At 72.3% G+C, this 56,181-nt stretch carries 53 protein-coding genes (1 of these 53 only partly in view); 32 read left to right on the plus strand and 21 right to left on the minus strand.

Translation table 11 applies throughout. From position 1 onward, the window contains the following. Positions 1 to 675: 675 nt before the first annotated feature. The 5 genes from KME79_RS35290 to KME79_RS35310 form a co-directional block, all read right to left on the minus strand. The gene (locus tag KME79_RS35290; RefSeq protein ID WP_187281532.1) at positions 676 to 1,140 is read right to left on the minus strand and encodes a DUF3592 domain-containing protein; all 465 of its coding nucleotides are present in this window, start codon (positions 1,138 to 1,140) and stop codon (positions 676 to 678) included. A 74-nt stretch (positions 1,141 to 1,214) separates the two neighbouring features. Next, positions 1,215 to 2,423, minus strand: coding sequence for a CU044_5270 family protein (locus tag KME79_RS35295; RefSeq protein ID WP_219549609.1), 1,209 nt, complete (start codon positions 2,421 to 2,423; stop codon positions 1,215 to 1,217). Positions 2,424 to 2,440: 17 nt separating this feature from the next. Next, a complete protein-coding gene (locus tag KME79_RS35300; protein ID WP_219549611.1) occupies positions 2,441 to 2,992 on the minus strand; it encodes an RNA polymerase sigma factor in 552 nt (183 codons plus the stop codon). A 64-nt stretch (positions 2,993 to 3,056) separates the two neighbouring features. Next, positions 3,057 to 4,409: a hypothetical protein gene (locus tag KME79_RS35305; RefSeq protein WP_219549613.1), complete on the minus strand. Its 1,353-nt coding sequence runs from the start codon at positions 4,407 to 4,409 to the stop codon at positions 3,057 to 3,059. Positions 4,410 to 4,490: 81 nt separating this feature from the next. After that, complete coding sequence (locus KME79_RS35310; RefSeq protein ID WP_219549615.1) at positions 4,491 to 6,431, minus strand: serine/threonine protein kinase; 1,941 nt, start codon at positions 6,429 to 6,431, stop codon at positions 4,491 to 4,493. A gap of 107 nt (positions 6,432 to 6,538) precedes the next feature. Between KME79_RS35310 and KME79_RS35315 the strand changes: the two genes are divergently transcribed. Both KME79_RS35315 and KME79_RS35320 read left to right on the plus strand, forming a co-directional pair. Further along, positions 6,539 to 7,360, plus strand: a complete 822-nt coding sequence (locus KME79_RS35315; protein ID WP_219549617.1) for an FHA domain-containing protein — start codon at positions 6,539 to 6,541, stop codon at positions 7,358 to 7,360. Between the two features lie 42 nt (positions 7,361 to 7,402). Then, complete coding sequence (locus KME79_RS35320; protein WP_219549619.1) at positions 7,403 to 7,780, plus strand: hypothetical protein; 378 nt, start codon at positions 7,403 to 7,405, stop codon at positions 7,778 to 7,780. A gap of 5 nt (positions 7,781 to 7,785) precedes the next feature. Here KME79_RS35320 and KME79_RS35325 read toward each other — a convergent pair whose 3' ends face one another. The 3 genes from KME79_RS35325 to KME79_RS35335 all read right to left on the minus strand — a co-directional run bounded on the left by KME79_RS35325 (position 7,786) and on the right by KME79_RS35335 (position 10,041). Next, complete coding sequence (locus KME79_RS35325; RefSeq protein WP_219549621.1) at positions 7,786 to 8,700, minus strand: 3-oxoacyl-ACP synthase; 915 nt, start codon at positions 8,698 to 8,700, stop codon at positions 7,786 to 7,788. Between the two features lie 88 nt (positions 8,701 to 8,788). Further along, positions 8,789 to 9,673 (minus strand): branched-chain amino acid ABC transporter permease, encoded by an 885-nt coding sequence (locus tag KME79_RS35330; RefSeq protein ID WP_308249177.1) that lies wholly within the window; start codon positions 9,671 to 9,673, stop codon positions 8,789 to 8,791. A gap of 134 nt (positions 9,674 to 9,807) precedes the next feature. Beyond that, complete coding sequence (locus tag KME79_RS35335) at positions 9,808 to 10,041, minus strand: hypothetical protein (RefSeq protein ID WP_219549623.1); 234 nt, start codon at positions 10,039 to 10,041, stop codon at positions 9,808 to 9,810. 31 nt (positions 10,042 to 10,072) lie between these two features. Between KME79_RS35335 and KME79_RS35340 the strand changes: the two genes are divergently transcribed. Continuing rightward, positions 10,073 to 10,291 (plus strand): hypothetical protein, encoded by a 219-nt coding sequence (locus KME79_RS35340; protein WP_219549625.1) that lies wholly within the window; start codon positions 10,073 to 10,075, stop codon positions 10,289 to 10,291. A gap of 18 nt (positions 10,292 to 10,309) precedes the next feature. Here the strand turns inward: KME79_RS35340 and KME79_RS35345 are convergent, their stop codons facing one another. The 4 genes from KME79_RS35345 to KME79_RS47250 form a co-directional block, all read right to left on the minus strand. Continuing rightward, entirely contained in the window at positions 10,310 to 10,732 is a 423-nt protein-coding gene (locus tag KME79_RS35345; RefSeq protein ID WP_219549627.1) for a YkvA family protein, read from the minus strand. 124 nt (positions 10,733 to 10,856) lie between these two features. Then, a complete protein-coding gene (locus tag KME79_RS35350) occupies positions 10,857 to 11,318 on the minus strand; it encodes a DUF2690 domain-containing protein (RefSeq protein ID WP_219549628.1) in 462 nt (153 codons plus the stop codon). After that, complete coding sequence (locus KME79_RS35355; protein WP_219549629.1) at positions 11,315 to 11,770, minus strand: hypothetical protein; 456 nt, start codon at positions 11,768 to 11,770, stop codon at positions 11,315 to 11,317. Before KME79_RS35355 ends, KME79_RS35350 begins: the two co-directional genes overlap by 4 nt. A 15-nt stretch (positions 11,771 to 11,785) precedes the next feature. Then, a complete protein-coding gene (locus KME79_RS47250; protein WP_219549630.1) occupies positions 11,786 to 15,580 on the minus strand; it encodes a golvesin C-terminal-like domain-containing protein in 3,795 nt (1,264 codons plus the stop codon). 232 nt (positions 15,581 to 15,812) lie between these two features. Between KME79_RS47250 and KME79_RS35365 the strand changes: the two genes are divergently transcribed. Further along, positions 15,813 to 18,698 (plus strand): AfsR/SARP family transcriptional regulator, encoded by a 2,886-nt coding sequence (locus KME79_RS35365; RefSeq protein WP_219549631.1) that lies wholly within the window; start codon positions 15,813 to 15,815, stop codon positions 18,696 to 18,698. A 2-nt stretch (positions 18,699 to 18,700) separates the two neighbouring features. Here KME79_RS35365 and KME79_RS35370 read toward each other — a convergent pair whose 3' ends face one another. Then, positions 18,701 to 19,456, minus strand: a complete 756-nt coding sequence (locus KME79_RS35370; RefSeq protein WP_148035719.1) for a TetR/AcrR family transcriptional regulator — start codon at positions 19,454 to 19,456, stop codon at positions 18,701 to 18,703. Positions 19,457 to 19,564: 108 nt separating this feature from the next. Here KME79_RS35370 and KME79_RS35375 point away from each other — a divergent pair, with 108 nt between their 5' ends. The 3 genes from KME79_RS35375 (at position 19,565) to KME79_RS45680 (ending at position 22,949) form a co-directional block, all read left to right on the plus strand. Then, entirely contained in the window at positions 19,565 to 20,764 is a 1,200-nt protein-coding gene (locus tag KME79_RS35375) for a DUF418 domain-containing protein (RefSeq protein WP_219549632.1), read from the plus strand. A 68-nt stretch (positions 20,765 to 20,832) separates the two neighbouring features. Further along, positions 20,833 to 21,201 carry a nuclear transport factor 2 family protein gene (locus KME79_RS35380; RefSeq protein WP_219549633.1) on the plus strand — a complete coding sequence of 123 codons (369 nt, stop codon included), beginning with the start codon at positions 20,833 to 20,835 and terminating at the stop codon, positions 21,199 to 21,201. Positions 21,202 to 21,413: 212 nt separating this feature from the next. Further along, positions 21,414 to 22,949: a PQQ-dependent sugar dehydrogenase gene (locus tag KME79_RS45680; protein ID WP_246640965.1), complete on the plus strand. Its 1,536-nt coding sequence runs from the start codon at positions 21,414 to 21,416 to the stop codon at positions 22,947 to 22,949. A gap of 9 nt (positions 22,950 to 22,958) precedes the next feature. Here KME79_RS45680 and KME79_RS35390 read toward each other — a convergent pair whose 3' ends face one another. Continuing rightward, entirely contained in the window at positions 22,959 to 26,132 is a 3,174-nt protein-coding gene (locus tag KME79_RS35390) for an AfsR/SARP family transcriptional regulator (RefSeq protein ID WP_219549634.1), read from the minus strand. Positions 26,133 to 26,270: 138 nt separating this feature from the next. Here KME79_RS35390 and KME79_RS35395 point away from each other — a divergent pair, with 138 nt between their 5' ends. From KME79_RS35395 to KME79_RS35440, 10 genes are all read left to right on the plus strand, one after another. Beyond that, positions 26,271 to 27,335, plus strand: coding sequence for a HesA/MoeB/ThiF family protein (locus KME79_RS35395; RefSeq protein WP_219549635.1), 1,065 nt, complete (start codon positions 26,271 to 26,273; stop codon positions 27,333 to 27,335). 140 nt (positions 27,336 to 27,475) lie between these two features. Next, on the plus strand, positions 27,476 to 28,684 hold the full coding sequence (locus KME79_RS35400; RefSeq protein ID WP_219549637.1) for a hypothetical protein: 1,209 nt from the start codon (positions 27,476 to 27,478) through the stop codon (positions 28,682 to 28,684). A 294-nt stretch (positions 28,685 to 28,978) separates the two neighbouring features. Then, complete coding sequence (locus KME79_RS35405) at positions 28,979 to 29,587, plus strand: hypothetical protein (protein WP_219549639.1); 609 nt, start codon at positions 28,979 to 28,981, stop codon at positions 29,585 to 29,587. Between the two features lie 49 nt (positions 29,588 to 29,636). Further along, the gene (locus tag KME79_RS35410) at positions 29,637 to 30,392 is read left to right on the plus strand and encodes a glycosyltransferase family 2 protein (RefSeq protein WP_308249178.1); all 756 of its coding nucleotides are present in this window, start codon (positions 29,637 to 29,639) and stop codon (positions 30,390 to 30,392) included. Next, entirely contained in the window at positions 30,389 to 31,774 is a 1,386-nt protein-coding gene (locus tag KME79_RS35415) for a 2-phospho-L-lactate transferase CofD family protein (protein WP_219549641.1), read from the plus strand. The genes KME79_RS35410 and KME79_RS35415 overlap by 4 nt, the downstream gene beginning before the upstream one ends. Continuing rightward, entirely contained in the window at positions 31,771 to 32,466 is a 696-nt protein-coding gene (locus KME79_RS35420; protein ID WP_219549643.1) for an HAD family hydrolase, read from the plus strand. Before KME79_RS35415 ends, KME79_RS35420 begins: the two co-directional genes overlap by 4 nt. Continuing rightward, positions 32,459 to 33,211 (plus strand): NTP transferase domain-containing protein, encoded by a 753-nt coding sequence (locus KME79_RS35425; protein WP_261808965.1) that lies wholly within the window; start codon positions 32,459 to 32,461, stop codon positions 33,209 to 33,211. The genes KME79_RS35420 and KME79_RS35425 overlap by 8 nt, the downstream gene beginning before the upstream one ends. Further along, on the plus strand, positions 33,199 to 34,506 hold the full coding sequence (locus tag KME79_RS35430) for a glycosyltransferase family 4 protein (protein ID WP_219549645.1): 1,308 nt from the start codon (positions 33,199 to 33,201) through the stop codon (positions 34,504 to 34,506). Before KME79_RS35425 ends, KME79_RS35430 begins: the two co-directional genes overlap by 13 nt. After that, positions 34,503 to 35,771: an MATE family efflux transporter gene (locus KME79_RS35435; protein ID WP_219549647.1), complete on the plus strand. Its 1,269-nt coding sequence runs from the start codon at positions 34,503 to 34,505 to the stop codon at positions 35,769 to 35,771. Before KME79_RS35430 ends, KME79_RS35435 begins: the two co-directional genes overlap by 4 nt. Beyond that, positions 35,768 to 37,006: a glycosyltransferase family 4 protein gene (locus KME79_RS35440; RefSeq protein ID WP_219549649.1), complete on the plus strand. Its 1,239-nt coding sequence runs from the start codon at positions 35,768 to 35,770 to the stop codon at positions 37,004 to 37,006. Before KME79_RS35435 ends, KME79_RS35440 begins: the two co-directional genes overlap by 4 nt. A gap of 27 nt (positions 37,007 to 37,033) precedes the next feature. On the opposite strand, the gene KME79_RS35445 is transcribed toward KME79_RS35440, so the two are convergent. The 3 genes from KME79_RS35445 to KME79_RS35455 are packed head-to-tail and all read right to left on the minus strand — an operon-like array spanning position 37,034 to position 41,418. Further along, positions 37,034 to 39,409: a glycoside hydrolase family 65 protein gene (locus tag KME79_RS35445; protein WP_219549651.1), complete on the minus strand. Its 2,376-nt coding sequence runs from the start codon at positions 39,407 to 39,409 to the stop codon at positions 37,034 to 37,036. Continuing rightward, positions 39,406 to 40,518 (minus strand): beta-phosphoglucomutase family hydrolase, encoded by a 1,113-nt coding sequence (locus KME79_RS35450; protein ID WP_219549653.1) that lies wholly within the window; start codon positions 40,516 to 40,518, stop codon positions 39,406 to 39,408. The genes KME79_RS35445 and KME79_RS35450 overlap by 4 nt, the downstream gene beginning before the upstream one ends. Positions 40,519 to 40,566: 48 nt before the next feature. Continuing rightward, positions 40,567 to 41,418 carry a helix-turn-helix domain-containing protein gene (locus tag KME79_RS35455; protein ID WP_219549655.1) on the minus strand — a complete coding sequence of 284 codons (852 nt, stop codon included), beginning with the start codon at positions 41,416 to 41,418 and terminating at the stop codon, positions 40,567 to 40,569. A 141-nt stretch (positions 41,419 to 41,559) separates the two neighbouring features. On the opposite strand from KME79_RS35455, the gene KME79_RS35460 reads away from it, so the two are divergent. The 6 genes from KME79_RS35460 to KME79_RS35485 all read left to right on the plus strand — a co-directional run bounded on the left by KME79_RS35460 (position 41,560) and on the right by KME79_RS35485 (position 47,027). Then, the gene (locus tag KME79_RS35460) at positions 41,560 to 42,171 is read left to right on the plus strand and encodes a DUF998 domain-containing protein (RefSeq protein ID WP_246640967.1); all 612 of its coding nucleotides are present in this window, start codon (positions 41,560 to 41,562) and stop codon (positions 42,169 to 42,171) included. A 28-nt stretch (positions 42,172 to 42,199) separates the two neighbouring features. Then, the gene (locus KME79_RS35465; RefSeq protein ID WP_148035736.1) at positions 42,200 to 42,487 is read left to right on the plus strand and encodes a DUF4287 domain-containing protein; all 288 of its coding nucleotides are present in this window, start codon (positions 42,200 to 42,202) and stop codon (positions 42,485 to 42,487) included. Positions 42,488 to 42,642: 155 nt separating this feature from the next. Continuing rightward, positions 42,643 to 43,680 (plus strand): polyprenyl synthetase family protein, encoded by a 1,038-nt coding sequence (locus tag KME79_RS35470; protein ID WP_219549657.1) that lies wholly within the window; start codon positions 42,643 to 42,645, stop codon positions 43,678 to 43,680. 82 nt (positions 43,681 to 43,762) lie between these two features. Continuing rightward, entirely contained in the window at positions 43,763 to 45,202 is a 1,440-nt protein-coding gene (locus KME79_RS35475) for a phytoene desaturase family protein (RefSeq protein ID WP_219549659.1), read from the plus strand. Continuing rightward, positions 45,199 to 46,098, plus strand: coding sequence for a phytoene/squalene synthase family protein (locus tag KME79_RS35480; protein WP_219549661.1), 900 nt, complete (start codon positions 45,199 to 45,201; stop codon positions 46,096 to 46,098). Before KME79_RS35475 ends, KME79_RS35480 begins: the two co-directional genes overlap by 4 nt. Next, on the plus strand, positions 46,095 to 47,027 hold the full coding sequence (locus tag KME79_RS35485; RefSeq protein WP_308249179.1) for a phosphate acyltransferase: 933 nt from the start codon (positions 46,095 to 46,097) through the stop codon (positions 47,025 to 47,027). The genes KME79_RS35480 and KME79_RS35485 overlap by 4 nt, the downstream gene beginning before the upstream one ends. Before the next feature lie 5 nt (positions 47,028 to 47,032). On the opposite strand, the gene KME79_RS35490 is transcribed toward KME79_RS35485, so the two are convergent. Continuing rightward, a complete protein-coding gene (locus KME79_RS35490; protein WP_246640968.1) occupies positions 47,033 to 47,746 on the minus strand; it encodes a spheroidene monooxygenase in 714 nt (237 codons plus the stop codon). Between KME79_RS35490 and KME79_RS35495 the strand changes: the two genes are divergently transcribed. Next, the gene (locus KME79_RS35495) at positions 47,721 to 48,317 is read left to right on the plus strand and encodes a glycerol-3-phosphate acyltransferase (RefSeq protein WP_219549663.1); all 597 of its coding nucleotides are present in this window, start codon (positions 47,721 to 47,723) and stop codon (positions 48,315 to 48,317) included. The genes KME79_RS35490 and KME79_RS35495 overlap by 26 nt on opposite strands. On the opposite strand, the gene KME79_RS35500 is transcribed toward KME79_RS35495, so the two are convergent. The 3 genes from KME79_RS35500 to KME79_RS35510 form a co-directional block, all read right to left on the minus strand. Beyond that, entirely contained in the window at positions 48,268 to 49,383 is a 1,116-nt protein-coding gene (locus KME79_RS35500) for a glycosyltransferase family 2 protein (protein ID WP_219549665.1), read from the minus strand. The genes KME79_RS35495 and KME79_RS35500 overlap by 50 nt on opposite strands. A 124-nt stretch (positions 49,384 to 49,507) precedes the next feature. Next, positions 49,508 to 50,947 (minus strand): phytoene desaturase family protein, encoded by a 1,440-nt coding sequence (locus KME79_RS35505; RefSeq protein WP_246640969.1) that lies wholly within the window; start codon positions 50,945 to 50,947, stop codon positions 49,508 to 49,510. After that, positions 50,935 to 51,702 carry a carotenoid biosynthesis protein gene (locus KME79_RS35510; protein ID WP_308249180.1) on the minus strand — a complete coding sequence of 256 codons (768 nt, stop codon included), beginning with the start codon at positions 51,700 to 51,702 and terminating at the stop codon, positions 50,935 to 50,937. Before KME79_RS35510 ends, KME79_RS35505 begins: the two co-directional genes overlap by 13 nt. 137 nt (positions 51,703 to 51,839) lie before the next feature. Here KME79_RS35510 and KME79_RS35515 point away from each other — a divergent pair, with 137 nt between their 5' ends. The 8 genes from KME79_RS35515 to KME79_RS35550 all read left to right on the plus strand — a co-directional run. After that, positions 51,840 to 52,799, plus strand: coding sequence for a YbgA family protein (locus KME79_RS35515; protein WP_219549667.1), 960 nt, complete (start codon positions 51,840 to 51,842; stop codon positions 52,797 to 52,799). A gap of 28 nt (positions 52,800 to 52,827) precedes the next feature. Continuing rightward, complete coding sequence (locus KME79_RS35520; RefSeq protein ID WP_219549669.1) at positions 52,828 to 53,058, plus strand: hypervirulence associated TUDOR domain-containing protein; 231 nt, start codon at positions 52,828 to 52,830, stop codon at positions 53,056 to 53,058. After that, positions 53,058 to 53,390 (plus strand): DUF3140 domain-containing protein, encoded by a 333-nt coding sequence (locus KME79_RS35525; RefSeq protein ID WP_219549671.1) that lies wholly within the window; start codon positions 53,058 to 53,060, stop codon positions 53,388 to 53,390. The genes KME79_RS35520 and KME79_RS35525 overlap by 1 nt, the downstream gene beginning before the upstream one ends. Before the next feature lie 92 nt (positions 53,391 to 53,482). Next, positions 53,483 to 53,872: an ArsR/SmtB family transcription factor gene (locus KME79_RS35530; protein ID WP_271275534.1), complete on the plus strand. Its 390-nt coding sequence runs from the start codon at positions 53,483 to 53,485 to the stop codon at positions 53,870 to 53,872. Next, positions 53,872 to 54,771, plus strand: coding sequence for a cation diffusion facilitator family transporter (locus KME79_RS35535; RefSeq protein ID WP_219549673.1), 900 nt, complete (start codon positions 53,872 to 53,874; stop codon positions 54,769 to 54,771). The genes KME79_RS35530 and KME79_RS35535 overlap by 1 nt, the downstream gene beginning before the upstream one ends. A 92-nt stretch (positions 54,772 to 54,863) precedes the next feature. Then, complete coding sequence (locus tag KME79_RS35540) at positions 54,864 to 55,301, plus strand: hypothetical protein (RefSeq protein ID WP_219549675.1); 438 nt, start codon at positions 54,864 to 54,866, stop codon at positions 55,299 to 55,301. Between the two features lie 35 nt (positions 55,302 to 55,336). Next, positions 55,337 to 55,882 carry a hypothetical protein gene (locus tag KME79_RS35545; RefSeq protein WP_219549677.1) on the plus strand — a complete coding sequence of 182 codons (546 nt, stop codon included), beginning with the start codon at positions 55,337 to 55,339 and terminating at the stop codon, positions 55,880 to 55,882. Positions 55,883 to 55,992: 110 nt separating this feature from the next. After that, positions 55,993 to 56,181 carry the start of a copper resistance CopC family protein gene (locus tag KME79_RS35550; RefSeq protein WP_219549679.1) on the plus strand. It continues 396 nt past the right edge of the window, so only the first 189 of its 585 coding nucleotides appear in the window; it begins with the start codon at positions 55,993 to 55,995; its stop codon lies beyond the right edge, outside the window.

Here is a 56,181-nt window from a genome sequence, read left to right on the forward strand (position 1 = left end):
GGATGTAGGTGAATCTCTGAAATCGCGTCTCTAGGGGCTTTCGGGTGTCTGCATCTCTCACGGCTGGATGACCTGCAGTTTCAGCTCTGCAGGACCTCCAGGACCCGCGAATTACGTCGAACCCGGGAAGGACATATGGCACACCTCTCTATGTTCCGCTATCAGCCTCGGCTCAGCGGGGATACCAACACTCCCCAGAACACAGAATCTCCTGACAGGGTACGACCCTCACACGTCACGGAAAGCCGGTAATCGCGATAAACCTGTGCTCCATCTCTAGTGGGCGGCCCCGAAACGGTGACGCTCTGCAGCCCCAGACAGCACACGGCTCCACTACGATTCGTAGAATATGTGAACGTCCGGTCGTTCACTCAACGTGGACACAAAGGCCGAAACGCCAAGAACACGCGAATGCGTCGTACAGAGCCGGGAACATCGGTGGGCCATGTACGGCCGGTGGCGCTCGCCCTTCGGATGCAGACGTTCTGCACATGTGAAGGCCAGGGACGTCGGCCCTGTCTGTCGTTCGCGGTTCGACTCCACTCTGGTGTTGACCAAGGCCGAGGCACTCACGAACGTCACGGAGCAGACCTGGCCGGGCTCATCAAGAACTGGGATCTTCCCATTTGAGCCAGCCGCGGTCTCGGCCCTTGATCGCCAGGCCTGGTTCCACGGTCAGGGGCGTCGCCGGGTGAGACGGCGGCCCTTGAGGAACAAGAGCGTGCCGACCGGGGTGAACACCAGGCCCAGTGCGCCGGTGATCAGCGGGGCCAGGAACGCCGACCAGAACGAGGAGATCCGCGCGTCGGACGGGTCGTCCGGGTCGTAGGCGACGGGCACGCTCTCGCCCTCCGCGTAGGCCGGTGGGTTGCTGCCCGTGGAGCTCTGGAACGAATACTGCCTGCCGTCGACCGTGAACTCCACGGTTGGAAACCACGTGGTGCTGCGGCGGATGTAGCCGTCGGAATTCCGGGTCGTGCTGGTCCGTGCGGTCAGCTCCACCACGGTCCCGTCTGTCCGCTGGGCCGAGGCCAGGAAGCTGGCCGTGGAGGCGGCCAGCGCGATGGTGACGCAGAGCAGGACCAGACCGATCAGGCCGAAGATTCCGCCGACGAGGGTAAAGAGCCGTCCGTTGTGCATGGGACGAGTGTGCCAATACCGGTGCCGGGCGCGCTGCCCCCTGTTGCCGCAGTCGGGCAGCGCCACATGGCCGGCTAGCGTTGCGGGCGCCGGCCCAGCTTGTCGGTCCAGCCGAACTCCTCGAAGGTCACGCGGACCGTGTCCTCGCCCTTCTCGGCCACCGAGTACTCCAGCAGTTCCGCCGTGTCCTCGTCGACGACGAGCTGGAACTCGTACCCGTCGTCGCTCTCGACCGCCAGGCCGACCCCCGCGCGCCCGGTGGCGTCCTCGACCTCGCCGTGGGAGGTGATGCCGGGCTGGTCGGCGAGGATACGGAAGATGGCCGCCCGGGTGCCGGGAGTGGTCGGGGCGGTCATCAGGTCGACGGTGGTCTGCCACAGGTAGAGGTCGAACTCCTTGTGCGGGTCCGGCAGTTTCGCGAACTGGGCGCGCAGGCGGCCGGCCAGCGCCTTCTTCGACGTGGGCAGGTCGCCGACGTTCTGCATGGTGATGTCCATGTTGGGGATCGACAGGGGCCGCGGAAGGTTGTCGTCGACGCTCTTGGGCTTGTCCTCCGCCAGTTTCGGCGAGCCCTCCTCCTTCCACTTGGCCTCGTCCTGCGGTGAGGGGAAGACGACCTCGTGGTCGCTGCTCTTCACGCGGTGGGTGCCGCCGAGCCGCTTCGGCCGCCACCGTTCCTCGGACTCGACGATGTACGCCCGGTACGGGGGCCCGTCGGGCTGGATGCTCTTGCGCAGGTTCTCCAGCTTCTTGTTGTACTTCTCGTTGATCGCCACCAGCTCGTCGTCCTCGGCGCCGGTCCTGTCGACCTCCGCCTGCTCCTGGAGCTGGAGCTTCCGCGCCTCGGTCCAGAACTCCTCCGGCAGGTGGGAGGTGGGATGGGTCGTACGCTGTCGCACGTACCAGTAGTCGCCGGTCGCGGCGGGCTCGCGCAGCGCGGTGGCCGCGGCGGCGAGCAGGAAGGATCGGGCGTCGATCCGGGTGGCCGGCGACGCCCCCGTGCCGCCGGTCGTGCTCCCGGGGGTGCTCGAAGCCGCGACCGGCGGGGTGTCGCCGGCGGGCGCGCCGGACAGCACACCGGTGGAGACGACGACCGCCCCGGCGGCGACCGCGGCGACCGCGCCGGTGGCCAGGAGGAACAGGGGGCGTCTCGGCGCGGGTGCCGGGTTCCGGGTGCTGCTGAACGTTCGGGCGAGGTCCTCGCGGCGGCGCCGCCGGTAGCTCGCCTCGGCGAGTTCGTCCAGCTCATCGGGCCTGAGCCGGGCGAACATACGGTCGGTCATGTCTTCCCCCACGGGTGTCAGCTCTCCTCGGCGAAGTGGCCGCGCGTCTGTCGCATCGGCCGTCGCGCGGCTCCCATTTCCTGGCGCAGCCTGCTGTCGAGCCGCTTGCGCGCCCGGTGCAGCCGGACGTTGAACGCTCGCGCCGAGCAGCCCATGACCGTCGCGGCCTGGCCGGGCGTCAGGCCGTACCAGGTGGCCAGGATCATCGCCTCCACGTCCTTCTCGGGAAGGGCGCGCAAGGCGGAGATGGCCTGCTCCCGGTCCACCACGTGCTCGGCGACATCCCAGGCGACGTGCTCCTGCTCACTGGTCAGCTTGGCGATCCGCTCGACCAGGTCCTCGCGCCGGTACCGCACGTCACGCTGCTTGGCGAGCTTGTTGCGGGCGACGCCGAGCAGCCACGGCAGCACCTGCTCGGGCAACTCGTCGAGCCGCCGCCAGGCCACGAGGAACGTCTCGCTGCACACGTCCTCGGCCACGCCCTGGTCGACGCGGAGCAGCACATAGCCCAGTACGTTCCGGTAGTACCGGTCGTACAGCAGGGTGAATCGTTCTTCGGGATCGTCCACACCCAGTAGTCCCGCCGGCCGCCGCTCGATTACCGCCGGGCCCGGACTTGTTCCAGCCGCCTGATCATTCGCTCGTGGAGATGTCGAGAACGGCGCCGTCCGGGGTGTGCGCCTTGACGCGGAACTCGGTGGTCTTCCCGCCGGTCATGCCGAAACGCCCGGTGCCTCCCGCGCCGATGACCATGTAGCCGGTATCCCGGACGATCGACAGTCCGTTGTCCGCGGCGGAGAGCAGGTATCTTCCGCCGTTGACGGAGACCACGACCGGCTTGGACACCTTGATCTGGCACGTGCCGTCCCGGCAGGCGGCGAGGTCTCCGCCGTCCTCGGCGGACGGCAGAGGAGTGGCGCCGGGTTCACCGGACGAGGTCAGCGGCTCGCACTGAGGAGCCAGATCGTACGAGGCGAGGAGTTCCGGATGACCGGCGACCAGATCGGGCAGGTCCGCCGCGGGCTCCAGCCCGGCCGTCGCCCGGGACACCTGCCTGACCTGCTTCTTCAGCTGACCGACGGGGAGCTGCATCAGGAAGAACCGGTCCCCTTCGGGTAGTTTCGCGCGCGCTTTCTTGACTCTGGAGGCCAGGCTCGCGCGGTACTCGTCCACGGCCGGGATGCCGGTGGCGGGGACTTCGGCGAGCGCGTCCCGCATCCGGTCCAGACGCGTCCCGGCGGAGGAGATGTACTCCGCCAATCGTGACCCGAGGAACGGGGCGAATCGCGGATCCCCTGTCAGCGGATCGTCGAACGGATCCGCCCTCAGGGACGCCATGGAATCCCTGAGGGGGCACATTCTGGCGGCCCAGCCGACCAGCGCCCGGGTCGGCGCGGAGACGTTCGCCTTCGACGGGGTGGACGGCGTCAACGGTGTGCAACCTGGCGCGAGGTCATGGGAGACGGCCAACGCCTGATCGCTCTTGACCACCTGAGTGAGAATCGTCGCTTGCGGGGGGATCGCGCCCACCGCCGCGGCCAGCCGCTCGGCCGTGGACAGCTTCTTCTTGTCCGCGGCCTTCGTGATCGCGTCGATGTCCTCGGGCAGTTGCCCCTGTATCTCCTTGAGGACTTTCAGCAGCCGCGCGGATTCCGCGTCCGCCGCACCGTTGCCTGACGGGGACACGGACTCGACCGCCTGGATCGCGCCGCCGACCGTGGAGCTCACGCTGCTGAGGTACCACTCGGCCTCGAAGCCCTCCATGTCCTCCTCGTGTCCCTCCCGTAACGGGCCGTCCACCTGCTGGGTGGTGAGGCACATCGTCTCCGCCCAGCCGACCAGCGCCCGGGCCGGCGCAGGCGAAGGACGAGGCGAAGGCGGAGGAGAGGAGGGCGCCGCCGCTGGAGGACCACCGGCGCCGCACCCCACGCTGACGATCAGTCCTGTCCCGAGCGCCAGCACCGTGCGCCGGCGTCTCCGTGGCACCACGCTCATCATGTCCGCCCTTCCGCTCGGCAGGATGAGGCTATGCGGCCTCCTTCGGGAGGGGTCCCGGCGTGTGATGCCTCACGAACCGGTGGGGTTGATCGTGAAGAACGGGGCGAGCTCGGCCTCGTCCGGGGACTCCAGCAGCCTTCGCAGCAGTTTGCCGTCGAAAGCCACCACGCGCACCTCGTCATGGGTGCCGTTGTCGTTCTCCCAGCAGTAGAGATGCGACTCGTCGTACCAGCCGAGGACCTTGTCGCAGTCAGAGGAGAACCTCTGCACCTGCTTGCCGGTGGCGGCGTCCCAGAGGCAGTGGTCGCTTTCGTCGTCACCCGGGCAGTCGGTCACGAACACCCTGCCCGAGGGCGAGAAGAGGTCGACGGTGCCGGAGGCCAGCGGCCCCACGCCCGGCAGGTCGCGCGTGCGTTCGCCGGCGGCGTCGAAGAAGCGCAACCCCTCGTCCTCGCCGTAGACGATGACGACGCCCTGATCGGCGCCGTCCCAGCCGAAGTCGCTGTCACGGATCGACTCGTCGGCCACGTCGACCACCCGGACCTTGCTCTGGGCCACGTCGTTCCCGGCCACGTCGACGATGGCGAAGCCCAGGGTGGTCCAGACGTCCTTGCCCTGCTTGTTCTCCAGCTTCCTGTTGAGGTTCAGGAGGACCTTGGAACTGTCCTTCGACCAGGCTCGGATGCTGGTGTCCAATGGTTTCCGTACGGTCTTGACCCGGAAACTGGAGCCCGCCTGCCGATCGGTGATGAGGATCGAGTCGTACCCGTCCGAGGTGTAGTCGTCCGGCCTTCCCACGAGATAGCGGCCGTCGGGGGACACCCGCGACTCCAGGTTGCCCGGATACCTGTCGAACTTCCCTCGCAGCGACTGCCTGGCATAGTTGACGTCGTCGTCGAGTTTCTTGTCGTAGGCCTCGTACGACGTCAGGGTGATCGGGTCGGACGGGCTCTCGTTGAGCGTGATCGGCCCGCCGGGCAGCGTGGTCGGCGAAGGCGCGGCCGTGGACTCCGCCGCGGTCGGTGGGGGTGTGGGCGTGCCCGTCCGCAGCGAGCCGACCAGCACTGTCGCGGCCACCACGGCGGCCGCGACGACCAGGGCCGCGGCGGCGACGACGAACGGCCTGCGCGACGTCCTGCCACCGTCAGTGGGCGGAGCGCCGTCCGGGGCGGCCTGCCTCGTTCCCTCCACGAGCGGGTCGGCGCCGAGCTCCGGATTGCGCAGCAGGCGCGTGATCACGTCCATGGCCGTCGGCCGGCGCTCCGGTTCCTTGGCCAGGCACTGCCGCACCAGCTCGCCCAGCCGTTCGTCGAGCGCGCCCAGATCGGGCTCCCCCGTGAGCACGCGGTTCATCACGGCGTGCGTCCCGTCGTTGCCGAACGGCGCCCGCCCGCAGGACGCGAAGACGATCGTGCCGGCCCAGGAGAACAGGTCGGCCGCCGATCCGAGTCCGAGCCCCCTGATCTGCTCGGGAGCCATGTACGCGGGGGTCCCGATCTGCGTGCTGCTCGTCATGGTGGCCGGGCCGAGCGTGCGCGCGATGCCGAAGTCGATCACGCGCGGGCCGTCGGCGCCCATGATGACGTTGCCGGGTTTGAAATCCCGGTGCACCACGCCGGCATCGTGGATCGCGGCGAGCGCGGTGGCGGTGCCGATGGCCAGCCGCTCCAGGTCGCCGCCGGAGAGCGGGCCGTCCTCCCTGACGATCCGCTCCAGCGAGCGGCCCTCGACGTACTCGCTGACGATGTACGGCCGGCCCTGCTCGACACCGGTGCTGAGCACAGCCGCGGTGCAGAACGTCGCCACCCGCCGGGAGAGCGTCGCCTCCTGCATGAAGCGCGCCATGCTCTCCTCGTCGGACGGGTGCAGCCATTTGACGGCCACGCGCGCGTTCATCGGAGTCATGGCGAGGTAGACGACACCCTGCCCGCCTTGGCCCAGCCTGCCGAGGAGTTTGAGACCGCCTAACTCCTCGGGGTCGCCGGAAGTCAGCGGCATGTAATCAACCATGTGGTAATTGTGATCCTTCGGAGTGGATCTGCCATAGCCTTACCGAGCGGCGAACGTACCCGAACTTCCCTCTGTCAGGTCTGCCGTGCTCGTGAAAGGTTAGCGGCATGGCATCGGCGAAACACGGCCCCCGCAGCAAGGTGGACCTCCTGCCGAAGGAGTCCGTCTCCGGCGGACTTCCGGCGGACGTGCCGGGCAGCCTGTACGTCCGGGGGACCAACGGCGGGATCCGCGTCGCGCCGGACGCCGGGTTCGACGTGGTGTTCGGGCGCTGCGAGCCGGATGTCCACGTCTGTGTCGGCCTGGACGACCCGTACGTCAGCCGGCAGCACGGATTCATCACCTACGAGAACGCGCGATGGGTCCTGTGCAACCTCGGCAACCTGCCCATCCGCCTTCCGGGCGGGCGGCTGGTGCTCACCGGACACCGCGCGCCGCTGCCGGTGGCCCACACACCGCTGTTCATCGTCGCCCCCCGGCAGGAGCACCTGTTCGAAACACGGATCGTCATGGCATCGCACCCGGCGACGCGGGTCCCCCAGGAGGCCGACACCCGCGACCCGGACGGATGGCCACTCAGCACCGTCGAGCGCCTGGTCCTGGTCTGCCTGGGCCAGCGGTATCTCCGGCCCGAGCCCTGGCCCCAGCCGTTGACCTGGGCCCAGGTCGCCGACGAGCTCGGCCGCCTCCGTCCCGCGGACAAGTGGACCGCGAAGCGGGCCGCCCACATCGTCACCCAGACGCGTAAGCGGCTCAGCGCCAAGGTGCCCGGGCTGCTGGAGGAGGAGATCCCGCCGCCGCTGGGCAACACGCTCAACCACAACTTGATCATGGCCCTGCTGGTCTCCGCCACGATCGGCCCCTCCGACCTCCGGCTCCTCGACGAACCGGCCGGCCCGCCTCCCGGCACGGTCGATCCGATCCCGTGAAGCCCGGGACCCCTCCCGGACGGCGGCCTGTAAGAACAGACCATGAAACGGTTCTCCATCACCGCCATCGCCCTCGCGTGCGCACTCGCCGTGGCGCCGGCCCTCGCCGCGCAGCCGGCCGACGCCGCGGCCAAGCCGAACCTGCGGAGCTGCTACGACGGGAAGTGTACGTTCACCTTCACCAAGCCGGTGAGCTTCCGGGTCTCCGCCACGTACGGCTCCCGCAAGATCCGCGTCTCCAAGGTGGACGCGGAAACGGTCGCCGTTCAGACGACCTCCGTACGCCGGGTCAACGGCCGGGTGTTGACGACCGGCGGCGGCGTCAACCTCGGGGAAGGCGGCCGGGGATCCGTCGGCGGCCTTTCGTTCCGCGTCCTGTCGGTCACCGACCGAGGGGCGACGATCCGCTTCACCGGCTGACGGCGTCAGGCGTTCCAGCGCAGCGCGGTGGCGGCCCAGGTGTAGCCGGTGCCCGCGGCCAGCAGCAGCACGATGTCGTCCGGGTTGAGCCTGCCCGTGCGCGCCGCGCGGTCCAGGGCGAGGAGCGGGTCCACGCCGCTCATGTGTCCGGTGTCGTCCAGATAGAGGGCGCGGTCGGCGGGCAGTCCCAGGGCGGCGAGCAGGCCGTCGTGCATCGAGCGTTTCATGTGCAGGACGCACAGCTGGGCGACGTCGTGCAGCCCGAGGCCGGATCGCTTGAGCGCCCCTTCGGCCACCCGCACGAAGTTGGGCAGCGAGACCCGGTCCAGGCCCTCTTTCATCGAGGCCGGGTCGGACACGTCGATCAGGTGCCGGCCGTTCCTGACCGTCTGCTCGCTGGCGGGCTCGACGCTGCCGCCGGCGGGGACCCGTACCTGGTGGGAGAAGGAACCGTCGGTGATCATCTCGCTTTCGAGCAGTTCGGCGACACCGCCGTCACGGGTGAGCAGCGCCGCGGCGGCGCCGTCCCCGAAGTTGAAGGCGAAGCGGGAGCGGTTGTTGGTGTAGTCGAGCAGGTACGACTCCCGGCTGGCCGCGACCGCGAGCACCCGCCGCAGGTGCGGCTCGGCGACCATCAGGTCCCGGCAGACCCGGAAGGCCACCGGAGTGCCGCAGGAGACGTAGTCGAGCTCAAGGGCGAAGGCGCGGTGCGTGCCGAGCAGGTGGGCGATCCGCGGCGCGGCCTGCCATACGGCGTGGTCCTTCCAGGTCGAGCCGAAGTAGACGACCGCGTCCACGTCGGCGGGGTCGGTCCCGGTCTCGGCCAGCACCCGGGCGCCCGCCTTCGCCGCCATGTCGGTGACGTGTTCGCCGGGTGGCGCGATGTGCTTGCCCCTCAGCCCGAACCGCTCGACGATCACGTCCTCCGGGATCCGCTCAGGGCCGAGATCTCGGTCGCGGTCATCCGGTGGCGTGGCAGGTAACTCGCGGTTCCGGCGATGCGCACGGTCACGCTTCTCCTCGGGACTCGGTACGGCGGACCAGGGAGACGATGCCTCCGGGCAGGAACATGATCAGAGCGACGAAGAGCACGCCGAGGACGAACATCGGCTCGCTGAGCGGCCCGCTGACCGTGGTCGACAGATCTCCCAGCCGGTGGCTCAGGTAGGTGTGGACGAGGCCGCCGATGAGCGCGCCGGACAGCCGGCCGGATCCGCCGAGCACGACCATGACCAGCAGCCCGAGCGTGAAGGTGGAGTCGGTCACCTCCGCGTGGGCGCCGCCGACGATCAGCGCGTAGACCATGCCGCCCAGGGTCGCCAGGAACGACGACAGGGTGAAGGCCATCAGCTTGAACGCGTAGGAGCGCAGGCCCAGCACGGTGACGCGGGTCTCGTTGTCGCGGATCGCCCGCCACACCCGGCCCGGCCGCGAGGCCAGCGCCCAGCGCACCACCACGACGGTCAGCACCAGCAGCGCCAGCGCCAGCCAGTAGCGGTACTTGGCGTTGACCACGCCGACCAGCACGTCGGGCAGTTGCTCGTACGGGAGCGCGAGGCCGAGTTCGCCGCCCGTCACCCGGAACGGGTCCCGCACCACGAAGATCGCCCCGGCCTGGGCGAAGGCCAGGGTCGCCATGGTGAAGGCGATGCCGCCGACCCGCAGGACGACGGCGCCGAGCACCAGCGGCACGGCCACGCCGAGCACCACCACGTAGCCGAGAACGCCGCCGAGGCCGAGGCCGGTGTTGGTCAGCACCACCGCGGTGGTGTACATGCCGATCGCGACGTACAGCCCGTGGCCGAAGGAGAGCAGGCCGGTGAAGCCGAACAGCAGGTCGAAGGTGATCGCGATGGCCGCCATCACGCACATCAGGGACAGCAGGTGCAGCACACCGGGGCTGGCGAGCGTCCCGTCGAAGAGCAGGGGGATCTGGACGTCGAGGGCGGGCAGCGGCGGAGCAGGTCTTCGCCGCGCTCGGCTACTACGACGCCTCCATCGTGAAGATCACCGAGGCGGCCGGGGTGTCACAGGGCACCTTCTACATTTACTTCGAGGGCAAGCAGCAGATCTTCGACGAACTGGTCGCCGATCTGAACCGCCGGGTCAGGCACGCGATGTCCGAAGCGGCCGCGCAGGGCCACAGCCGTGCCGAGCGTGAGCGGCTGGGCTTCGGCGGATACTTCCGGTTCACCGCCGAGCATCCCGCCCTCTACCGGATCATCCGGCAGGCCGAGTTCGTCTCCCCCGACGCGATGCAACCAGCACTACGCGAAGATCGCCGAAGGCTACATGGAAGGGCTCCGCCACGCGATGGACACCGGCGAGGTCGTCCGCGCCGATCCCGAGGTCCTGGCCTGGGCGCTGATGGGCGTGGGCGAGCTGATCGGCATGCGCTGGATCCTGTGGGACGGCCCGGAGCCGAAGCAGATCCCGGAGGACGTCTTCGCGGAGATGTACGCCTTCATCACCCGCGGCCTCGGCACCCCCTCCGAACCGATCCCGCGATGAGCGACCCCGCGTGGCGCGCTAGGCGCGTGGCTTGTCCAGGCCGGTCAAGCGGGTCAGGGTCGCGAGGCCGTCGTCGGTGCCCGGCCAGTGCCGGCGGACCGCCTCCAGGCCGGCGCGGCGGACCACCGAGCGCAGCACCATGGTGACGACGATGACGTCGTCGGCATAGCCCAGCACGGGGATGAAGTCGGGCACCAGATCCAGGGGCAGGGCCAGGTAGGCCAGCAGCAGCGCGAGCCGTACGCGCACGCCGCGCGGCAGGCCGGGGTCGGCGGCCAGGCGGCGCACCAGGCGCAGCACGTCGGGCAGCAGCCGCAGCGCCTCACGCAGCAGGCCGCCCCGGGGACGGACGATCGCCAGTGTGGCGATCAGCGCCAGCCAGGCGACCAGGAGCGCGGCCACGATCCCGATCAGCAGGTCCCATCCCCACGATCCGGTCATGTCCGTTCGCCTTCCCCCGAATCCGGCTCGGCGACACCCTCGGCCGATCCTGGCCACGGGACCGGCGGCGGGCCGCCCCCGGCCCGGGGGCGGCCCGCTTCCGATCAGTTACTCGTGGCCGGCTTCACGATCTCCAGCTGGTGCAGCCGAACCCGCTCGCGCAGACTCGGTGCCGGTCGTCGCCGGTGTTGCGGTTCATCTCGGTGCGGGTGGTGCCCTTCTTGGACAGGTCCGCCACGACCCATTCCTCGCCGTTCTTGTACCAGCCGTACGGCGTCTTCACCTGCCTCGTCTCGGTCAACGTCACCTTGCCCGCGGAACCGGTGGTGCTGACCTTGAAGGCTCCCCATCGGGCCGCGCACGCCGCCGAGTGGACGAGCTGGAACTCGAGATAGGAGTCGATCCGTACGCGCTCCAGGATGGTCTGGTCCGCGGTGCAGCCCATCGTGGCGGGGTTCTTGCCCACGCAGGACGCCCCGGAACACCCCGCGGCGGCCTGGGCGGAGGTGGCGGCGACGCCGCCGAGCGCGGTGACGGCGAGGGCCGTCGCGAGTGCGGCGCGGCCGAGTGTGAGCAGCTTCATCATGACTTCCAAGAGGTGCAGACGTAGTAGCAGGCCTGGTGGCGGTCGCCACTGGTGTTCTGGTTCATCGGGGTCCACTTCGTGCCGGCGCCGTTGCTGTGGCTGACGGTCTGGACCCGCTGGTTGTACCAGCCGTACGTGGTCTTGATCTGCCGGACGGCCTTCACCACCGAGTAGCCGCAGCACGAGCTCTCGTCCACCCCGACGGCCCAGTAGGCGGAGCACTTGGCGGACCTCATCAGGCGGACGCTCTTGTCCCAGTTTGCGGTCGAGGCGATGGCCATGCGCTCGGCGTCGTCGTCGCAGCCGTAGGTGGCCGGGTTCTTGCCGACGCAGGTGGCGCCCTTGCAGGACAGCGCCGTGGTGGCGCCCGATGGTCCGCCGGTGACGGCGAGGGCCGTGCACGCCAACGCCATCGCGGCGAGAGCGCGTCCGATCGTGGTGCGGGTGGGCATGATGTCTCCTTATTGTCAGCGGTTGAGGTCGCGCAGGGCCTGGTTGAACACGTTGCGGTACAGGACCGAACTGCCTTCCTTCGTGGGGTGGAAGGACTGCTGGGAAATCGCGACCTCGTCCGGGCTCTCGCCCTGCGTACGGTCCGCGATCACGCGGTGGATGGCCTCCGGCTCCCCGCACACCCCGCGGCCCGCGAACTCCTCACGGGGGTCGGCGAAGGACACGGACGCGCCGGTCCTGAGGGCGGCGGCGGCCGCGGCCGCCCTCAGGGTGTCGTTCAGGACGCCGGCCATCTCGCCGAGCCAGAGGGCGGTGGGCAGGCCGATGCGGGGGAAGCAGCCGCCGTCGAACAGCCGCGGGTAGCCCATCAGCACGATGGCCGCGTTCGGTGCCTCGCGGTGGATCTCCAGCAGGGTGTCGTGGACGGCGGGACCGACGACGTCGTTGATCTGCCGGGGAACGGATTCGCCGAGCGGGACGCCGCCGTCCTCCTCCAGGGCGGTCTCCTTACAGGGATCCAGGCTGAGCCGGGAGATGCAGTGGGTGAGGATCGCGCTGAAGCGGGCGTCGTTGCCGCCGATGGACAGGGTGACGAGCGTGGTGTTCTCGTCCAGGTAGCCCTTGTCGAGCTGACCCAGTTCGCGGAACTGCCCTTCGCCGGTCAGGTCGCCGGTGAGCGCGCCCGAGCAGGCGTGGAACTGGTGCTCCAGGCTCGGGTCCCAGGTGTCGTGCCGCTCGCCGATGCTCAGGGCCGGACGGTCGGTGAGACTGCCCGCTCGCGACCAGGCGTACTTGGAGCGGTGACAGGCGTTGCCGTACTTCCAGAGGTAGTCGGGGTCCTTGTAGACGCCCTCGACGCCGCCGCCGTCGCTGTCGGTCTCGGTGTAGTAGTCATGCTGCGCCGCCGTCGAGGCTCCTTCGCCGGAGGCGTAGGAGTCGCCCAGCGAGACGATCTGGTGCCTGGGCTTGGAGCTCAAGGGCTGGAAGGCGATGGCGTCCCAGGCGATCCGCTGTTCGCCGTCGCCGTCATCGGTGAGGTTGGACAAGGAGACGGAGGGCACGCCGCCGAAGTCGAAGACGCCGAGGGAGACCCAGCGGTGCTGCCGGACGCGTTGCAGGACCGCGCGTTCCCGCCGGCCGTCCCCGGTGTCGACCGTGTAGACGGCCTGCTGGGTGGCGGCGTTGTGGTCGGGGATGTGCACCATCACCCGCGCCCACTGGCGGAGTGTGCGGCCCAGGGTCCAAGTGCCGGTGACGCGGTAGGAGCCTTCGGAGGGCGGGCGGGTGTTGGCGAACCAGAAGTGGCCGCCGAGCCCGCCTCCGACCTGATGGAAGTCGATCTTCGAGCGCTCCTGCCCTTCGCCGTCCTTGGCGAAGTTCAGCGCGAACGAGCCCGCGTTGGTGAAGCGACGGCCGCAGCCGGGCCGCACCGAGGCGACCGTGTCGGGCACGTCGTCGATGATCAGCGAATTGGCCGGGACGGCGTTGCTCCCGTTGAAGCCGGTGGTGAAGGGGTCGCAGTTGGGCCGGAAGTGCTCCACCGGCATCTTCTTCTGCTCGACCTCACCTGGATGGAGGGCGAACTCCGGTTCGGGATAGTCGGTCGGGAAGCGCATGTTCTCGTTGCCGCACTCGACGTCGCAGTGCTCCTTCCAGGTGGCCGGCTTGTGCCACCAGCAGCGGAAGTCCGTCCTCAGGCAGGGCTGGGCGGCGGGGGCGCAGGAGTTGCTGCTGTCGCAGAACAGGGTCCGAGGCGGCTTCACGCGCTCGCGCACGGGCTGGGTGACCCACCACGCCTGGTTGTATCCCGAGTGCGTCGAGTCATCGCGGAAGTCGTACTTGACGATGGGGTGGGCGGCCCAGCCCATGACCTTCTCCGGGTACGGCCAGCGCTGCGGGTTGGCGGCGTCGGACTGACTCTTCTCCAGGAACGGCTCGCGGTTGGGCGGGTAGTCGGCGTTCATCGGGTTGTTGGACCAGCCGAGGCCCCAGTTCCCGTACTGGTCGGTGCAGGTCGGACTGGGCCGGCAGCCGGTCTCGTTGCCGAAGCGCGCGTCGGGCTGGAACCCGCTGTTGTAGACCCACACGGCGGCGAACCAGTTCTCCAGCTTCGCCGGGTCAGCATTGTTGATCTTGATGTGGTCGTAGACCTGGTTCCATTTGTCCTGGAGGATGCGCAGCCCCGCGGCGATGTTGGTGGCGTAGTCGAGGGCGATGGCCCGCTGGGTGGTCTCGGCCTGGTCGCCCTTGCGCATGCCGGTGGTGACCTGCGCGACGCCGTACCCGCAGTCGGCTTCCCGCCAGCGGATGCTCCAGCCGTCGTCGGAGGCGCGCCTGCCGTAGTAGTCGCCGATCAGCGGGTTGCCGGTGACCCCTTCCAGAGCGTGCCAGGACGCCTGCCACAGGTTGGACTCCTGGGCCAGGATGCCGAGCATGATCTGCGCGGGCACCCGGCCGCCGCCCTTGAGCTGAAGGGGCGGGAGCAGGCCCTGTGGTGACCAGGACGGCAGCCCCGACTGGTTCCAGTTGGAGGGCCGCGGCGTCGTGAGCGCGCCCCGCACGGCGAGGTTGACCGCCCATTCAACCTGCTTCCAGTGCGGTTGCAGCGCTTGCCGCCTGGCGTCGTTGCGCGGGATCGCACAGGGCTCGACGGGGTCGTCGGTCTGGAGAGCGGGCCCCTCTGCCGCTCGCGCGCCGGTCCCGGTCCGCGGGCCTCCGGGGACGAGCGCGAAGTCGAGGCCGGCTCCGGTCCGGGCCACGTGCGCCTTGAGCGTCACCCGTGAGGGGGAACCCGGCGTTCCCAGGCGCGTGCCGGTCTGGGAGAGGAACAGCGCGCCGCCGGTTGAGACTTCGTCGTGCGCGCCCGCCGCGACCTGCACGACCTGGCCGGGCAACTCGCCGACCTCGGTGGGACGGCCGGTCAGGTAGGCCCTGCCGTCGGCCCCTGCTGCCAGGCCCAGCCGGGTGAGCGGGCCCTTGGCCAGTTGCTTCGGCCGCTCCCCGCCCGCGGGCAGGTGCTCGACGGTCGCCAGGTCGTCGCCGTGGGCGGCGAGGAAGGTCAAGCTGCCGTCGCGGTGCGGACGCAGGTGGCTCGGCGTGCCCTCCAGACGGGCGTACGGGCGTACCTTCCCCGAGCCGGAGACCTCGACCAGGCCGTCGCCCGCCACCGCCACGATCGCGTCCCCCATCGGGACCGCCGAGGTGGCCTGGCCGGGCACCTCGACCGGGGCGGCGGTCTTGCCGGTCGCCGCGTCCACCAGGTGCAGCCGGGTGGCGGTGCCCTCCTTCCCGCCTGCCTGGGCGAACACGGCGCTCTCGCCGGCGCCGCATCCTGGGCTGTGGTACGCGAGGCTCGCGTGCAGTCCCAGTTTGGTGATCCGCCCGGACTCCAGGTCGACCAGCGCGGTGAACGCGCCACGCTGGAAGAGCGCCTCGGAGTTGGTGAACTGACGTGGCCCGTAGGCCACCACCGCCCGCTTGGCCGAGCCGGTGAGGCAGACGTTGCCGACCCACCTGTCCGTGTCGAAGCCGCCCTCGGACAGCGTCGCCGCGGTCCGCCACCGGTAGCCCTCGGAGGCTCTGGCGACCAGGACGTGGAAGCCGGTGGAGTCACCCGTGGCGGTCCAGGCCAGGTCGCCGGAGCCGGACCAGCCCGAGCCGAGCAGCTCGTCCCGCCGGTCAGGGGGGACGGACCCGACCGGCTTCTCGACGGCGGCCGAGGCCGGCGCCGTGAGGGGTGCGGCCGGCACGGTCAGTACCGAGGCCAGCACAGCGCCCGCGAGCGCTGTGAGGAAGAGCGGGGTACGCACCGCTACCACCGGGCGTACGTCTGGAGGCGGACACGAGTCGGGTCCATCGGGCTCCGTTCGCGGAAGGTGAGGGCAGCCGGCGCGCGCCCTGGTCTGGGCGACGACGCTCGATCTGTCCGGAGATGTGGAGGTTCGAAACCGATCTTTGCGAACCGGCCCCATCGTGACCGCGTAGTCGTGAGGATGCCGTGAGAGATCCGTGAGTCAGCCGGGGCGGGGGAATACGGTGACGATGCTGACGTTCAGGGTGCTGGGCGCGGTGGAGGCGCGATGCCGGGAAGACGTGGTGCCGATGCCACCGAAGGTGCGGCGTCTTCTGGCCGCGGTGCTGTCGCGGCCGAACACCGTGGTCGGGGCGACGGACCTGATCGAGGCAGTGTGGGAGTCGGCTCCGCCGGCCTCCGCCCGCGAGAGCCTGCGCATCTACGTCCACCGGCTCAACCAGGCGCTCGGCACCTCGCGGGTGACCACCGCGGCCTCCGGCTACCTGCTCACCGTCGGCGACGACGAGCTGGACTCCCTGGAGTTCGAGCAGACCGTACGGCACGGCAGGCGGATGATCGACCGCGGCGACCTGGCCACCGGGGCGGCCACGCTCGGCCGCGGCCTGCGGATGTGGCGTGGCCGGGCCTTCGCCGAGCTGCAGACGCTGGCCGTGGTGCGGGAGGAGGCGACCCGCCTGGACGAGCTGCGGCTCACCGTGACCGAGGAGCGCTTCGACGCCGAACTCACCCTGGGGCGCCACAGCGAGATCGTCGCCGAGCTGAAGCCGGTGGCGCTCGCCCACCCGTTGCGCGAGAAGCTGCGCGCCCAGCTGATGACCGCCTTGTGGGGTGACGGCCGGCAGGCGGAGGCCCTTGCCGCCTACCGCGACGCCGCCGAGTTCCTGGCACGTGAGCTCGGCCTCGACCCGGGACCGGAGCTCCGCGACCTCCAGCAGCGGATCCTCCGTCAGGAGACGTACCCGGCGCGGCCCCGCGGTTCGGCCCCGGCCGTGATACCGGCGCAGCTGGCCCCGCCGAACTCCGCCTTCACCGGACGCGCGCAGGCGGTCCGCGCGCTGGACGGACTGGTCGACCCCGGGAGCCCGGCGCCGGTGGCGATCGTCAGCGGCATCGCCGGGGTCGGCAAGACCGCGCTGGCCCTCGACTGGGCCCACCGGAACGTGTCACGTTTCCCCGACGGCCAGCTCTTCGCCGACCTGCGCGGCTACGACCGCCTGGCCGTGCCGGTCGCCCCGCACGACCTGCTGGGGCGGTTCCTGCGCGCGCTGGGCGTCAACAGCGAGCAGATCCCCTCCGACCCCGACGAGCGCGCGGCGCTCTACCGCAGCGTCCTGCACCCGCTGCGGGTGCTGATCCTGCTGGACAACGCGGCTTCGGCGGCCCAGGTCCGGCCGCTGTTGCCGGGCGCGCGCGGTTGCCGCGTGGTGGTCACGGCCAGGCCTCGGCTGGAAGACCTCCTCATCGAGTACGGCGCGGCGGCCGTTCCTCTTGCGCCCCTCGACGATCGGGAAGCCGTGGACCTGCTCGCCGGCGTGCTCGGCGCCCCATGGGTCGAACGGGAACGTAAGGACGCCGAGCGGCTCGCCCGGCTGTGCGACGGCCTCCCCCTGGCTCTGCGGCTGACGGCCGCCCGGCTGACCAGCAGCAGGACCGGCACGCTCGCGGAGCTGGTCGCGCAGCTGGCTGACCGGCAACGCCGGCTCGACCTCCTGAGCGGAGAGGAGCTGCAGGTCCGCAGCGGCTTCGAGCTGTCCTGCCGCGACCTTCCCGCACCGGTGACGCGGGCCTTCCGGCTGCTGAGCCTGCTCGACGCGCCCGGCGGGCTGGCGGCCTGGCATCTCGCGGCGCTGCTGGACCAGCCGGACCTGTCCGAAGCGGACGCCCTGCTGGACGAGCTGGTCGACGCGCAACTGCTGCAGCCCCTGGGCGTGGACTGCGTGGGGCAGCGGCGCTTCCGCTTCCACGATCTCGTACGGCTCTACGCCGCCGAGCGCGCCGAGGCGGACGAGCCGGAAGAGGAGCGGCACGCGGCCACACTCCGCGCCTTCGGAGCCATGCTGGCGCTCACCGCCCACGCCGACAGAGCCTTCCGCGGCGAGGACATCGACGAGGTCCAGGGCACCTGCGCACGCTGGTTGCCCGACGACCACGCGTCGCTCGTCCCCGAGCCGATGCTCTGGCTCGACGCCGAACGCCTCAACCTGTCCGCCATGGTCCGGCAGGCCGCCCGCGCGGGCTGGTCCGAGCCGTGCTGGGAGCTGACCGCCACCGGCTCGATGCTGCGGCAACGGCGCGGCTACCAGGACGACCAACTCGCCGACTACGAGCTCGCCCTGGAACTGTGCCGCCGGGAGGGGAATCTCCGCGGCACGGCCGCCCTCCTCCTGAGCCACGGCGGCCTCCACCACCAGATGGGCAACCTGTCGCTCGCGGCCGCGTGCGCGAGGGAGGCCGTCGACCTGTACGAGCGCCTCGGCGACAAGCGCGGACACGCGCTGGCCCTGGCCGACTCCGGCGTCGCCCACCGCGTGCTCGCCGACTGGGAGCCGGCTCTGGCGGCGTTCGAGCGGGCCTTCGAGATCTTCGAGGACCTCGGCGACCTGGCGTCAGCCGCGTACGTGCTGTTCCATCTGGGGGCCCTGCACCTACGACGCGATCACTTCGGCGAGGCGGAAGCCGCGGCCGAACGCGGGCTCGCCCTGTTGCCCCCGGGGATTCCCGAGCTCGAACTCCACCTGCGCCGCACGCTCGGTGATTCCTACCTGCGCCAGGGCCGGGTCGAGGAGGCCCATGACATCCTGACCGACGTCCTGGCGAGCGCCCGCGCACGGGGCGACCTCTTCCAGGAAGCCGAAGCGCTGCTCGTCCTGGGCGAGACCGAGGTGGCGGCCGGTCGTCCCGCCCAGGGCAGGGCCACCCTCACCCTGGCTCTGGAGCAGGGCCGCCAGCTCAACGGGAAGAACTTCGAGGGGCGGGTGCACCTGGCCCTCGGCCACATCGTCGACGGCCGGCACATAGAGCATCTGGAGACGGCGGCCGAGATCTTCGCCGCGGCCAACGCCCCCGCCTGGCACGCCAAGGCCATGGCCGCCCTCACGACGCACCGGCGCTGACCTCAGGAGCGCTCGACGCGGACGGCGACTCCGTCGAGGATCAGCTCCAGCCCGAGCGAGAAGTCCGCGTCGGCGATGGTCGCGTCGGGGGTGTCGGACGGCAGCGTCTCGAACAGCGCCGAGGCGAACAGCCGGGCCGTCTCGGGGAAGCGTCCGGGGTCGACGAGCCGGACCAGCGCGCGGCCGTAGTCGCGCTCGGCGTCGGCCTGCCCCCGGCCCTCGGCGGCCCTGCCCTCGGCGAGCTCGCTGTATTGCCGCACCCACTGGACCACGTAGCCGTTGATCAGCGTCAGGATGCCGACCTTGTGCGCCCAGTCGAGGCGGGTGCGCGACAGGATGGCGAGCCCGGCCTCCATCCAGGCGATCTGGTTGGGGCCGGAGGGCGGCCCGGAGGCGGGCACGCGCGTCAGCCACGGCCGGCGCCAGGACACCGCGCGCAGCGCGAAGGCCCAGTCGCGCAGCCCTTCGCGCCAGTCGTCGGTGTCGAGGTCCGGAGGCGTGCCCGAGGCGGCGTCGGCCATGAGCGTGAGCAGCTCGTCCTTGGACCCGACGTGGCGGTAGAGCGACATCCCCGTGAAGCCGAGGCTCTTGGCGACCTTGGGAATCGTCACGCCGCCGAGCCCGTCACGGTCGGCGATCTCCACGGCCGCGGCGACGATCAGGTCGACGTCGAGGGCCGCGGGCCGCCCGAGACGCGAGGACTCCGGCATCCGCCACAGCCTGCGCAGCGCCGCCGGTATGTAGTCCTCGCTGGTCATGGCTCCCTTGTTCACCCCCGGAGAGTCAGGCCCCATCATGCCAGAACCTTCTTTAGTATATCTGTGATACTTTCTCTCTGAAACTAAATCTCGGGGAGAGGGTTGTACATGAGCGTCGACGCCGCGTCGCGGACATCGAGAGGGCCGGTCCGGCGCGCCGAACGCGCCCTCGCACCGGATCTGGCCAGGGGCGCGATGCTGCTGATCATCGCGCTGGCCAACGTCGCCGGAGTCGTCTTCGCCCGGCAGCCCGGCCTCGACCCCGACCCGGAAGGCGCCGAGGCCGGGCTCACCTTCCTGCTCTTCGAGCTCGTCCACGCCCGCGGGTATCCGGTCTTCGCCATGATGTTCGGCTACGGAGTCGTCCAGCTCGCCCGCCGCCAGGACGCCTCCGGCGCCACCTCGCGGCGGGTCCGCTCGGTGCTGGTGCGCCGCAACCTCTGGCTCGTCGTCTTCGGGTTCGCGCACGCCGCGCTGCTGTACTACGGCGACTTCCTCGGCGCGTACGGGGTCGTCGGGATCGTGATGACCCTGATGCTGCTGCGCCGGGGCGACGGGTTCCACCGGATCGTGCTGGTGATCTGGGCGGTCGCGGCGGTCCAGGTCCTGGTCATGGGCGCCACCGTGGTGAGCGGCGTCGTCGGGGGTCCCGGTGGGTCGGCCCCGCTGCCGGCGATCCCGATCGGCTCCCTCACCGCTCCGGGCTACCTGGAGTCCATGTCGGCTCGCCTCGGCGAATGGCCGTCGCACACGCTGACCGTCCTGCCCTTCATCCTGATCGCCTGGCTGGGCATGTGGGCCGCCCGCCGCCGCGTCCTCGAAGAGCCGGCCCGCCACCGGATCCTGCTCACGTGGACCGCCGTCCTCGGGCTCGGCCTCGCCGTCGCCGGAGGTCTCCCGGCCGCCCTGGTGAGCGCCGGATGGCTGCACGTCGACGAGCCGGCCGCCGCTCTGGCGCTGACGCTCCACGGCGCCAGTGGCATGTTCGCCGGCCCGGGTTACGTGGCCGTCTTCGGTCTGATCGCCATGCGGGTCACCCGGCCAGGCCCCGTCGTCGGCGCCCTCTCGGCCCTGGGCCGGCGCTCCCTGTCGGGATACCTGTTCCAGTCGGTGGCCTGGCTCGTCCTCCTGGCGCCCTTCACGCTCGACCTCGGCGACCGTCTCGGCAGCCCGACGGTGACCGGCCTGGTCATCGCGGTGGCCGTCTGGCTCGCGACCGTGCTGCTCGCCCGCCTTCTCGACGAGCGCGGACGGCCGGGCCCCGCCGAGTTCGTCCTGCGCCGCCTGACCTACGGCCCTCGGACGTAGTCGATGTCGAGGACGCTCCGGCCGCTCCGACCTACCCGCGAACAGACCGACAGTTCCAAGGAGCGGACATGTCACGGAACATCGAGACCGTCACCACCTATCTTGACGGTTTCCGTAAGAACGATCACGAACAGATCCTGTCCTGCCTGACCGACGACATCGAGTGGACCGTCTTCGGCGCCTTCCACCTGACCGGCAAGGACGCCTACGACCAGGCCATCGACGGCCCGCCCGGGCTCATCGACCCTCCCCACCTGGAGGTGGTGCGCATGGTCGAGCAGGGCGACGTCGTGATGGCGGAACTCATCGGGACGGTCCAGCGGGCTGCGGGCGGTGAGCTGCGCCTGTCCATGGCGGAGGTGTTCGTCATGCGCGACGGCAAGATCGCCGAGCGTCGGGCCTGGGTCGTGGAACTGAAGGAGAACGACTATCGCTGATGTACGTTTCACCGGTCCTCACCGGAGTGCGCTCGCGTCGTCCCTGATCAGCGGCGAGTAAGGGTCTGACGACGCCTGCGGGAAGGGAGAGACCTGGCCGGGACGGCGGCGGGCGGATACCGTCCGGTCGGGCGCGTCCAGGCACGGCACCGCGGGACGCGGGTGTCGCGATCCCGGACGCGCTCCGACGAAGCCCCGTCACTGGAGCCGACATGCCAGCAAAGCGCCGGGCAGCCCCCGCGTCGCTCGCCTTGTCCCTGCTACTCCTCGCCCCCCTGACCGCGATCGCCCCCCCGGCCACGGCCGCGACGCCGTCGTCCGTCACGGACGGCGGCGTGCCGCTCGAATCGATCAACACGACCACGACCCAGGTCGCCTTCGGACTGCGGCGCCCCACCGCCATCGCCACGCCCGACGACGGGACGGACCGGCTGCTCATCACCGAGAAGCGCGGCACCGTACGCGTCTACCACCCGGACACCGGTCTTGAGCAGACCCCGATCATCGACATCACGTCGTCCGTGGACGAGTCCGGCAACGAGCGGGGGCTGCTCGGCATCGCCCTGCCGCCCGACTTCGCCGAGAGCCAGGACCTCTACCTGGCCTACACCGCGCTGCCCGACGGCGCCGTGACCCTGGGCCGATACAGCCTGGACGAGGCGGAACTCGAACCGCTGCTGTCCCAGGAGCATGCCGAGCACAGCAACCACAACGGCGGCCAGATCACCTTCGGCACCGACGGCAACCTGTACATGAGCATCGGCGACGGCGGCGGTTCCGGCGACCCGTTCGACTCCGGGCAGCGCGTGGACACCCTGCTGGGCAAGATCCTCCGCGTCGACGTCAGCCGGAGCTGCGGCGACCTGGCGTACTGCGTCCCCGAGGACAACCCGTTCGTCGGCGTGGCGGGCGCCCGCGAGGAGATCTGGATGTACGGCGGGCGCAACCCCTGGCGCTTCTCCGTCGACCCCGCGGACGGCTCGATGTGGATCGCCGACGTCGGTCAGGGCAGGTGGGAGGAGATCAACCACGTCAAGCCCGGACGGCAGGCCGGCGCGAACCTCGGCTGGTCCTGCTACGAAGGACTGGAGGTGTTCGACGCGGACCAGTGCCGTTCCGGCGCCGCCTACACCAAGCCGGTCTTCACCTACTCCCCGTACACCGGCAGTTGCGCGGTCATCGGCGGGCAGGTGTACCACGGCGAGGAGTTCGCCGATCTGGTCGGCGGCACCTACATCGCCACCGACTACTGCTCCTCCATCGTGTGGGCGGTGCGCGAGGACGGCGCGGGCGGCTACTCCGTGGCGGAGATCGGCCAGATGCCCACGCAGGTCACGGCGTTCGGGGCCACCACGGAGGGCGAGCTGTACGTCGTCAACGACCTGCCCGGCGGCCTGCACCGCGTCTCGTTCGAGCGCGCGGAGCCGACCTGCCGGATCGGGTACACCACCCAGGTCTGGGGCGGCGGCATGACGGTCGACCTCACGATCACCAACACCGGCAGCACCCCGATCAACGGCTGGACGCTGCGGTTCTCCATGGCCCGGGGCCAGTCCGTCATCTCCGACTGGAACACCGACCTCACGCAGGGCGGCGACTTCGTGACCGCGGTCAACGCCGGGCACAACGGCTCCATCGCCCCCGGCCAGAGCGTCACCATGGGCTACCTGGCGAGCCATACGGGCGACGCGTCCCTGCCGACCCGGTTCTCGCTCAACAGGGACGCCTGCGCCGTCGTCCGCCGCTGACGGGAAGGGCTACGTCCGCGACCCCAGGAGGGCCGCCGTCTCGCTCCGGTCGGGCGCGCCGATGGCCGTGAACAGCGCATGCGCCCGGGTCCAGAGACGCGCGGCCTGCCCGTCGTCGCCTTCCCGGCTGCGGGCGTGGCCGAGGATCGTCAGGGCGCGGGCGTACTGCAGGCGTTGGCCGGAGCGGCGGGCCAGACTGATGGCCCGCTCGCACGCCCGTACGCACTCCTCGCCGTCGCCCGCCGCCAGGTGGACGGCGGCGAGCAGGACGTGCGCGCGGGGCAGGTTGAGCGGGTTGGCGGTGAGCGCGCGTTCGAGCGCCTGGCCGGCCTCCTTCCGCGCGTCCTCGTACCGGCCCTGACGGAAGTGGGCGCCGGCGCGCTCCAGCAGCACCTCGTCCAGGTCGGTGCCGGTGCGCTCGGCGAGCCGCGCGGCGGCGTCGAGGTGCGCGAGCGCGTCGTCCGTCCGGCCCAGCTCCGTCTCCACGGCGGCCGTGCCGGTGAGCGAGGCGATCTGGCACCGCCTGTTCTCGACCTCCTCGGCGATGCCCAGCGCCCGGGTGAAGGCGTCGATCGCCCGCTCGTGGCGGCCGGCGTCGCGGTGGACCCAGCCGAACGTCTCGTACGTCACCGCCTCGGCGTACCGCAGGCCCGCGGCCTGGGCCAGGGCCAGCGCCTCTTCGAGGTACGCGAGCGCGTCGGCGAGCCGGGCCTGCTTCTGACGGACCAGGGCGAGGTTGACCAGCGTCAGCGTCCGCAGATGCGTGTCGCCTGACCGCTCGGTCAGGGCGAGGCAGGCGAGCAGGCACTCCTCGGCGCGGTCCAGCCGGGCCAGCATGAGGTTGGCCGAGGCCAGGTTGTTGAGCCCGCGCGCCTCGCCGCGGACGGACCCGAGCTCGCGGTGGATCTCCACGGCCCGCTGGTAGAGGGGGATGGCCCGGCGCGGCTCCCCGAGCTGTTTGAGCACCACGCCGCGGCTCTGCAGCACCGAGGCCTCGCCCTGGGACCAGCCGGCCAGCCGGCACAGCTCCTGCGCCCGTTCCAGGAAGCCCATCGCGCCCTTGAGGTCGGCGGTGAGCAGGCGGGCCCGGCCGATGGAGTAGCACATCGCGGCCTGCCCTCTGAGGTCGCCGTCGCGCTCGGCGGCGGCCAGCGCGGTCTCGGCCAGGCGCAGCCACTCCGCCCGGGTCCGGCGGTGCTGCAGGACGTCGGTCATGGCCTCGGCCAGCAGCCAGGCGTACGGCCGCGCCCCGGACGCGATCACCCCGGTGAGGTTGTCCCATTCGGTGTCCAGCCAGCCGAGCGCCTGCGCCGCGGTGGCGAAGGCCGTCGCGTCCTGACCCGGCGTCTCCGGGACCTCGAAGCCGGCCACCGCCAGAGCGTCGACGGTGGTGGACAGGTAGTGGTCGAACAGCCGCCGGACGGCGGCCTCCCGTTCGGCCTCGGAGTCCTCCGCGAGAGCGCGCTGGGCCGCGTACTCCCCCACCAGGTCGTGCGCGGCGAAGCGGCGCGGGCCGATCTCCTCGATCAGGTGGATCCGCGCCGCCGTGCCGAGCAGGACCTCCGCCCGCTCGCGGTCCGTGCCCGCCAGGGCGGCGACGGCCGCGGCCGAGATGCCGGCGCCGCGCGCCAGGCCGAGCAGGCGGAACACGCGCTGCGCCGGCGCGGGCAGCGCCCTGTACGACAGGTCTAGAGCGGCGCGCACGGCCACGCTCTCGTCGCCGTCCACCCGCAGGCGCACCAGCCGCCCGCGCTCCGCGAGCTCGCGCACGTAGTCGGCGATCCTCCGGTGTTCGTGGTCGCCGATCCAGGACACGGCGATGGAGAGCGCCAGTGGGGAGTGGTCGCAGAGCGCCACGAGCTCCCGCGCGGCCTCCGGCTCCCGGCGCAGCCGCTCCTCGCCGACGCCCGCGGAGATCAGCCGCAGCGCCTCCCCGGGCTCCAGGACGCCGAGCGTGAGCCGTTCGACGCCGTCCAGGGCCACCAGGCCGCCCAGGCGGTGGCGGCTGGTGATGACGACCCGGCATCCGGGGTCGCCCGGCAGCAGCGGGCGGATCTGGTCCGGCTCGGCGACGTCGTCCAGGACCAGCAGCACGCGCCGGCCCGCGAGCAGCGAGCGGTACAGCGCGATCTGCGCGTCCAGCTCGACCGGGATGTCCTTCGCCGCCTGACCGAGCCCCTGCAGCAGCAGCGGCAGCGCCTCCGACGGCGGCATCGGCGCGCGCCGGTCGAAGCCCCGCAGGTCGAGGAAGAGCTGCCCGTCCGGGAAGAGCCCGGCCCGCCGGTGCGCCCAGTGGAGCGCCAGCGCGGTCTTCCCGACGCCGGCGGGGCCGACCAGGAGCGTCACCCGGCCCGCGTCCATCCGCGGCAGCTCCGCCTCGCGGCCGACGAAACGGCCGGTGTCGGGAGGCAGCTGCCGGGGAACCGGCGCCGGCCGCGCGGCGGGGTCCTCTTCGAGGATGCTCTGGTGCAGCGACTGCAGGTCACGGCCCGGTTCGACGCCGAGTTCGCGTACGAGCCGGTCCCGGAACTCCCGGTAGACCCGCAGCGCCTCGGGAAGGCGTCCGCCCCGGTGCAGCGCCAGCATGAGCAGGCCGTGCGGGCGCTCCCGCAGCGGCTGCTCGGCCACGACCCTCGTCAGCCCGGCGATGACCGCCTGATGCCGCCCCACCGCCAGCTGGGCCTCCGCCCGGCCCTCGATCGCCTCGGTCCTGAGCTCGTCGAGCCGGTGCCGCTCAGCCTCGGCGACGGGTCCGCCCAGATCCGGGTACGGGTCGCCGCGCCACAGTTCGAGGGCCCGGTCGTACGTGGTGATCGCCTCGGCGTGCAGGCCGTCGCCCGCCTCCCGGCGCGCCGTCGCGACCAGGGCGGCGAACTCGTCGGCGTCCACGTCGACGGCCCCGGCGGGGACCAGATAGCCGGGGCTCCTGGTCACGATGACCTCGGCCGCCCCGAGCGCCCGGCGCAGCTCCGCGATCAGGGCGCGTACCCGGGCCGCCGCCGACGGCGGCAGATCCTCGCCCCAGAGGCGTCCGGCCAGCCGCTCCACCGACACCACGCGACCGGCGTCGAGCAGGAGGCCCGCCAGCAGCGCGCGCTGCCTGCCGGTCAGGCGCACCGCCCGGCCGTCCACGACGACCTCCAGGGGACCGAGGAGGAGGACGCGGGCACCCTTCCGACGCACACCGGCAGACGCTAGTGCAGCGCCCACGCGAGAGCAATCTCGCCTGTGGCCGATCCGTGCGGGATCCATGCGCCGGCCATGCGGGCGGGTGTCATCGTCTGTCCAGAGTTCCCCGCGAAGATTGGCGCTGACGAACGGATGAGGCCGCGACTGAAGACCCTGGCGTGGGAGCGGGCCGGAGACGAGCTGCGGCTCGTGTACGACCCCCGCGACCGGCTGGTGCTCCCCGACCCCGACGGCACGGTGGAGAAGCTCCTCCACCTGCTGCGGGAGGGCGGCCGGACCGTCGCGGAGCTCGCCGGCGAGCTGTCGCTGCCGGTCGCCGACGTCTCGGCCGCCGTGGCCGCGCTGGACGCCGAGCGGCTGCTGGAGGACGGCGACCGCCTGGGCAAGCTCGGACCGGGCGACGCCGAACGCCACTTCAGCAACCTGGCCTTCCTCGAGTCGTTCGGCACCCTCGCGAGCAGCCGCGAGGACCTGCTGGGGCGGCTCCGCGAGTCGCACGTGCTGGTGCTCGGCACCGGCGGGCTGAACTCCAACACCATCCCCCACCTCGCCGGGCTGGGCGTCGGCAGGATGACGCTCCTCGACCGGGACACCGTGGACCCGCGCAACTTCGCGCGGCAGTACCTCTACCGCTGGGACGACGTCGGCTCCCGTAAGGTGGCGCGCGCCGCGGACTGGGTCCGCGCCTTCGACCCGTCCATCGAGGTCGAGGCGATCGACCTGGGCGTCGAGAGCCCGGAGCAGTTGGACGAGCTCGTCGGGCGTACCAGGCCCGACGTCGTGGCCTCGGGCATCGACCGGCCGAACGAGATCGACCTGTGGGTCAACGCGGCCTGCGTGCGGCACGGGGTGCCGTTCGTCAGGGGCGGCATGTGGGTCACCTCGGGCACGGTCTGGTCGGTCGCGCCGGGGGTCAGCGCCTGCCGCGCCTGCGTGCCGCCGACCGCCGATCCCGACGCGCCGGACCTGGCCGCGATCCGCCTCTACCGCGACGGGGCCCGGCCGAACCGCGGCATCGGCCCGGTCGCCGGCCTCCTGGGCGCGTACGGCGCGTTCGAGGTCCTGCGCTATCTGACCGGATTCGAGCCACCGGCGTACGCCGGTCGGCCGCTCATCGTCGACTTCGCGGGCGGTTGCGCCACGAGTCGTACCGAGTGGCCCCGCAATCCCGACTGTGACGTGTGCGGAGGGAGGTGACCTGAATGAAGATCGAGATCGTGCGGATCGAGAACACCCGCCTGACCGTGGACGCGGACCCGGGGTCGGACTCCTGATGATCCGGGGCCGCGCTCCACTCCGGGGAGCGCGGCCCCCCTCAGATGTGAAGGCGGAGAAGAATGACCGCGTCCTTGGACGCTGACCTGCGCGAACGGGCCGCACGGCTGACGGTCGCCTTCGACGGCTCGGCCTGGGTCCTGGGCCGGCCGGACCTGGGCGTCTTCGTCGCGGTGCCGGAGCCGGGCGCGGTGTTCGTCACCACCTTGCAGGAGACGGGCTCGGCGGACGAGGCGACGGCCCGGGCGAGCGAGGCGGCCGGCGAACCGGTCGACGGAGGCGACTTCATCGACGGCCTCACGGCCGCGGGCCTGCTCGACCCGGCCGCGGCGCCGGACGACACCGTCGCGCCCGCCGGCCGGCGGGTCAAGTGGATCGAGGGGATCAGCCCCCGGGCGGCGGCCCGCCTGTTCGGGCGTACCGGCTGGTCGTTCTACACGGTGGCGCTCCTGTTCGCGCTCGCCGTCCTCGTGACGCGTCCCGACCTGCGCCCTTCCTGGCAGGACGCGTGGTTCCTGCCCAGTCCCGGGCTGTCCGTGTTCGGATGGCTGGTGCTGGGCATCGCGTTCGGCGCGCTGCACGAGGCCTGGCACTGGCTCGCCGGACGGGCGATCGGCGTCCCCGCGACCTTCCGGGTGAGCTACCGGGGCATGTACATCGTCTACGAGACCGACCTGACCCAGATCGTCGCGGTGCCGCGCGACCGGCGTCACGGGGTGTACCTGGCCGGGATGGCCGTCGAGACCGTGGTCGTGGCGGCCGCGCTGGGCCTGCGGATGCTCGTCCCGCCCGGCGCCCTGGACGACCTGCTCGCCGCCGTGGTCCTGTTCAGGATCGTCGCCATCGTGTGGCAGTGGGCCGCCCTGCCGCTGCGCAGCGACTCGTACGCCCTGCTCGCCAACGCCCTGCGCTGCCACAACCTCTACCGGGTCACCTGGCTGACGGTGAAGAACCGGATCTTCCGACTCACCGGGCCGGAGACGGCCGAACTGGCCGGGGCGGGCGCGCGGGACCGCGCGATGGCCCGCTGGTTCGCGCTCCTCTACGTCGCGGGCATCGCCGTCATGGCCTGGGTGTTCCTCACCGTCATGCTGCCGCTGATGGTCTCGCTGGCCCAGTGGGGCGTGACGCAGTTCGCCGAGGGACAGGTCGGCTCGGCCGGCTTCTGGGAGGCCCTCGTCGTGACCGCGTACGTGGGGCTGCGGCTCGGTCTGCCCCCGCTGCTCGCGCTCCGTGAACGACGGCTGCGGCGCGCGGGGGCGCTCCTCTGAGCCCATTCCGCCGGATCCACGAAAAATCTCCCCATCTATGCAGAGGAACGTATAGGGTCCCTTTTCGGGATGACGACGGGGGAATGTGTGGAATTACGGACGCCGTAACGCCGGTTATTTCGGCGTAAATCAGGGTCCGGCGCGTTTCTCCAGGTCACCAGCTCTTCGCGTGGCGACGTGGGATGGGAGATGCGGAGCTTCATGACGGCCCGTGGCGACACACCGCAGTCTCCGTTACCTCTCGCGGACGCGGAGCACCCCGCCCCCTCCCGATGGGCCCCGCACCTGTGGTGGATGGCCCTCCTCGCGGGGACGCTCGGCTTCGCGTTCGCCTGGCTGGCCACGCCGCACGGCCGGGAGATCGGCGCCGCCTGGGAGCTCGGCGTCAAACTGCTCGCCTTCGCCTTTCTGTGCTGCGCGATCGCGTTCTTCCCGTGGGTGTCGGAACGCCTGCACTGGCTGCTGTGCGTCCCGTTCGTGTTCTTCACCGCGTACGTGATCCCGCGCGTCAGTTACTTCTATTACGGGGACGTCGGGCGCGTCGAGGGCGACAGCTTCTACACCCATCTTTACCTGCTGCTCTATCCCGGGCTCGTGCTCACCGTCGCCGCCGCCTACCGCATCGGCGGTGGCAGCCCCGGGCGCTGCCTGAAGATCGCGATCAGCGGCATCGTCATCGTGTTCTCCGGGCTCCTCGACGTCATGTGGCAGGTCGTGAACCCGGTCGACATCCCCGAGGTCATCGACGCGCCGCACATCAACGTGATCACCGGCGGGCCGATCTCCTTCGCCGGGGCGGTGCTGTTCACGCTGGCGCACGTGCCGATCGTCGTCGGGATCAACCTGCTCCCGCTGGACCGCTGGATCGCCCGCCTGCTGGGAAGCACGCCAGGCCGTCACTGAGGAGGCGAAGCTGGACACCCACGACGTACCGCCGACCATCGGCATCTCGGTGGCGGCGCCCGCCTACAACGAGGCGGCGAACATCGCGGCGGCGGTGACCGAATGGCGCGACTACCTGGCCGGGCACCCGGCGATCGGCGCCTGGGAGATCGTCGTCTGCGACGACGGCAGCACCGACGCGACCGGCGAGATCCTCGCGGACCTGCGGGAGCACTGCCCCGAACTGGTCGTCGTCACCTTTCCCCGGAACCGGGGCGCCGGCGCGGCCATCGCCGCCGCCATCGCGCACACCCGGATGGACTGGGTCGTGCTGCTCGACTCCGACGGGCAGTTCCCGATCTCCGCCCTGGACGCCTTCCTGGACCGGGTACGGGCGGGCGAGGCGGACGCCTTCTCCGGCGCCCGGATCAGGAAGGCCGACGGTGTCGCGTACCGGTGGGGCTCGGCCGCCAGCGGCGCGGTCAGCAACCTCACGCACGGCACCCGGTACCGCGACTACAACTCGATCTTCAAGGTGGTACGCGGCCCGCTGCTGCGCGCCCTGCACCTGGAGTCGAGCGGGATGAACTGCTCGACCGAGATCACCGCCAGGGTCGCGGAGCTCGGCCACACCTGGGTGGAGATCCCGATCGAGCACCGGGAGCGCGGCGGCGGCGCCCGGGGGTGGCGGTTCTGGCGCGGGGCGCGGGACCGCGCCCTGTTCGTGGGCTATCTCGGCTATCGCCGGTGGCTGTTACGCCGGGGCGTGCTCCGCCTCCCGGAGGCGTCGGAACCGGCGCGCGGGATGACGGAGCGGGCCCGATGAGCGGCCGCACCGCCGTCACCCTCTTCAGCGGCGGGCGCGGCGGGGCCGGCATCGCGCGCGGCCTCTTACGCACGCCCGGGGTGGACCTCACACTGGTGATCAACGGCTACGACAACGGGCGGTCCACCGGCGCCCTCCGGCGCTACCTCCCCGGCATGCTCGGCCCCTCCGACTTCCGCAAGAACCTCCTGGTCCACCTCGACGACCGCGACCCCCGTCAGGCCGCCCTCCGCTCAGTCCTGGAACACCGGCTCACCGCCGGCGCGCAGGAACTCGGCGCCCTGGCCCACGCGATAAGCAGCCCGTCATCCCCTGCACGCACCGCGGACGCGCCCGACCCAGTCGCCCTCCGCTCGGTGCTGGAGCACCGGCTCACCGCCGGCAAGGAGGAGCTCGCCGACGCGATAGGCGGTCCGGCCTCGCCCTCGACGCGTACCACGAACGCGCCGGACCCAGCCGCCTTGCCGCCGTCGGCGCGTACCACGAACGCGCCGGACCCAGCGGCTCTCTCGCCGCAGGCGCGTGCCGCGATCGGGCGGGACCTGGCCGTGCTTCTGCGCTGGGTCGACAGCCATCCAGACGGGCTCGATCTGACCGAGTGCGCGCTCGGCAACCTGGTGTTCGCCGGTGCGTACCTGCGGCTGGGCGAGGACTTCAACGCCGCAGTACGCGCGTGCGCCCGGACGTTCGAGTCACCGCTCGGCCTGGTGAACGTCACCGGCGGCGAGAACGCGTTCCTGGTCGCGCTCAAGCAGGACGGCCGGCTCCTGGCCGACGAGGCGGACATCGTCGCGCCGCAGGATGCCGCCGCGATCACCGACCTGTTCCTGCTCCGCGAGCCGCTGACCTTCGAGCGCCGGGCCGAGCTGGCGGCGAGACCCGTCCAGGAGGTGCGGCGGATCCTGGCGGACCTGCGCGCCACGGTCTCGCTCAACCCGGAGGCCGGGGACGCGATCAGGAACGCCGACCTTCTCCTGTACGGGCCGGGCACCCCGCACTCGTCCCTGCTGCCCAGCTACCTGACGCCGGGGGTCGCGGACGCGATCGCGAAGAGCCGGGCCGCGGCCAAGGTGTTCGTCGTCAACACCCGCGACGACCACGACGTCCAAGGGCTGAGCGCACCCGAGCTGGTCGGCCGTACCCTGTCCTACCTCGGCGACCCGGGCAACGAGCGCGGCACCGTCACGCACGTCCTCAGCCACCGCGCCCCGGACGCGCCGGGCGTCCCGTCCGACGTCGTCGCCGGCGGCGTCTGGGCGGGCGCCCGATGGGTCACCGCCGACCTGGCCGACGCCGACCGCCCCGGCGTCCACTGCGGCCCCCGCACCGTACGCGCCCTGATGGACATCGCCGACGAGGCCGCCCTGACGAGGACCCCATGACCCCGGCGGATGGCCGGCTGGGCCACGAGGGTCTGGCGGCGATGGTCGCCGGGCGGCGGGTCTGGCTCTGTGATCTGGATGGCACGCTCGTCGACTCCGCGCCCGTGCACGCGGCGGCGTTCCGCGCCGCGATCGGGGAGCTCGCGCCGTCCGCGCTCGGTTCCTTCCGGTACGACGCGCACGCGGGGGCGACCACGCGCGAGGTGGTGGCCGGGCTGGGCGTCGGCGGTGACGTGGCCGAACGGCTGGTCCGGCGCAAGCAGCGGCTCTACCGGGAGTACGTGGAAGCGGGCAGGGTGGCGTCGTTCCCCGGCGCCGGGCGGCTGCTCGACCGCCTGACCAGCGGCGGCCGCACCGCCTACCTGGTCACCAGCGGCAGCAGGGGCTCGGTCGAACGGGTCCTGGCGGCCTGCTCGCTGGGCGGCTACTTCAGCGGCGTGCTCACCGGCGACGACGCCCCGTCGGGCAAGCCGGACCCGGCGTTCTACCGGCACGCCTGCGAGCGCTGGTCCGTCGACCCGGACGACGCCGTGGCCCTGGAGGACTCCGAGCACGGCGTCGCCTCCGCCGTCGGCGCCGGGCTGGTGACATTGCAGGTCAACGCGGCGGAACCGGCAGCGGGGGCGACCCAGGTGCGGGATCTGGACGAGATCGTGGACTTCCTCGGCAGGGGAGTGAATGGCAGTGAGTGACCAGCGCGTCTGCGCGGTGATCCCGGCGGCCGGGAGCGGGACCAGGCTCGGCCTCGGCATCCCGAAGATCATGCTGGAGATCGCGGACGGCGTCACCGTGTGGCACCTGCTGCACCGGCGGCTGAGCCCCTGGGTGGAGCACGTCCACGTGGTGGTCTCCCCCGCCGGCGAGATCCCGTTCCGCCGCCTGGCCGCTGAGGAGATCGAGCGCGGCGCCGTCTCGGTGAGCGTCCAGGCGCGGCCGACGGGCATGGGTGACGCGATCTTCGGGGCCGTCGCGCACTGGGAGGGGTACGACCGGATCCTGGTGGTCTGGGGTGACCAGGTGAACCTGTCCCCGGCGACCGTGCGGCAGGTGGTGCGGGATTGCCATGACGGCCTCACCCTCCCGCTGGTGCCGATGCCCGCGCCGTACGTCGAGTACGAGCTGGACGGGCCGGCCCTGGTCAGGGTGCGGATGTCCCGCGAGGGGGACGACTGCCGGCCCGGCGGGCTCAGCGACGTCGGCGTCTTCTGCCTCGGCACGGACGGGCTGGCGGAGGCGTGGGCGGGCTACCTGCTCGACGCCGCCCCCGGTGCGGCCACCGGTGAGGTCAACTTCCTGCCGTTCCTGCCGTACCTGTCGCAGGTCCGCGGCAGGCCGGTGACGGTGGTGCCGGTCACCGACCCCTCCGAGGCCCGCGGCGTCAACACCCCGGACGACCTCGACTTCGCCCGCCAGGCGTTCCAGCGGTGCCCGGACTGACCCGGCCGCGCCGCTGCCACGTCGTCTGCACCGAGGTCCCGCCGAACGTCGTCGGCGGTCTGGGACGGTACGCCGAGCGGATGCTCCCCGCCCTGCGCACCGCCGGCGTCCCCATCGAGGTGTACGGCGCGGTAGGCCGGCACACGCGGGCCAGTACCGAACAGACCGGCGACGTCACCCTGCACCGCCTGCCCACCGCCGGACAGCCCGCCCACCCACACCCACCCAAACCCACCGACCCACGCGAGAACACCCGCCCGCCCGAGGACACCCAGCCGCGTGCGGACGCCCGTTCGCGTGGGGGTGTCCGGTCGCTGGTCAGGGTTGCCGGGTTGGTCGTTTTCAACGTGCGGGTCGCGGCGCGGATCCTGCGGAGTGGTGGGCGGCGGTCCGGGGCGGTGGTGGCGGTGCACGACTGGATGGGGTGCATCGCCGGGATCCTGTGCCGGGTGGTCGGGCGGATGCCGGTGGTGTTCCATGTGCACACCTGTGAGCACAACACCGCACCGGGGGCGCGCCGCACCGCCGTGACCGCCGGCATCACCGCGCTGGAGAACGCGCAGGCCCGGCTGGCGAACCTGATCCTGGTGCCGAGCGCGGGCATGCGGGACGAGCTGGTGGCGCGCGGCTGGCCGCCGGGGCGGCTGCGGGTCGTGCCGCACGGGTTCGAGGATCCCGAGCTGGTGCGGCTGGCCGGGCTCTCCCCCGCCGAGCGCGACCGGCTCCGCGCGGAGGTCAGGGCCCGCTACCTGCCCGGCGGCGCCGGAAGGCTGGTCGTCTTCGCCGGTCGCCTGTCGCCGCACAAGGGCGTGCGCACGCTGATCGAAGCGGTGCCCTTGCTCCGCGACCGCGACGACCTGCGGGTGGTGCTCATCGGCAGCGGCGACGACGCGGAGGTGGCCCGGCTGATCGAGCGGGAGGGCGTCGGCGGGCACGTGGTCGCCGGCTACCGGTTCCTGGACCCGCCCGAGGTGTTCGCGCACTTCCTGGCCGCCGACGTGTGCGCCTTCCCCTCGTCGTACGAGCCGTTCGGGCTGGTCGCCGTGGAGGCGATGGCGCTGGGACGGCCGGTCGTGGTCGGGCCGGGCTACTCGCCGGAGGTGGTCGGCGACGGGGCGGTCCGCTGCCGTACCGGAGAGCCGGAGGAACTGGCCGCGACCCTGTCGCGCTGCCTGGACGACCCGGAGCACGCGGCCGGGCTCGCCCGGCGCGGCGCCGAGCACGTCCGCGCGCGATACTCCTGGACGCGCACGGCCGAAACCACGCTGGCGGCGTACGCGGAGGTGACCCCGTGACGTCCGCGCTCCGCGAGCACGTGGCCAGGTTGGTCGGCGGGCGGGGGTGGGCCGTGTGGCCGACGCTGGTGGGGATCGCCGCCAGCGGGACGGCGGCGGCGACGACGCTCGTCATCGCCTGGGGGATCGGCGCGGCGGCGTTCGGCCGGTTCACCCTGGTGCTGACGATCGCGTTGATCGTCACCGTCGGCATGCTGCTCAACCTGAACTACGTCATGTTCCAGGAGCTGCCGAGAGCCGAGCCGCAGGACCGGCCCGCCCTGGTGACGACGGCGCTGTTCACCACGCTGGCGCTGGGCGGCGGACTGGTCGCCGCCGGGCTGCTGGCCGCCCCGGCGCTGACCCGCCTGCTCGGCGTCGACGTCCGTACGCTCTGCTTCGCGCTGGCGCTGGCCCTGTCGATGACGGTGAACCAGCTGACCGAGAGCTTCCTGCGCGGGCTGAAGAAGTTCGCGTTCGTGGCGGGGCTCAAGCTCGCCGTCGCCGCCGTCTACCTGGCCACGGCCGCCTACTGCCTGCTGGTCGCGGGCATCAGGGACGCCGAGGTCTACCTGGTCGCGCTGATCGTCACGAACGTCGTGTTCGCCCTCGTGGCCGTGATCGGCTTCGATATCGTCCCGCGCTCCTGGTCCGCGTCCCTGGCGCGCTCACTGCTCCGGCACGGCGCCTACATGAGCGTCATCGCCGCCTTCACCGCCGTGCTGTTCGGGGTGGACGTGATCTTCCTCAACCACTGGGCCTCCGGGAGCGACGTCGGCGTCTACTCGATCTACAACGGCTTCCCGAAGAGGCTGCTCGGCGTGGTGTTCACCGAGGGGATCGGGCTCGTGCTGCTGCCGGTGCTGGCGACGGCCGACAAGGTCGCGGCGCTGCGGCGGATCGGCCGCCTCGCGCCGGCGATCGCGGTGGCCACCGCCGTCTTCTCCTTCGCCGCGAGCGCGCTGTTCTTCCTGGTGCTGCGCGCGGAGTATCCGTACTCGCCCGGACTGATGGCGTTGTCCGCGGTGGGGATCGGCGTCCACACGGTGTTCAACCTCTACCTCTTCGCCCTGTCGATGGACGGGGTGCGGGGCGCCAAGGTGCTCATCGCCTGCCTCGCCGTCGGGTCGCCCCTCGCGCTCGCCTGCCAGGCGGTGTTCATCTCCTGGCAGGGCCTGACCGGGGGCCTGGTGGGGTTCGCACTGACCAATCTCGTCCTGGTAGCCGTCGTGGCCGTCGCCGCGGCCCGGGTGTACCGGGCCCGTCCTCCGGAGGTCGAACGATGAGGGTCGTCCACGTCATCAACCAGTTCCCGCCCAACATCACCGCGGGGCTCGGCCGCTACGTCGAGGAGATCACGCCGCACCTGGCGCGCGACCTGGAGATGGCCGTGTTCACGCTGAACGACGGGCGCCTGCCGGTGCACGAGCGGCGCGACGGCGTCACCGTCTACCGGCCGCTCGGCCGCCTGCTCGGCGCGATCAGCCGCCGCCGCAGGCTCAACCGGACGCGCCGGGCCGAGTTCGTCCTGCTCGCGGTGAACGTCGTGGTGAGCAACTGGCGGTACTTCCTGCGGCTGCGCCGGCTGGCCCCTGGTCAGCGGCCCGACCTGGTCGCCGTGCACGACTCGACGAACTTCCTGGCCGCCCTGCTGTGCCACTACGTGCTGCGGCTGCCGGTCGTCTTCCACGTACACACCACCGAGTACGGCGTCGCGCCGCAGCGCAGCATCACCGACCCGGTCGGCGTGTTCGCCGCCCTGGAGCGGTGGCTGGGACGGATCGCCCGCCGGGTCGTGGTCGCCACCCCGGAGGTGCGCGAGCAGCTCGCCGCCGCCGGGTGGGACCGGGACACGATCGACGTGGTCTGTCTGGGCGGCACGTTCGAACGGCGGCTCGCCGGTGTCGACAGGGCCGCGCTCCGCTCCGGGGCCGCCGCGCTGCGCGCCCGTCTCGGCATCGCGGACGGCGACCCTGTCCTGCTCTTCGTCGGCCGCGTCGAACGGCAGAAGGGGATCTACCAGCTGCTGGAGGCGATGGAGAAGATCGCCGTCGCGCTCCCCCGGCTCCGGCTGGTGATCGTCGGCGAGGGGGACGAGGCCGGGGTCGCGCGGATCGTCGCGGACGCCGGGCTGGAGGGGCGCGTCCTCACCTCGGGCGGGTTCGTCGACGTCGCGGCGCTGCTGGAGTACTACGAGCTGGCCGACCTCTGCGTCTTCCCGTCGCTCTTCGAGCCGTTCGGCCTGGTGGCGACCGAGGCCATGGCTCTGGCCAGGCCGACGATCCTCGGCGACGGGTTCTCCCGGATCTTCCTCGGCGACCCCGCCGACCCCGCCGTGCGGTACGCGCGAAGCGCCGACCCCGGATCCATCGCCGACGCCGTGATCGACCTCATGGCAGATCCGGTGGCCCGCCGCGCTCTCGCGGACAGCGGGGAACGGTTCGTCAGGGAGCGGCTGAGCTGGGCCGGGGCCGCGAAGGAGACGATCGCGGTCTACCGGTCCGCACTCGCCCGTAAGTGAGCCGTACTCGCCCGGTGGGGGCGTCTCTTACCGGCGTTTGTGCCCCTTGGATTTGGTGTGACGGGCGGCGGGCTCGCGGCCGGGGGGCTGGCGGGGCTGTCCGTTCGACGGCGGGTGCGGTGGGTTGGGGCGGGCGACCGATTCCCGGTCCAGGCGGATCTGGTCGCCGTGGTGGGTCAGGGTGATCGGCGGGCCCTCCAGGAGCTCGTAGGTGGTCGTCTCTTCCGTGGCGGTGACGCTCAGCAGGCTGCCGCGGTAGCGCAGGCGGAAGGCGAGCCGGGTGATCTCCGGCGGCAGCTTCGGGGCGAACCCCAGCCGCCCCTGGCCGGCACGCATCCCGCCGAACCCCGTCACGAGGACGATCCACGCCCCGGCCAGCGAGGCCATGTGGACACCGTCGACGGTGTTCTTCTCCAGGTCCTCCAGGTCCATCAGGGCCGCCTCGCCGAGATAGCGGTAGGCCAGGTCGAGGTGCCCCACCTCGGCGGCGATCACCGCCTGGGTGCAGGCGGACAGGGACGAGTCGCGGACCGTCAGGGCCTCGTAGTAGGCGAAGTTCCGCGCCTTGTGCTCGGCGGTGAAGGCGTCGCCGCGCAGGTGCATGGCGAGGACCAGGTCGGCCTGTTTGACCACCTGCTTGCGATAGAGGTCGAAGTAGGGGAAGTGCAGGAGCAGCGGGTACTGGTCGGGCTTGGTGGCGGCGAAGTCCCACGGCGCGTGCTGGGTGAACGCCTCGTGCTGCGGATGCACGCCCAGGTCCTCGTCGTAGGGGACGGACATCGCGGCGGCGGCGTCGCGCCAGGCGGTGGTCTCCTCGGCGGTGACGCCGAGCCGCTCGGCCTCGTCGGGATGGCGGGCCGCGGTCTCGGCCGCCACGCGCAGGTTCTGCTGGGCCATCAGGTTGGTGTAGACGTTGTTGTCGACGACGGCGCTGTATTCGTCGGGGCCGGTGACCCCGTCGATCCGATACCGTCCGGCCGGGTCGTGATGGCCGAGTGCGCACCACAGCCGGGCCGTGCCGACCAGCAGCGGCAGGCCGGTCTCCCGCTCGAACGACGTGTCATCGGTGGCGTCGACGTACTGGGTGACCGCGTGCGCGATGTCGGCGTTGACGTGGAACGCCGCGGTGCCGGCCGGCCAGTAGCCCGAACACTCCTCCCCGTGGATGGTCCGCCACGGGAAGGCGGTGCCGTGCAGCCCCAGCTGGGTGGCGCGGGCCCGCGCCAGCGGGACGATGGACCGGCGCCACGACAGCGCGTCGGCGACGGCTCGCGGATAGGTGTAGGTGAGCACCGGCAGGACGAAGATCTCGGTGTCCCAGAACGCGTGCCCGTCGTAGCCCGAGCCGGTCAGCCCCTTGGCGGGTATGGGGCGCTCCTCCAGGCGCGCGGCCGACTGCAGCAGGTGGAACAGCCCGAAACGGACGGCCTGCTGCACCTCGGGGTCGCCCTCCACCTCGACGTCCGCGCCGTTCCAGAAGTCGTCGAGGAAGCGCCGCTGGTCGGCGCACAGACCGTCCCACCCGGCCAGCCGGGCGGCGGCGAGCGCCGCGACGACCTGATCGTGCGTGGCGGCCCGCGAACGCCGCACCGACCACCCGTAGGAGAAGTACTTGACCAGTCTCAGCGGCCGTCCGGGGGCGAGGTTCGTGGCGACGGTGAGCCGGCTGACATCGCCGCTGCCGTCGGCGTCGACCAGGGTGCCGTCCGGCCCGTCGATCTCGTGGCTCATGCCGGCGGCCACCCGTATCCCGCTGACCCGGGTGCGGTGCACCATGATCGCCGGGCCGTTCTTGTTCGGGACGTTCTCCTCCAGCACCAGCGGCGACCGCAGCCGCGCGGCCGCCCGCGGGTCGTCGTCCGTGGTCTCCTGGGTCTCGTTGGCCACCAGCTCCGACTGCACGACGACGCGCAACGGCTCGTCGACCGCCTCGACCTCGTACCGGATCGCGGCGACGGCGCGGTGGGTGAAGGACACCAGCCGGGTGGAGGTGACCCGCACTCGGGTGCCGGTCGGCGAACTCCACAGGACGGTGCGCGTCAGGGTGCCGGCGCGCAGGTCGAGGACCCGTTCGTGCTCGTGCACCGTCCCGTAGCGCACGTCGAAGGGCTCGTCGTTGACCAGCAGCCGGATCACCTTGCCGTTGGTCACGTTCACCACCGTCTGCCCGGACTCGGGGTAGCCGTAGCCCGCCTCCGCGTACGGCAGCGGCCTCAGCTCGTACAGCCCGTTGAGGTAGGTGCCCGGCTCCCCGTGCGGCTCGCCCTCGTCCAGGTTGCCGCGCAGGCCGATGTGCCCGTTCGACAGCGCGAACACCGACTCGCTCTGCGCCAGCACGTCCAGGTCCAGCCGGCGCTCCCGCACCGACCACGGCTCGATGGCGAACGCGGGATGCCGGATCATCGCCGGCCCTCCGACTTCAGCAGGTCGGCCAGGTCGCCGACGACGACGTCGGCGCCGTGCTCGCGCAGCGCGTCCGCCTGCCCCTTCCGGTCGACGCCGACGACGAAGCCGAAACCTCCGGCCCGGCCGGCCGCCACTCCGGCCAGCGCGTCCTCGAACACCGCCGCCTGCGACGGCTTCAGCCCCAGCGCCTCGGCGCCCGCCACGTACATGTCCGGGGCGGGCTTGCCCGCCAGGTGCCGCTCGCGGGCGACCACCCCGTCGATCCGCGCCTCGAAGTGTCCGGCGATCCCGGCGGCGGCCAGGATGTGGGCGGCGTTGGCGCTCGACGACACCACCGCCCTGCGCAGCCCCGCCTCCTCGGCGGCCTGCACGTATCGGACGGAGCCGGGGAACACCTGCACACCGTCCCTGTCGAGTATGGCCTGCACCAGGGCGTTCTTCCGGTTGCTCAACCCGTACAGGGTCTGCGCGTCCTGCGGGTCGTCCGGCTTGCCCTCCGGGAGGCTGATCCCGCGCGCCTCCAGGAAGCTCCGGGTCCCGTCGAGCCGTTTCTTGCCGTCGACGTAGCGGTCATAGTCGGCCACCGCGTCGAACGGCACGAAAGGGGTGCCGGTGCGGTCTGCCCGGTCGCGCAGGAAGTCGTCGAACATCGACTTCCACGCGGCGGCGTGCACGGTGGCGGTGCGGGTGAGCACGCCGTCCATGTCGAACAGGCACCCGCGCACCCCGTCAGGCATCCCCAGCATGATCCCCCCGATCAGCGCCATGCGGCCCGACCTGCGACTTACCCCCTCTCCCGCTCTTGTCACCCGGGCCGGAGACGTCAGGCCGTGGACGGCGGCGGCGTCGTCGGCCGACATCCAGGACAGGTAGACGAACCGGCCGCCCGGCCCGCCCTGGACGAACGGGCCCCGGAGATCCCAGCCGGTCTCCCCGCGGGTCGCGGTCACTTCCAGCTCCCAGACGGCTGAAGGGGCGTCCGCGGGGAAGGCGCCCGTCAACTCGCCGGGGCGCGCCCGCCGTTGCACGCCGACGTGGATGTCGCGGGCCCCGGGAAGCCCGCATTCGAGCCCTGGCAGATCGGACGCCTCGATACGGAGCAGCATGCCGGCATCATGCCCCGGCCCTACGACAGAACCGGCCCCGCGCCGGCATCAGCCCCGGCACGCGGGGCAACGTCCGCTTTCGGGCGGCGCGGAGTAACCCTCAGGAAGGAGGAAGGCCAGGATGCGATGGCCTTCCCCGGCGCGCACCGGAGCGAGCGTGGTGATGGTCAGCTGGACGTGACGGTCGTCGGCGCCCGTGTGACCCGGCTCGCGGAAGATCATCGGCCTGGACGGGCCCTGCACGAGCAGCTCGGTGCCCCCGGCCCAGAGGCGTTCGGCGTCGGGGCTCCGCTCGCGGAGGTCGTCCACCACGGCCATCAGCTCGTGGCCGCGCCGTGACCGCATCGCCCGGCCGCGGACCAGCGACATCAGCGCCGTCGCCTCGCGCTCCCACTCGACCATGACGTGCTTGGAGTGCTCGTGCAGGAAGAACCAGTGGAGGATCGTCCGCTCGCCTTCGGGCATGGCGGTGAAGTCGCAGATCCACCGGGCGAACGCGGAGTTCTGGCTCTGGACGTTCCACAACCCGTCGGTCACGTACGCGGGGTGCGGTTCGAGAGCGCTCACCAGGCGGTGCAGGGCCGGGTCGGGCTCGACGGCGCCGTCAGGCTCGGGAGGAGGGGTGCCGTTCGCCAGATACCACAGGATGCTGCGCTCGTCCTGACCGAGCTGGAGCGCCGACGCGATGGCTTCGAGCAGCTCGGCGGTAGGGCGGTGTTCGGCGCCCTGCTCCAGCGCGCTGATGGTGCGGATGGAGTATCCCGTGAGGTACGCCAGGTCCTCCTGGGTGAGGGAGTCACGGCGGCGGGAACGTCGCGGGGGAAGGCCCACCTGGCTCAGGGTGATCCTGGCGCGGCGCTCGCGCAGGAACTGGCCGAGGAGTTCGCGGCTCTCGTGCAAGCGCTCCCCCCTTGCCGCGTCAAGCAGGAAATGGCGTTGCCGGTAACGGTATCGCCGGTAACGGCGTCCCGGGAACTCAGTTTGCCCTGGTGTCTCGGCGACCCCCTGATCAACATGGTCGACATGACAATCATTGAGGCAATGACGCGGAGACGCCCGCCGCTGCTCACCGCCGGGATGCTCGCGGCGCCCATCTGGATCCTGCTCGCCACGGCCCAGGCGGCCACCCGAACGGGCTTCGACCTGATCCGGCACCCGATCAGCATGCTCTCGCTGGGCGACCTCGGCTGGATCCAGGTCTCCAGCTTCCTGGTGACCGGTGTGATGACCCTGTGCGGTGCGGCGGGGATGCGCCGCGCCGGCCTGGGCGGCGTGTGGGGGCCTCGCCTGCTCGGCCTGCAAGGGCTCGGCCTGATCGTGGCGGGCGTCTTCCCGGCCGATCCGGGCTTCGCGTTTCCTCCTGGTACGCCCGACGTGCCGGGGACGATGAGCCCGCTCGGAGCCGTGCATCTGGCGGGAGCCTGCGTCTCGTTCCTCGCGATGATCACGTGCTGTTTCGTGCTGAGCCGGCGGTTCGGCGGCACGTCCTGGGCCGTGGCGGGCCGCGCCGGCGGCGTGCTGCTCGCGGTCGGCCTGTGCTGGGGGATGAGCGGCGCGCCGGGCGGGCCGCTCGCCATGTTCGCCGGCGTCGTCGCCGCGTGGTCCTGGATCGCGGTGACCATGTCCACACTGGAGAAGGCCGTACGGGCCTGACAAGTCGTCATACGAGAGGGAGAGTCATATGTCTTTCCAGGCTTATCTGGACAACATCGAGACCAAGACCGGGCTGACGCCCCGCGAGTTCATCGAGCTCGCGAAGGAACGCGGGTTCGACGACCCGTCCGTGAAGGCGGGCACGATCGTCGAGTGGCTCAAGCAGGACCACGGGCTGGGCCGCGGGCACGCGATGGCGCTGGTACACGTGATCAAGAAGGGCCCGGCGATCGACGCCAAGCATGTCGGCAGCACCGGAACTCACCGGGACGAGTCCGACACCCTGTGGCTGGACGGAAAGGACAACCGGCCCTGATCCAGCCGGCGGCTCACCCATCGGTGGCCGCTAGGCGTGTCCCGTTCGAAAACCGGTGACCGGTGGTTACCGTAATGGTGCGCTTCGAGATCGCGCGTGCGACCGGGTCAGCTCCCCTGCGAAGACTTACGACGTCGACAGAAGGGGCTGCGTGCATGGACACGGTGACCGCGGGGACCGGTCATGTGCGTGAGCTGGTCGACCGGCACCTGGAGCGTTTCCTCGACCAGCAGATGGGCCGGCTCGGCTTCCTCGGCGAGGTGGACGTGGAGCTGGTCCGCGAGTTCCTGGCGGCGTTCGTGCTCGGCGGCGGGAAGAGGCTGCGGCCCTCGTTCGTCTACTGGGGGCACCGGGCGGCGGGCGGCGAGCGGCCGGAGGCGGTGCTGCCCGCCGCCTGCGCGGTGGAGCTGGTGCACGCGGCGGCCCTGCTGCTGGACGACGTGATGGACGAGGCGGGCTCCCGGCGCGGCCGGCCGGCGGCGCACGTCGCGCTGGCGGGGGTGCACCGGCGGTCCGGCTGGCGGGGCGACCCCGGCCGCTTCGGCGAGTCGGCGGCGACGCTGCTCGCGCTGCTGGCGCTCAGCTGGGCCGACGCCGCCCTGCTGGAGACGGGGCCGCGTCTGGGGCCCGCGCTCGACATCCTCACCCGGCTGCGGGTGGAGGCGATCGGCGGGCAGTATCTCGACCTGGCCCGTACGGCGGGGGCGGCGGGCGAGCAGGTGAGCGTCATCTCGCTCTACAAGTCGGGCAAGTACACGGTCGAGCGGCCCCTGCATCTCGGGCACGCCATCGCGGGCGGCTGCGCGGATACGCGGCGGACGCTGAGCGCGTACGCGCTGCCGCTGGGTGAGGCGTTCCAGCTCAGGGACGACGTCAACGGCGTGTTCGCGGAGCCGGCGCGCACCGGCAAACCCGTCGGCGCGGACCTGCTCCAGGGCAAGGCGACCTTCCTGCTCGCCGAGGCCCGCAGGCGGACCGGCAGCGCGTTCCTGGACCACATCACCGATGAGCGCGGCGTGGCGGTCGCGCGGGAGCTGATCGTGGAGTGCGGCGCGCTGGACGCGGCCGAGCGGCGCATCGCCGCACTGGCCGACGAGGCGGTCGCCGCACTGGACCGGCCGCCCGGCATCCCACCGGACGCCAGGCAGGCCCTGATCGAGCTGGCCGCCCTCTCCACCGGAAAGGCCCGCTGATGCACCTCTCAAAACCACCAGCCCCACTCACGAAAAGGCCCCGCTCCGAGTCGGCCGCGCCGTCCGTTGAAGGGGCTCGCTGATGCGGTCGGTGGTCGTTGTCGGGGCGGGGTTGGGCGGGCTGTCGGCGGCTGTCCAGCTGGCCGCGGCGGGGCGGGAGGTCACCGTGGTGGAGGCGATGGGCGAGCCAGGAGGGTGTTGCGGGACCGCCCGGGTGGGGGCGTACCGCTTCGACACCGGCCCGTCCGTGCTGACCATGCCCGGCGTGCTGGCCGAGATCTTCGGGGCGGCCGATCAGGACCTGCGCCACTGGCTGCCGCTGCGCCGCCTGGATCCCTCGTACCGGATGGTCTTCGACGACGGGTCGCGGCTGGACGTGCGGGCAGAGCGGGAGGCGATGGCGGAGCAGGTCCGGACGGTGTGCGGGCCCGCGGAGGCGGCGCGCTACGAGCGCTACCGGCGGTTGCTCGACGAGTTGTTCCGGGTCGAGTGGCCGGCGTTCATCGACGCGGACATGACCAGGCTGCGCGGTCTGGCCCGGCCCGCCGCGCTGCTGCGGCTGGCCGCGCTGGGCGGCTTCCGCCGGTTGGACCGGCTGGCGGCCCGTCACCTGACGGACCCGCGCCTGATCAAGGCGCACACGTTCCAGTCCCTGTACGTGGGACTGTCGCCGCAGCGCGCGCTGGGCATCTACGCCGTGATCGCGCACATGGACACCGTCGGCGGCGTGTACTTCCCGGAGCGCGGCGGCATGCACGCGATCCCGGCCGCCATGGCCGCCCTGCTGGACAAGCTGGGCGCGGGCATCCGCTACGGCGTCCGGGCCCGCAGGGTCGAGACCGACGGCGACGGCGTCACGGGAGTGCTGCTGGAGGACGGCGAACGGCTGCCGGCCGGGCACGTGGTCGTGGCCTGCGACCGGCTGGCGGCCCGGCGGCTGCTGCCCGCCCTCGCGGACGACTGGCGGCTGCGCCGTCCCCGCCACTCGCCCTCCTGCCTGGTGATCCACGCCGGATTGGAACGTTCCCTGCCCGACCAGGCGCACCACACGCTGCACTTCGGCCGGGCCTGGCGGGAGACGTTCACCGCGCTGGCGGCGGGCCGGCCGCAGCCGGACCCGAGCCTGCTGGTCACCTGTCCCGAGCCGGACGACGGGCACGCCACGCTCAGCGTCCTGGAGCCCGCGCCCAACCTGCGGCGCGCCGACTGGGGCCGCCTGCGCCCCGAGCTGGAGGCGCGGCTGCTCCGCCGGATGGCCGAGCTCGGCTACGGCGATCTCTCGGGGGCGCCCCGGCTGGTGCTGGACCCGCCCGCCTGGGCGGCGCGCGGGCACACCGCGGGCACCCCGTTCGCGCTGGACCACCGCTTCACCCAGACGGCGTGGCTGCGCCCGTCCGCCGTCGCCAGGCGGGTGCCGGGGCTGCACTTCGCCGGCATGTACACCGCGCCCGGGGTCGGGGTGCCGCCGGTGCTGATCTCCGGCCGGCTGGCCGCCGAACGCATACTCAAGGAGGCCCGTTGACGCTCACAGCCGGCTACGAACGCTGCCGGCGGCTGCACGCCCGCTACGGCCGCTCGTACTACCTGGCCACCCGGCTGCTGCCGCAGTGGAAACGGCGGCACGTGCACGCTCTGTACGGCTTCGCCCGCTACGCCGACGAGATCGTGGACTCCTTCACGATGACCGCCGACCGGTCGCGGGCGTTCGACGCGCTGGCCGCCGAGGTCGAGGCCGGGCTCGCGGGGGCGAGGACGGACGATCCGGTGCTGCCGGCGTTCCTGCACACCGTGCACTCCTTCGGCATCGGCCACGACGACATCCGGGCCTTCCTCGCGTCCATGCGCGCCGACCTCACGGTGACCCGGTACGCGACGTACGACGACCTGCTCGGCTACATGGCGGGGTCGGCCGCCGCGATCGGCACGATGATGCTGCCGGTGCTGGAGGCGACGCCCGGCCGCGAGGAGGCGGCCCGCGAGCCCGCCCGCCAGCTCGGCCTGGCGTTCCAGCTCACCAACTTCCTGCGCGACGTCGGCGAGGACTTCGCCAGGGGCCGCGTCTACCTGCCGATGGAGGACCTGGATAAGTTCGGGGTGAGACCGGACGAACTGGGCGCGCCCCGTACCGGATCCGCTCTGCGGGACCTGCTGGCCTTCGAGGCCGGGCGCGCCCGCGACCACTACCGCGCCGCAGCGGGCGGCGTCGGCCTGCTCGTCGCCTCGTCGCGGCCGTGCGTGCGCGCCGCCTCCGACCTGTACGGCGGCATCCTGGACGAGATCGAGCGCCGCGGGTTCGAGGTCCTGGCCGGTCGCGTACGGGTGCCGCGCCGGCGCAAGGCGGCCGTCTTCGCCCGCCACCTGCTGGCCGCCGCCGAGGCGGGCAGGGCCGAGCGCCGCGTCCGCGTGGAGCTGCCGTGACCGCCGTGGCGCCCGTGGTCCTGGACGCGATGGGCGGCGACCACGGGCCCGCCGAGACGGTGGCCGGCGCGGTGGCGGCGTGGCGGGCGCACGGGGTGCCCGTCATCCTCGTCGGCGCGCTCGGCCAGGTGGACAGGGAGCTGAAACGGCACGGCGCCGTCGGAGAGATCGCCGTGGTGCACGCCGAGGACACGGTCCCGATGGCCGAGCCCGGCGCCGCCGCCGCGACGCTGGCCACCTCCAGTCTCGCCGTGGGCTGCGAGCTGGTCCGCCGGGGCGAGGGCGGGGCGTTCGTGTCCGCCGGGTCCACCGGCGCGGTGGTCTCGTGCGCGGTGCGCGGCATCGGCCGGGCCGCCGGGGTGCTGCGGCCCGCCCTGGCCGTGGCGCTGCCCACGCTGACGGGCGGCGCGAGCGTGCTGGTGGACGCGGGCGCGACAGCGGATCCGAGCCCGGCCATGGTGGCCCAGTTCGCCCTGCTGGGCGCGGGGTACGCGCGGACCGTGCTGGGGCGGGCCGACCCGGTGGTGGGCCTGCTGTCGATCGGCTCCGAGCCGGGCAAGGGCAACCGGCTGACCCGCCGGGCCGGGGAGCTGCTCGCCGCGCTGCCGCTGCGCTTCCACGGCAACGTCGAGGGGCACGACGTGCTGGCCGGCACGGTGGACGTGATCGTCACCGACGGGTTCACCGGCAACGTGGTGCTCAAGAGCGTCGAAGGCTGCGTCCGCACGGCGCTGGCCATGGTCGCCGGCGCCGGGATCGCCTCCCCGGACCGGCTCGCCGAGGTGGCCCGCCGCTACGACCCGGAGACCCACGGCGGCGCCGCCCTCCTCGGGCTCGGCGGCACGGTCGTCGTCGCGCACGGCTCCTCTCCGGCGGCCACGATCACCCGGGCGTGCGTGGTGGCGCACGCGCTGGCGGCGGCGCCTTGACCGGCTCAGCGCAGCGGGTCGGCCCCGTCCCAGGTGCCCTCGCTGGCGTACGGGATGAAACGGGCGAACAGCTCCTCGGCGTACCAGTCGTGCGTCCGCACCTGCTCGATCACCCGCCGGTGCGCCTCGCCCCGGTAGGCGAAGGCGCGCACCGCCTCGCGGTCGCGCCACAGCGAGAACGTCGCCTGCCGGGCCAGCGGCCACTCGCCCATGCCGATCGAGGCCAGGCAGCCGTCCTGCCGCCGCAGCAGCTCGTCGACCGGCGGCACCGCTCGATAGAAGCCGACCAGGCGGCCGGGCCGGATCGACGCCCTGGTCAGCACCGCCACCGGCCCTCCGGCACCGCCGTCCCGGGCCGTCGGGGGTCCCGACGCGGTGAAGGGGTCGCGGCCCGACCAGAGGCCGCGCGAGGTGGTGGGGGTCAGCCGGACCTGCCAGCGTTCGGACGCCTCGGCCTGCCAGCGGGCCGCGATCGGCGAGGTGCGCAGGAACTCCTCCAGGTCGTCCTCGCCGCGCCAGACCGCGAACAGCGCCCACCGGCGCAGGTCGGCCCCGAGGGACATGGCCCGGCCCCGGCCGGTGCCGAGCAGCCGCCAGAACAGCAGCCCGCCGGCCCGCCGCAGCAGCGGACGGTCGAAGGCCATGTGCCGCATCGCGCGGGCGCTGTCGTACCGGACGAGGTGGAACGACGCGATGGTTGAGGTGCTGGTGTCGGTCATCGTCGGTTACCTGGTCGGCTCGGTGCCGGTCGCGGTCCTGGTGGCGCGGGCGCACGGCGTCGATCCGCGCGACGTCGGCGACCGCAACCCCGGGTACTGGAACGTCAAGGAGCAGCTGGGCACGCGGGCGGCCGTGCCGGTGTTCGCCGGCGACACGGTGAAGGGCGCGCTGGCCGCCCTGGCGGGGCTGCTGGTCAGCGGGGCCCACACCACCGCGCTGGGCGTGGTGACGGGGGCGAGCGTGGTGCCGGTGTATCTGGCGGTGGCGGCGGCCATGGCCGGGCACGCGTGGCCGGTCTTCGCCGGTTTCCGTGGCGGCCGGTCCATCCTGACCTTCGCGGGCGGGATCGCGGTCATCTGCCCTCCCGCGTTCGTGCTGGCGGTGGCCGCGCTGGCGGGCACGGCGCTGGCGGTGCGTTCGTTCGCGGTGGGGGCGCGCCTGGCGGTGTTCGGCGTGCCGGTGCTGCAGCTGCTGTTCGCGCCCCCGGAGCTGGTGGCGGCGACCGGCGCGCTGATGTGCCTCATCGGGCTCCGGTTCGGCCAGGCCGCGCTGGCCGCGCGCCGCCGCTGACGTCCGGGTACGTACGGCCCCGCCAGGTTCGTACGGGACGCAGCGTGGCCTGGGTCAGCCGGAAGGCGGAGGCGGGGTCGAGCAGCGGCGACAGCAGCAGGCCCGCGCCCGGTCCGCGATAGCTGCCGCGCAGCGCCCCGGTCAGCAGCAGCCGCGCCCCCAGCAGGGCCACGTCCAGGACGGTCGGGCGGCCGGCGGCCAGGCGGAGCACGGGCAGCGCGCAGGTCAGCCAGATGACGGCCAGGTCGGCCGCCTGCCATCCGGGCCCGGTCACGTCGCGCAGCGGCAGCGAACGGCCCCACTCCCGCCACAGCTCGCCCACCGAGTCGTGCATGTCGACCTCCAGCAGGCCGCCCGCGTCCAGGAACCCCACGGCCCAGCCCCGTCCGGCCAGGCAGCGGGCCAGCGCCACGTCGTCGGTCATCCGGTCCCGTACGAGCGCGAAACCGTCCGCCTCGGTCATCCGTGCCCGCCGGAAGGCCATGCATTGGCCGTTGGCGACCGTACGGTGCGGAGGCGGCGGGCTCGCCGGGCCGACCGGCCCGAACCGGTAGACCAGCGTCGCCAGCATGGACGCGTGCAGGGCCTGCTCCAGCACGCCGTCGCAGACGAACCGGGGGCCCGCGCTCACCAGGTCGTACCGCTCCAGGGCCTCCGCCAGCGCGCCGGACAGGCCGGGCGCGGGCCGGGCGTCGGCGTCCAGCGTGACCACGACCTCGCCGGCGGCCGCGGCCACCCCCTGGCGCAGCGCCCACTGCTTGCCCACCCACCCTTCGGGCAGCGGCTCTCCTGTGACGACCTTGGCCCCCATGGCGGCCGCCACCTCACCCGTACCGTCCTTTGAACCGTCGTCCACCACGATCACCTCGCTCACGGCGGGGTCCGCGAGCGCGGCCCGCAGGCACGGCCCGATCCTGGCCGCCTCGTCCCGCGCCGGGATCACCACAGAGATCGTCCCCCCGTGACGACGACGCGGCCGCAGCGCCGGCAACCGCCGCCGCCCCCGCGCCAGTCTCACCCCCACGACCACACCCGCGACCACCTGCGCGACAGCAAGCGCCCTCATCCCACCCCACCCCGAACGTCACGCGCGACGGCGAACGACGCACTCGCGTCCCACCACGGAAATCCCGCGCGGGTCAGCGGCGTCATCGTGTCCCGCCGCAGAAGCCCTGCGCGGGTCGGCGGCCTCATCGTGTGCCGCCCGGGAAGTCGCGTGCGATCAGGTCGGCCACGATGCGTGCGCCCAAGGTCACCATGGGGAGGCCGCCGCCTGGGTGGGTGGAGCCGCCGACGAGGTAGAGGCCGTGGCGGGGGCCGCGGTTGGCGGGGCGGAGGAAGGGGGCCAGTCTGCCGTGGGAGGCGCTGCCGTAGATGGCGCCGCCCCAGGAGCCGTAGCGGTCGCGCAGGTCGGCGGGGGTGAAGACGTCGGCGAAGCGCAGGCGGCCCGCCAGGTCGTGGCCGCGCTCGGCCAGCCGTTCCAGGACCAGGTCCCGGTACGCGTCCACGCCGATCGGCCATCGTCCCGGGTCGCGGGCGGGCACGTTGACCAGCATCGTCCAGTTCTCCGCCCCCGCCGGAGCCTGGGAGGGGTCGTCGACCGACGAGCAGCCGAGGTAGATCGTCGGCTCGCGCGGCGGGCTCCCGCGGTCGAAGATGTCGGCGAACTCCCCTTCGTAGTCGGCCGAGAACAGCACCGAGTGGTGCGGCAGCCCGGGCGTGCGCCCCTCCACCCCGGCGAGCACCAGCAGCGCCGACGACGACGGCCCCAGCCGGGCGATCCCGCGCAGCCGCCCGCGATCGGGCAGCAGGCGGCCGTACAGGGCGGCGGCGTCGGTGTTGGCCACCACCACGTCCGCCCGCACGATCTCCCCGCTCGCCAGCCGCACCCCCGTGACCCGGGAGCCGCCGGCCTCGACCGCGGCGACCGGCTCGGACAGGAACACCCGCACCCCCTCGGCCTTCAGCAGCATCGCCAGGTCGTCGGCCAGCCGCGCCAGCCCGCCCGGCGCGTACCAGACGCCCTGCCCGTGCTCCAGCGCGGGGACGCAGCCCAGCGCGGCGGGCGCGCGGTACGGGCTCGACCCGGCGTAGGTGGCGTAGCGGCCGACGTACTGCCGCAGGCGGGCGTCACGGAAGTAGCGGCGGGCCAGCCCGGCCAGCGTGCGTGCGGGCGCCACGGCCAGCAGGTCGGACAGCCGGGCCTCGCCGGGCGGCCGGAGCAGCGGCCCGGCGAACACGGTCCGGCTCGCCGCCTCCAGGCAGCCCCGCGCCCAGCCGTGGAAGGCGCGCCAGGCCCGCCCTTCCCCGGGGGCCAGCCGTTCCACCTCGGCGGCCATCAGCCCGGGGTCGCGCCGGGCGTCCAGCACCGTGCCGTCGGCGAACCGGTAGCGGCACAGCAGTTCCGGCTCGACCAGCTCGCGGTCCAGCCCCAGCTCGCGGAAGATCCCGGGCATGGTGAGCATCGACGGCCCGAGCGAGAAGGCGAACCCGTCACGGCGGTGCTCGGCCAGCTTGCCGCCCAGCCGGGGCAACTGCTCGTACAGCCGGACCTCGTGGCCCTGCCTGGCCAGCAGCAGCGCGCACACCATGCCGCCGACGCCGCCGCCGATCACCGTCACCTCTGCCATGACCGCCTCCAGGCGAGCGCGGCGAACGCGCCCATCGTGATCCCCCCGGCCGCCGCCACCAGCGGGTCGGTGGGGTCGAACACCGCCGCGAAGGCGAGCGTCTCCATGACCGCCATGGCCGTGTAGAGCGCGAGCAGCCCTCGTCCCGGCTCCGCGTCGCCGCCGACGCGCCCGACGACCACCATGACCAGGGCCGACACGAGGAGCCATCCGGCGAAGTTGCTCAGCGGGATGCCGCGGTAGAAGCCGTGCTCCGCCCACGTCCACAGCCCGAGGCGGACCATCTGCGGGTCGAGGAACAGGTCCCACGCCGTCAGCGCGCCCGCGCCGACGCAGACCCGCGCCCAGCCGGCCGGTGCGACGGCGACCGCCACCGCGTACGCCGCCAGCCCCATGCCGCCCCACGCCAGCGCCACCACGACGGGCACGCCGCCCAGCTGGGGCTGGAGCACGTCGCCGTAGCCGTACTCGCCGAACGGGAACCCGGTCAGCAACCCGACCAGCTCGGCCGCGTACCCGGTCAGCACGGCCGCGCCGAACGCGGCCAGCGCCCGCCGCGGCCCCCACGCGCCGGTGGCGAAGGCGACGGCGCACGCGGCGAGCAGCACCACGATCGGCCCGGTGAACCGCTCCGGCCGCGCATCCAGCCCGGACGCCACCTGCACGACCATCATCGCCAGCAGGGCCGTCACGCCCAGCGCGCGGGCCGGCCCGAGGGCCGTACCCATGACCTGTTCGCCCGGTGTCCGTTTCACCCGCTGTCTTTCGGAGGAGCCCGCGTTCCCGGTGCTTGTGCCCGGCCGCGCCCCAAGCCAGCGCCATGGTCAGCCCAGCGTCAGGACGAGAACGCGGACGCGCGCGTCATGCCTCGCGTGGTGGGCAGCTGGAGGGCATGGCTGAGGAGCACGGGTGCGGCAGGCCGCGGGTGGCGGTGTCGAGCTGCCTGCTCGGCGCGCGCGTACGGCACAACGGCAACCACAGCCGCGCCCGCTACCTCACCGACGAGCTGGCGCCGTTCGTGGACTGGGTGCCGATCTGCCCGGAGATGGAGATCGGCCTCGGCACGCCCCGCGAGTCGCTGCGGCTCGAACGCTCCCCCAGCGGCCCCCGGCTCATGACCAGGAACACCGGCCGCGACCTCACGCCCGCCATGACCGGGCTGGCCGCCGAGCGGTCCGCCGGGCTGGACGTCGACGGGTACGTGTTCAAGGCGAAGAGCCCGAGCTGCGGCATCCACGGCATCCCGCTCTACAACGGGGAGACGATGGTGACCCGGCAGAACCGGGGCCTGTTCGCCGACGCGGTGATCGAGAGCCATCCCCTGCTGCCCGTGGAGGACGAGGGCCGGCTCCGCGACGCCGTCCTGCGGGAGGCGTTCACCGAGCGGATCTTCGCCCACGCGCGCCTGCGCGAGCTGCTGCGGAGCGACTGGCGGCCGCGCGACCTGGTGGCCTTCCAGTCCCGGCACAAGATGCAGCTGCTCGCGCACTCCACCGAGGGCTACCGCGAGACCGGCCGCCTGGTCGCGGAGGCGGGCACGCGCCCGCGCGAGGAGCTCGCCGACGCCTACGGCACCGCGTTCCGCACCGCGATGGCGGTCAAGGCGTCGGTCGGGCGCAACGTCAACGTCCTGCAGCACTGCCTCGGCATGCTCGGCGACGAGCTCGACCCGGTCCGCCGGGCCGACCTGGCCGAGGTCATCGCCTCCTACCAGGAGCGCCGGGTGGCGCTCAGCGTGCCGCTCGCCCTGCTGCGCCACCACGCCCGCGGCGAAGCCGCCACCTACGTCCAGAACCAGACCTACTTCCTCCCGTATCCGGACGAGCTGGGCCTGCGCAACCATGTCGTGTGACGTGCGCGGGCCCGGGTATGCGCAGGTCATGGCCGAAAAGCGGAAGAAGGACCCGTCGGTGGGCGACGAGGTCACCTGGCGCAGCCACGGTTCCACCGCCCACGGCAAGGTCGAGAAGAAGATCACCAAACGGGAGAAGGAGGCCGGCCGTACCGTGGCCGCCTCGCCCGACGAGCCCCAGTACGTGGTGCGCAGCGAGAAGAGCGGCAAGAAGGCCGTGCACAAGCCGTCGGCCCTGCGCAAGGACAAGGGCTCCTGATGACCGGGGAGGAGGAGCGGGCGATCGCGGCCGAGTTCGGCAAGGCGGTGAACATGACCGCCGGAGAGCTGAAGCGCTGGCTCGACACGGACGAGTCCAAGGCGGTCGGGCAGAAGGACGGCGGCGGCGAGTCCACCGGCCACGAGTCCGGCCGCAAGATCGTCGAACTGCTCCACAAGAAGGAGTCGGCTCTCACCGAGCAGGACTACGCGCACATGCGCAAGGTGATCGGCTACGTGCACCGCCACCTGGCGCAGCGGCCGTCCGGCGACGTCCGGGAGACCAGATGGCGTTACTCGCTGATGAACTGGGGCCACGACCCCCTCAAGTGACCGCGAAGATCCTCCCCGGCTTCTGACGGGTTGACAGCTGATCCAGAGCACCGGCTACTCTCTCATATATGAACAGCTCTTCAAGTGACAGTGTGTTGACCATCGACGGCTGCAGCGTCAAGGTGGTCGACGGTGACCGGGTCGCCGCCGTGCGCGAGCGGATGCCCGCCCCCGAGGACGTGGTCGACACCGCCGACGTCTTCGGCCTGCTGTCGGACCCCAACCGGCTGCGGCTGCTGGTCGCGTTGCTGGACGGAGAGCTGTGCGTGTGCGACCTCGCGGCGGTGACCGGGCAGAGCGAGTCGGCCGTCTCCCACGCCCTGCGACTGCTGCGCGCGCACCGCATCGTGGCCGCCCGGCGGTCCGGCCGGATGGCGTACTACCGGCTTGAGGACCCGCACGTGCGGATGCTGCTGGACCTGGCGCTGGAGCACACCGGACACACCGAGGCGATCCACCCAGAGCGCGGCGGGGACCACTGATGGGCACCGGGCACGGGCACGGCCACGCGGCCGGCCGGCACCGCTGGCGGCTGGCGGTCTCCTTCGCCCTGATCGGCGCGTTCTTCGTGGTGGAGCTCGTCTACGGTCTCCTCTCCGGCTCGCTGGCCCTGCTGTCGGACGCCGGCCACATGGCGGCCGACGTGGTCACCCTCGGCGCGGCGCTGGTCGCCACGCGGATCGCCACCCGGCCCGACACCACCGGCCGGCGCAGCTACGGCTCCTACCGCGCCGAGGTGTTCGCCTCGCTGCTGGCCGTGGTGCTGATGATCGTCGTCTCGGTCTACGTGGTGGCCGAGGCGATCGGCCGCATCGGCCACCACGTGGCGGTCTCCTCCGGCCCGATGCTGGTCGTCGGCGCGCTCGGCCTGGCCGTCAACCTGGTCGCCCTGATGCTGCTGCGTTCCGGCGCCGCCGAGAGCCTGAACGTCAAGGGCGCCTACCTGGAGGTCGTGGCCGACACCGCCGGCTCCGTCGGCGTCATCGTCGCCGGCTGGCTGGTCGCGACCACCGGCCGGCCCATCTGGGACACCGTCATCGCCCTGGCCATCGGCGTCTTCGTCGCCGCCCGGGCGATCTCGCTCGGCCGCCAGGTCTTCGCCGTGCTGGGCCAGCACGTCCCCGAAGGCATCGACGCCGGCGCCGTGGCCCAGGACCTGTCCGCCATCGACGGCGTCCGCGACGTGCACGACCTGCACCTGTGGACGCTGACGTCCGGCATGAACGTCGCCACCGCCCACCTGGTCACCGCCGACCAGAGCGACAACCACGCGGTGCTGGACCAGGCGCGCGACCTGCTGCTCCAGCGGCACGGCGTGGCGCACGCCACCTTGCAGGTCGAGCCCGCCGACCACAGCGGCTGCGACGAACTGGGCTGGTGACCTGAGCGTCCACCGCGGCCGATCGAACTTCTTCGCCTGAGGTGCGTATCTCGGAATGGAAGAGCTCTGCCTACACCCCCGGGGACCGCACCATGAAGACTTTCGTCGGCAAGCCGCTCGGCGCCGCGTGCGCCGTGGTTCTCGGCACGCTCCTCACCGCGTGCTCGACGCCGGCCGCGGGGGAGCCCGCGGCCGCGCATCACGCCCACGCGGCTCCACCGGCCGCCGCCGCCAAGCCGGCGACCGCGGCGAGCATCGACCAGATCGGCGCCGCGCTCGGCTGCCCCAGCCCCGACGTGCAGATCGACGCCGACGAGCTGCGGCAGGCCGTCTGCCGGACGTCCGCGGCCCACTCCGTCCTGGTCACCTTCACCACGGGCAAGGGCCAGCGCGACTGGCTGGACGCCGCCCAGCCGTACGGCGGCACCTACCTGGTGGGCGAGCGCTGGGTGGTCGTCTCCGACCCGGCGGTGCTGGAAGGCCTGCGCGCGAAGCTCGGCGGCGCCATCGAGTCGACGCAGCACCACTGACCAGGACCGCGACACCCGGCTGAGAGGATGGGCACATGGCCCCGGTCCTCCGTCTGATCCGCGCGGCCGCCTTCGCGGCGGTCTGCGTCGTGGTCTCGGCCTGCGGCCACCTGTTCGCCGGCGGCGGCGCGATATCGGGGTCCGCGCTGGTGATCAGCCTGATCGCGTCCTTCGCCCTCGCACTCGCCTGCAACAGGCGCGAGCGTACGCGGGAAGCCGTGCTCACCGCGACCGTGCTCGCCCAGCTCGTCCTGCACCAGACGTTCGCGCAGGTCGCGCCCGGCGGCGTCACCTCCACGGACCACGGCCACACGAACGCCGGCATGGCGCTGGTCCACCTGACCCTCGCGCTGGTCAGCGGCTGGTGGCTGCACCAGGGCGAGAGCGTCGTGTGGACGATGCTGCGGCTGTGGGGGGTCGCGCCGCTGCGGCTGCTGCTCCTGGTGCTCGCCTCGCCCGTACGGGCTCCCCGGTGCGTGCGGCCGGTTCGGTCCGCCGGCCGGAGCGGTCCCCGGCGCTCCCTGGAGTTCACGGCGGCGGTGCACCGGCGCGGCCCGCCCGCGCTCGCCAGCGCCGGCTGACGTACGCGTCCCCCGGCGCCCCGTGGTCATCAGGTGCGCGCGTCGTCACAGCCGCGCGCCCGCTCGGCATACCCGGCTGAGGGCCGGGCCTGTACCTACGGAGTTGCACGATGGCGATCGCGCCGCGTTCCATCCTGGCCGCGCTGATATGCGGCCTGCTTGTGGTGTTCTGTTCTCCCGCCGCCCTGGCTCACGACTCGTTGAAGGCGAGCTCGCCGGCCAAGGACGCCACTGTCACCTCGCTCGACGAGATCGAGCTGGAGTTCACCTCCCGCGTCCGCATGCCCTTCGTGGCCCTG

Source organism: Nonomuraea harbinensis (genome assembly GCF_019396385.1).
Lineage (GTDB): Bacteria > Actinomycetota > Actinomycetes > Streptosporangiales > Streptosporangiaceae > Nonomuraea > Nonomuraea ferruginea.

Excerpts from the sequence above, each read along its gene's own strand:
- KME79_RS35290 (WP_187281532.1), bottom strand. The coding sequence starts at position 1,140 with ATGCACAACGGACGGCTCTTTACCCTCGTCGGCGGAATCTTCGGCCTG.
- KME79_RS35295 (WP_219549609.1), bottom strand. The coding sequence starts at position 2,423 with ATGACCGACCGTATGTTCGCCCGGCTCAGGCCCGATGAGCTGGACGAA.
- KME79_RS35310 (WP_219549615.1), bottom strand. The coding sequence starts at position 6,431 with ATGGTTGATTACATGCCGCTGACTTCCGGCGACCCCGAGGAGTTAGGC.
- KME79_RS35315 (WP_219549617.1), top strand. The coding sequence starts at position 6,539 with ATGGCATCGGCGAAACACGGCCCCCGCAGCAAGGTGGACCTCCTGCCG.
- KME79_RS35320 (WP_219549619.1), top strand. The coding sequence starts at position 7,403 with ATGAAACGGTTCTCCATCACCGCCATCGCCCTCGCGTGCGCACTCGCC.
- KME79_RS35340 (WP_219549625.1), top strand. The coding sequence starts at position 10,073 with ATGGAAGGGCTCCGCCACGCGATGGACACCGGCGAGGTCGTCCGCGCC.
- KME79_RS35345 (WP_219549627.1), bottom strand. The coding sequence starts at position 10,732 with ATGACCGGATCGTGGGGATGGGACCTGCTGATCGGGATCGTGGCCGCG.
- KME79_RS35350 (WP_219549628.1), bottom strand. The coding sequence starts at position 11,318 with ATGATGAAGCTGCTCACACTCGGCCGCGCCGCACTCGCGACGGCCCTC.
- KME79_RS35355 (WP_219549629.1), bottom strand. The coding sequence starts at position 11,770 with ATGCCCACCCGCACCACGATCGGACGCGCTCTCGCCGCGATGGCGTTG.
- KME79_RS35365 (WP_219549631.1), top strand. The coding sequence starts at position 15,813 with ATGCTGACGTTCAGGGTGCTGGGCGCGGTGGAGGCGCGATGCCGGGAA.
- KME79_RS35370 (WP_148035719.1), bottom strand. The coding sequence starts at position 19,456 with ATGACCAGCGAGGACTACATACCGGCGGCGCTGCGCAGGCTGTGGCGG.
- KME79_RS35375 (WP_219549632.1), top strand. The coding sequence starts at position 19,565 with ATGAGCGTCGACGCCGCGTCGCGGACATCGAGAGGGCCGGTCCGGCGC.
- KME79_RS35380 (WP_219549633.1), top strand. The coding sequence starts at position 20,833 with ATGTCACGGAACATCGAGACCGTCACCACCTATCTTGACGGTTTCCGT.
- KME79_RS45680 (WP_246640965.1), top strand. The coding sequence starts at position 21,414 with ATGCCAGCAAAGCGCCGGGCAGCCCCCGCGTCGCTCGCCTTGTCCCTG.
- KME79_RS35395 (WP_219549635.1), top strand. The coding sequence starts at position 26,271 with ATGAGGCCGCGACTGAAGACCCTGGCGTGGGAGCGGGCCGGAGACGAG.
- KME79_RS35400 (WP_219549637.1), top strand. The coding sequence starts at position 27,476 with ATGACCGCGTCCTTGGACGCTGACCTGCGCGAACGGGCCGCACGGCTG.
- KME79_RS35405 (WP_219549639.1), top strand. The coding sequence starts at position 28,979 with ATGGCCCTCCTCGCGGGGACGCTCGGCTTCGCGTTCGCCTGGCTGGCC.
- KME79_RS35415 (WP_219549641.1), top strand. The coding sequence starts at position 30,389 with ATGAGCGGCCGCACCGCCGTCACCCTCTTCAGCGGCGGGCGCGGCGGG.
- KME79_RS35420 (WP_219549643.1), top strand. The coding sequence starts at position 31,771 with ATGACCCCGGCGGATGGCCGGCTGGGCCACGAGGGTCTGGCGGCGATG.
- KME79_RS35440 (WP_219549649.1), top strand. The coding sequence starts at position 35,768 with ATGAGGGTCGTCCACGTCATCAACCAGTTCCCGCCCAACATCACCGCG.
- KME79_RS35445 (WP_219549651.1), bottom strand. The coding sequence starts at position 39,409 with ATGATCCGGCATCCCGCGTTCGCCATCGAGCCGTGGTCGGTGCGGGAG.
- KME79_RS35450 (WP_219549653.1), bottom strand. The coding sequence starts at position 40,518 with ATGCTGCTCCGTATCGAGGCGTCCGATCTGCCAGGGCTCGAATGCGGG.
- KME79_RS35460 (WP_246640967.1), top strand. The coding sequence starts at position 41,560 with ATGACGCGGAGACGCCCGCCGCTGCTCACCGCCGGGATGCTCGCGGCG.
- KME79_RS35465 (WP_148035736.1), top strand. The coding sequence starts at position 42,200 with ATGTCTTTCCAGGCTTATCTGGACAACATCGAGACCAAGACCGGGCTG.
- KME79_RS35470 (WP_219549657.1), top strand. The coding sequence starts at position 42,643 with ATGGACACGGTGACCGCGGGGACCGGTCATGTGCGTGAGCTGGTCGAC.
- KME79_RS35475 (WP_219549659.1), top strand. The coding sequence starts at position 43,763 with ATGCGGTCGGTGGTCGTTGTCGGGGCGGGGTTGGGCGGGCTGTCGGCG.
- KME79_RS35495 (WP_219549663.1), top strand. The coding sequence starts at position 47,721 with ATGGTTGAGGTGCTGGTGTCGGTCATCGTCGGTTACCTGGTCGGCTCG.
- KME79_RS35490 (WP_246640968.1), bottom strand. The coding sequence starts at position 47,746 with ATGACCGACACCAGCACCTCAACCATCGCGTCGTTCCACCTCGTCCGG.
- KME79_RS35500 (WP_219549665.1), bottom strand. The coding sequence starts at position 49,383 with ATGAGGGCGCTTGCTGTCGCGCAGGTGGTCGCGGGTGTGGTCGTGGGG.
- KME79_RS35505 (WP_246640969.1), bottom strand. The coding sequence starts at position 50,947 with ATGGCAGAGGTGACGGTGATCGGCGGCGGCGTCGGCGGCATGGTGTGC.
- KME79_RS35515 (WP_219549667.1), top strand. The coding sequence starts at position 51,840 with ATGGCTGAGGAGCACGGGTGCGGCAGGCCGCGGGTGGCGGTGTCGAGC.
- KME79_RS35520 (WP_219549669.1), top strand. The coding sequence starts at position 52,828 with ATGGCCGAAAAGCGGAAGAAGGACCCGTCGGTGGGCGACGAGGTCACC.
- KME79_RS35525 (WP_219549671.1), top strand. The coding sequence starts at position 53,058 with ATGACCGGGGAGGAGGAGCGGGCGATCGCGGCCGAGTTCGGCAAGGCG.
- KME79_RS35535 (WP_219549673.1), top strand. The coding sequence starts at position 53,872 with ATGGGCACCGGGCACGGGCACGGCCACGCGGCCGGCCGGCACCGCTGG.
- KME79_RS35540 (WP_219549675.1), top strand. The coding sequence starts at position 54,864 with ATGAAGACTTTCGTCGGCAAGCCGCTCGGCGCCGCGTGCGCCGTGGTT.
- KME79_RS35545 (WP_219549677.1), top strand. The coding sequence starts at position 55,337 with ATGGCCCCGGTCCTCCGTCTGATCCGCGCGGCCGCCTTCGCGGCGGTC.